Consider the following 56,087-nt stretch of genomic DNA (forward strand, 5'->3'; position numbering starts at 1 on the left):
GTCCACGAGCCCGATGCCCGCAAGCTGGTCGCCTTCCTCAAGGCGATGGAATTTTCCACGCTGACGCGCCGCGTCGCCGACTATTCGCAGATCGATCCGGCCAATGTCGATGCCGATGCGAGCAACAGCAGCAGCGCGAAGGCCGGTGGCGCCGCCGCGAAAGCAACATCGCCCGAGGCTTCCGGCGATCTCTTCGCCGCTCCTGCGGCCGCCGCAACGGGCGGCGACAAGGGCGACAAATCGGCGAGCGTCAAGGGCGCGCCGATCTCGCTGGCCGCGGCGCGCGAAGAGGCGCTGCGCAAGCTTCCGGTCGACCGCGGCAAGTACCAGGCGATCAAGACGCTCGCCGAACTCAATGCCTTCATCGCACGCATCCATGATTCTGGTCAGGTCGCGATCGAAATGCGTGCGAACTCCATCGATCCGATGCAGGCCGATCTCTGCGGCATCGCGCTGGCGCTGGCGCCGAACGAGGCCTGCTATGTGCCGCTCGCACACAAGCAGTCCGGCGGCGGTGCCGGTCTGTTCGATGCGGGTCTCGCGCCCGACCAGATCAAGCATGCCGACGCCATCGAAGCGCTTCGTCCGGTGCTGGAATCGTCAGGCATTCTCAAGATCGGCTTCGACGTCAAGTTCACCGCCGTGATGCTGGCACAGCACGGCATCACGCTGCGCAACTCAGACGATGCGCAGCTGATCTCCTATGTGCTCGATGCCGGCCGCGGCTCGCACGGGCTGGAATCGCTGTCCGAGCGCTGGTTCGGCCACGCCATGTTGAAGGAAAGCGAGCTGCTCGGCAGCGGCAAGGGCAAGATCACCTTCGACCAGGTGCCGATCGACAAGGCTGCGCCGCTGTCGGCGGAAGGCGCCGACATGACCTTGCGGGTGTGGCGCGTGCTGAAGCCGCGCCTCGTCGCCGAGCACATGACCGCGGTCTACGAGACGCTGGAGCGTCCGCTCGTCTCCGTGCTCGCGCGGATGGAGCGGCGCGGCATCTCGATCGACCGCCAGGTGCTGTCACGTCTGTCCGGCGACTTCGCCCAGACCGCGGCGCGCGTCGAAGCCGAGATCCAGGAGATCGCAGGCGAGCCGGTGAATGTCGGCAGCCCGAAGCAGATCGGCGACATCCTGTTCGGCAAGATGGGGCTAAGCGGCGGCACCAAGACCAAGACCGGCGCGTGGTCGACGACCGCGCAGGTGCTCGACGAGCTCGCCGAGCAGGGCCATGACTTCCCGAAGAAGATCCTGGAGTGGCGCCAGGTTTCAAAATTGAAATCGACCTACACCGACGCGCTGCCGACCTACGTCAACCCGCAGACCCATCGCGTGCACACGACCTACGCGCTGGCCGCGACCACGACGGGCCGGCTGTCGTCGAACGAGCCGAATCTGCAGAACATTCCGGTGCGCACCGAGGACGGCCGCAAGATCCGCCGCGCCTTCATCGCGACACCCGGACACAAGCTCGTCTCCGCCGACTATTCGCAGATCGAGCTGAGGTTGCTCGCCGAGATCGCCGATATTCCTGTGCTGAAGCAGGCGTTCCGCGACGGGCTCGACATTCACGCCATGACGGCCTCCGAAATGTTCGGCGTGCCGATCGAGGGCATGCCGAGCGAGGTCCGCCGCCGCGCCAAGGCGATCAATTTCGGCATCATCTACGGCATCTCGGCGTTCGGCCTCGCCAACCAGCTCGGCATCGCGCGCGAGGAAGCCTCCGCCTACATCAAGAAATATTTCGAGCGCTTCCCCGGCATCCGCGCCTACATGGACGAGACGCGCGACTTCTGCCGGAGCAACGGCTATGTCACCACGCTGTTCGGCCGGAAGATGTACTATCCCGACATCAAGGCTTCGAACGCCTCGGTGCGCGCGTTCAACGAGCGCGCCGCCATCAACGCGCGGCTCCAGGGCACCGCCGCGGACATCATCCGCCGCGCCATGACGCGGATGGAGGATGCCCTGGTGCAGAAGAAGCTGTCGGCGCAGATGCTGCTCCAGGTGCATGACGAGTTGATCTTCGAGGTGCCTGACGCGGAAGTCGAGGCGACGCTGCCGGTCGTGCAGCACGTGATGCAGGACGCCCCCTTCCCGGCGGTGCTGCTGTCGGTGCCGCTGCATGTCGATGCGCGCGCGGCGAACAATTGGGACGAGGCGCACTGATCTCTCCACCAGCACGGTGTCGTCCCGGCGAACGCCGGGACCCATAACCACAGGATCGAGTTAGGCGAAGGTTGCCCATGACGATCTCGCCTCAAACTTCGCCCTGGGGGTGTGGGTCGCCGCTTTCGCGGGGACGACGTTGGGGTGACATGCGGGAATCGAATTGTCCTCCGTGCAATTGCGCGATGGCCCCGCCGCGCCTCGCATATTAGAACCACTGCATCCTCCCGCACCGGTTCACCCATGCCCCACACCTCCGCCCTGCTCGGCTTCGCCCTCGTCTGCCTTGGTCTCGTGCTCACGCCGGGGCCGAACATGATCTATCTGATCTCGCGCTCGATCACGCAGGGGCCGGCCGCGGGCATCGTCTCGCTCGGCGGTGTGGCGCTCGGCTTCGTGTTCTACATGCTGTGCGCAGCGTTCGGCATCACCGCGCTGTTGCTCGCCATTCCCTTCGCCTATGACGCGCTGCGTTTCGCCGGCGCGGGCTATCTGCTGTGGCTGGCCTGGCAGGCGGTGAAGCCGGGCGGACGCTCGCCGTTCCAGGTGAAGCAGCTTGCGATCGACAGCCCGCGCAAATTGTTCGCGATGGGTTTCGTCACCAATCTGCTCAATCCGAAGATTGCGATGCTGTATCTGGCGCTGCTGCCGCAGTTCATCGATCCCACCGCCGGCAGCGTGCTGGCGCAGTCGGTGGTGCTGGGGGCGATCCAGATCGCGATCAGCGTCAGCGTGAATGCGATGATCGCACTCGCGGCCGGATCGATCGCGCTGTTCCTGACGAGCCGGCCGAGCTGGATGCTGGTGCAGCGCTGGCTGATGGGCACGGTGCTCGCCGGGCTTGCGGTGCGGATGGCGGTGGAAGCGAAGAAGGTGTGAAGCACACTGTCATGCCCCGGCTTGACCGGGGCATCCAGTACGCCGCAGCCTCTCGGCTCAATCACCGCTGCCTCTGGAATACTGGGTCGCCCGGTCAAAGCCGGGCGACGACACCGTCAGATCAATCCAGCTTCGCCTCCATGCCCCGCTTCACGGCCGGGCGCGCCATCAGGGCGTCGTACCAGCGCTTGACGTTGGGAAAATCGGCCAGCTCAACCTTGTGGCGAGGGTGGCGCCAGGCCCAGCCCAGGATGGCAAAATCGGCAACCGAGAGGTCGCCGGCGACGAAGTCGTGGGCCTCCAGCCGGCGGTCCAGCACCCCATAGAGCCGGCGGGTCTCCGCCATGTAGCGCTTGAGGCCATAGGCGCGGTCCTGCTCGTTCTCGAGTGCGATGAAATGATGCACCTGGCCGGGCATCGGGCCGAAGCCGCCCATCTGCCACATCAGCCATTCATAGACGGGGATACGCGCCGAAAGCGATTTCGGCAGGAATTTGCCGGTCTTTTCGCCGAGATAGAGCAGGATCGCGCCGGACTCGAAGATGCTGACCGGCTTGCCGTCCGGGCCCTCGGGGTCGACGATCGCAGGGATCTTGTTGTTGGGGCTGAGCTTCAGGAACCCCGGCGCCATCTGCTCGCCCTTGGTGATGTTCACCGGGACCACCTTGTAGGGCAGCCCCATTTCTTCCAGAGCGACCGAGATCTTGCGGCCGTTCGGCGTGTTCCAGGTGTGCAGCTCGATGGTCATTTACGCGTTTCCTTGCCCAGTTTCCTTGCCGAGATATCTGGCATCCACCTACCCCAGAAGGTTGCACCCCCACAACCGGCGGCCCGGGATGGCCGATCCCTCTTGACGGGAGACGCCCCCTCTGGAATGTCGCGGCCGTCGCGGATAGATTCCGCCACCTCCAAAAATGCTTCCGAGGGACCGCCGTGTCGAAATCTGCCTCTCGCGCCCGCCTGTTCGAAATCATCCGCCGGCGCTCCTTCGGCCGCGGCGAGGTGACGCTCGCGTCGGGCCGCAAGAGCGATTTCTATTTCAACCTGAAGCCGACCATGCTCGACCCGGAGGGCGCGACGCTGCTCGCCGAGCTGACCTATGAGGCGCTGAAGGACGACCAGCTCGATTTCATCGGCGGGCTCGAGATGGGCGCGGTGCCGCTGGCCGGCGCGCTCGCACAGATCTCCTGGATCAAGGGCCATCCGATCGCGGCGTTCTTCGTGCGCAAGAAGCCGAAGGAGCACGGCGCGAAGCTCGCGATCGAAGGCCTGCCCAAGGGCGAGACGCTCGAAGGCAAGCGCGTCGTGATCGTCGAGGATGTCACCACCACCGGCGGCTCGGCGATGAAGGCGGTGGAATCCGTGCGCGAGACCGGCGCCGAGGTCGTGCTGGTGCTGACCATGGTCGACCGCGAGGAAGGCGCCACCGACACGTTCGGCGCCGCGGGCCTGCCGTTCCGCTCGCTGTACAAGGCGTCGGAGTTCCTGAAGGCTTGAGACGGCGAAACATTCCTGGCCGTCATGCCCGGGCGTTGCCCGGAAGCAACCATCCGTCGGAAGTTGTGCCTGGCCTTAAAGAGGTCACCGCCTCGACTTGAAACCGCCGCCGCGCAACTGCTCATTTACCATCCCGCATTATGGTGAATCAGGCGCCGAGACCCCGAAAGGTCCTGGCCGATTCAGTAGCGTTCGGTGGAGTGAGCATTGCGTACAAAGTTGTCCCATGCGCGGCAGCAACGTCGCGCGACGCTTGTAGCCGCCATTCTGGCAGCACCGCTGCTTGCGGCGCCGGCCCCGGTTTCGGCCGAGGGCCTGTTCGACTTCTTCTTCGGCGGCATGCAGCAGCAGCGGCCGCAGCGTGAGGTGCCGCATCAGGCGAACTCCTACGCCGATCCCTTCACCGGCCAGCAAAATGCCGCAACCTCGCCATATGTACCGCCGACACGCGCGGCGGCGGCCGGCGGCTCGGGCCCGGCCTTCTGCGTGCGCAGCTGCGACGGCAAATATTTTCCACTGATGCGCGGCCTCACCTCACCCGCGCAGATGTGTCAGGCCTTCTGTCCCGCCAGCGCGACCAAGGTCTATTTCGGCTCTTCGATCGACGGCGCCGCTTCGCAGACCGGCGAGCGCTACGCCGACAGCGAGAACGCGTTCGCCTATCGCAAGGCGCTGCGCGCCGACTGCACCTGCAACGGCCGCGAGCCGGTCGGCCTTGCCCCGGTCGATCTCGCGCTGGATTCCTCGCTGAAGGCCGGCGACGTGATCGCGACCAGCGACGGCCTCGTCGCCTATACCGGCATCCGCGTCGGCAATGACCAGGCTGCGGACTTCACCCCTGTGGCCTCCTACCCCGGCCTCACCGCGCAGGTCCGTGCGCGCCTCGGCGAAATGAAGGTGGCGCCGGTGCGCGCAGAGACGGTGGCGGCCGATGCGCCGACATCGGCCGAGATCGTGCGCGAGGCGCTGCCCGACGTGACGGTGCCGAAGACACCGGCGCAGAAGCCCGCAAAGCGGGCGGGATTGGATTAGTGATCCTCATGGTGAGGAGCCGCGCTCTTGCGCGGCGTCTCGAACCATGAAGGCCCCCGCTGCTGCAACTAGGTTTTCATCCTTCGAGACGCGCGCAAGCGCGCTCCTCAGGATGAGGGTCGAGAGCGTCACCTCCCGATGATCACCCCGATCACATTCGGCGCGGCCAGATATTTCTCCTCGATCGCCGCACGCGCGGCGGCGCGATTGTCCTGAGTCAGCAGGCCGCGCTTCTCGGCCAGGATCATCCAGCAGAAGCCCCACCAGTCGGTGAGCATCCCGATCTCGCCTATGAGGTCGTAACCCTGCTCGGCTGCGAAGATGCGCGCATGCGCTTCGTCCAGCGTGTCGAGGAACAAATGATCCTCGGCCGAGAACAGATCGTCGCTGACGTCGTCGATGGTGTAGCCCCAGATCGACTGGCAAACCGCATTGAACTCGCGGTCGAACTGGTCGTCATCGACCGCATAGCGGCGCGCCGCCTGATGCAGCCGCGACAGCGAGCGCGCGAAATCGGCGATCCGGGTGAGGGCAAATTGGTCGAAGGCGATGGTGGACATGTAGTCCTCGCAAAGTCTGACAGACGCTAGATATGGTGTCGGCAACGCGCCGAATCACAATGATATATCAAAGACTTGCTAAAGTGTTCTTAATTTGTTCCGGTGCCGGGCGACAATGCTGTGGTGTTGATCCGCATGCGGAAGGAGGAATCAAAAGGGGCCGCCTTGCAGCGACCCCTTGCCGGTTACAATCTTGTTCGGGATGCGAAATGCCAGCCCCGGCGAGTGTCAAATTAGTGGCGGCAATCGACTAAATCGACTCCGGACAAGTACTGAACGTAACACTGTCCTAATTTCCGTTAACCACACGTCCTGATGGGGCCGGCAGTTGAGAATTGAGGCCCGATGGAACCGGTTGGCGCGCCTGCGCGGCACGAATCTCAATAACAGCGAGAGGCCGCGATGGCGTGGACGCGGCGGTCACCAAGCAGATGGGCGACAAAGCCGTTCTTCGGAAAAATCTTTGCGAACGCGGCGTCGCGAATGCTGAGGCCGCCGGCATAGGCGCCGAAGGCGGGCATCACAGCGCGCATCCCGTCACTGGCGAAGCAGCGGCGCTCCATCGAGCGGCCGCGCGCAGAGACGCGCGCCTTCGGATGCAGATGGCCGGCAATCTCGCCGGCTGCACCGGTCGGCTCATGACGGAAAGTGATCGGGCCGATCGCGACTTCGTCGGCGATGGTCCCGCCCAGATCGCGCGGCAGCATCGGATCGTGATTGCCCGAGATCCAGATCCAGTCGCGGCCGGTCTGGAGCACGGCAACGGCATCGCGGTCCTCAGGCGACAACCGCTCATGCGCGGTGCGGTCGTGAAAACTGTCGCCGAGCGCGATGATCACACGAGGGTTGTGGTGCGTGACGACGGCTGCGAGACGGCTGAGCGTTGCGAGCGTATCATAAGGCGGCAGCAGCACGCCGCGCGTCGCGAAGCTGGAACCTTTTTCAAGATGCAGGTCGGAAACGACGAGCAGGCGCTGCTCTTCCCAGAACAGAGCGCCGGAGAGATCGGCTGCGAAGGTCACATCGCTGATGGTGACTCTGGAAACGCGCATGTCCTCGACATCTCCTGAAACCAGCGCGCTTGCCGTCACGTCAAGACCTGCTCTTATCCCATCGCCTCTTTGACCAGCTCGTCGGCGGCTTCCGCCAGGAGCTCGTCTCCAGCTTCGCCATAGACTGACTCGCGGCCGATTTCCAGCATCACGGGCACGGCGAGCGGGGAGACATGGTCGAGTTCCCGATGCGTGATGCGGCCGTGGATGCGGCCGAGCATGTCGCCGAGGCGGCGCAGATCGAGCAGGCCGGTGGCGGCGTCGGCGCGAGCGGCACGCAACAGCACGTGGTCGGCCTGATGCTTGCGCAGGACGTCGTAGACGAGATCGGTCGAGAACAGCACCTGGCGCCGGCTCTTCTCCTCACTGGTGAAGCGGCGCTCGATCAGGCCGGAGATCAGCGCGCAGTTGCGGAAGGTGCGCTTCATCAACGCGGATTCGGCGAGCCAGGCTTCGAGATCGTCCCCGAGCATATCAGGGTTGAACAGTGCATCGAGATCGAGCTGGCCGTTGCGGATCATGAAGGAGGCATCGCCCAGCCCCCAGATCGCCACCGCGTATTCGTTGGCGACGAAGCCGAGCGGCCGGCCACGGGCACGCTCCAGCCGCCGCGTCAGCAGCATGCCGAGCGTCTGGTGCGCGAGCCGGCCTTCAAAGGGATAGCAGATGAGATAATGCTTGTTGCCGCGCGGAAAGGTTTCGACCAGCAGCTCGCGCACGCCGGGCACGCGCGAGACGTCCTTTTGCAGCGACAGCCAGTCGCGCACCTGCTCGGGCAGGCCATTCCATGCGCGGCGGTCGTCGAGCAGACGGCGCACGCGTTCGGCAAGATAGGTCGAGAGCGGAAACTTGCCGCCCATATAGGACGGCACCTTCGGGTCCTTGTCGTTGGCGCGGGAGACGTAGACCTGGTCCTCGGCCAGCGCCTCGTAACGCACCACCTCGCCGCCGAACACAAAGGTGTCGCCGGCGGTCAGGCCCTCGATGAAATATTCCTCGATCTCACCGAGCACGCGGCCACCGCGCGCGATCGCGCCGGTCGATCCGGTGCCGCTGGAACGGCCGCGCACCAGCCGCACCTTCAGCATCGGCTCCTCGACGATGGTGCCGACGTTGAGGCGGTAGCTCTGCCGCACCTTTGGATTGGCGACGCGCCAGCGCCCCTCCTTGTCCTGCTTGATGCGGGCGAAGCGCTCATAGGTTTTCAGCGCGTAGCCGCCGGAGGCGACGAAATCGACGACGTCGTCGAAATCCTGCCGCGAGAGGTTTGCGTAGGGCGCCGCCGACCGCACCTCATCGTAGAGATCATCGCTATAGAACGGCTCGCCGCAGGCGCAGCCGAGCACGTGCTGGGCCAGCACGTCGAGCGCGCCAGTGCGCAAGGGCGGCGTGTCCTGCGCATTCTCGGCGATGGCATCGATGGCGACGCGACACTCCAAGACCTCGAAACGGTTGGCCGGCACGAGCACCGCGCGCGAGGCTTCGTCGAGACGGTGATTGGCGCGGCCGATCCGCTGCATCAGGCGCGAGGAGCCCTTGGGTGCGCCGATATTGACGACGAGATCGACATCGCCCCAGTCGACGCCGAGGTCGAGCGAAGAGGTGCAGACGACGCCGCGCAGCCTGCCCGCTGACATCGCGTCCTCGACCTTGCGGCGCTGGGCGACGTCGAGCGAGCCGTGATGCAGCGCGATCGCGAGGTTGTCGTCGTTCATGCTCCAGAGATTCTGGAACAGCATCTCGGCCTGGCTGCGGGTGTTGACGAAGACGAGCGTGGTCCTGTTCGCTTTGATCAGCTCGTAGATTTCGGGAAGCGCGTGACGCGCGCTGTGGCCGGCCCAGGGCAAACGCTCGCGCGTGTCCAGCATCTCGACCAGCGGCGGCGCCGCGCCGCCGGCGATGACAATGTCGGCCGATTCGGCTTTGTCCTTGGGTTGCGGCACGAGAAAGCGCGCGAGCGATTCCGGTTCGGCCACGGTCGCGGACAGACCGATCGCGCGCAGCTGCGGCGCCAGCCGCCACAGCCGCGAAAGCCCCAGCGAGAGCAGATCGCCGCGCTTGGACGTCACCAGCGCGTGGAGCTCGTCGAGCACGATGCGTCTCAGCGAGGAGAACAGGAACGGCGCGTCGTCGGAGGAAAGCAGCAGCGCGAGCTGCTCAGGCGTCGTCAGCAGGATATCGGGCGGATAGCGCCGCTGCCGCTGGCGCCGCGACACCGGCGTGTCGCCGGTGCGGGTCTCGACCTTGATCGGCAGCCCCATCTCGGCAATGGGACGCTCGAGGTTGCGGGCGATATCCACCGCGAGCGCCTTGAGCGGTGAGATGTAGAGGGTGTGGAGGCCGCCGGCGCGGCGAACATCGCGGCCGGTGGAAAGGAAGCTTTTCTTCGCGGCGGTGTCCCGCTCGATCGCCTGGGTCGACAGCTCCACCAGCGTCGGCAGAAATCCCGCCAGCGTCTTGCCGGCGCCGGTGGGCGCGATCAGCAGCGCCGAGCGGCCCTCGCGCGCCTTCTCCAGCAGCGCCAATTGATGCGCACGCGGCTCCCAGCCGCGGCCCGCGAACCACGCCTGGAAGCGGTCGGGCAGTAGCGCTGGCGTCCGGGCCGGGGATTTGAGGATGCGGGGCGGCACGGCATCACAGGTAAGCCGTGGGGGTGGGTTCGTCGAGGGGTGGGGCTCTCGTAGGGTGGGCAAAGCGAAGCGTGCCCACCATCCGCACCCGGTTGCCCGGGGAGGTGGTGGGCACGGCGCAAGGGCGCCTTTGCCCACCCTACGGCATCTCGATCGAGGAAAGACCCTACTCCGACATCGGCTTGTCGGAGATGTCCCAGTCCTTGCCGGTGAAGGTGGAGATGAAGAGCGTCTTCATCGGCGTGTAGTCCTCGGGCGTGTAGCTGTAGGTGACGCCGTCGAGGAAATAGGGCGAGTGGAAGCCGGCGAGAGTCGAGGCCTGCTTCAGCACGTTGGCACGGGTGAGATCGTCGCCGCAGCGGCGCAGGATCTCGCCCATGGTCACGGCCTGGCCGTAGCCGGCGAAGGCGATGGTGTTGTCGGGGTCGATCGCCGGCGTGTACTTCTTGCGCAGCTCCTCGAACGCCATCACGTCCGGGTCCTTCTCCCATTTGGGCAGGCCGACTTCCTTGTTGTAGCGGATGGCGACGATGCCGGCCGCGTTCTCGAGGCCCGCAGCATTGAGGATCGAGCGGCCGGTCGAGCCGGCCGACAACAGCTGCAGCGGCTTCCAGCCGAGCTCGGCCACCTTGCGGATCGACTGCGACGACGCCTTGCCGGTGGAGATGTTGTAGAAGACGTCCGCGCCCGACTTCGAGAGATTGATGAGCTGGGAATCGACGGTCGGCTCGGTGAGATCGTAGGTCTGCTCCATGATCACCTGCGCCGTGCCGCCGGCATCGGCCAGCACCTTCTTGAACGGACCCAGGAAGTCGCGGCCGAAGTCGTCGTTCTGATAGAGGATTCCGATCTTCGCGTTCGGCTTCACGGCGACGACGTGCCGCGCCAGGATGCGCGCCTCGGTCGGATAGAGCGGCAGGCCCGCCATCGTCCACTTGAACTCTTTCGGATTGTTCCACTTCGACGCGCCGGTGTTGAGCAGCAGCTGCGGCACGCCCTTGGAGTTGAGATATTTGTGCACGGCGGTCTGCGGCGCGGTGCCGAGCGAGCCGTAGAGCGCCAGCACCTCTTCCTGCTCGACCAGGCGCCGCGTTGCCTCGACGCATTTCGGCGCGCTGTAGGCGTCGTCCATGGTGAGGAATTTGATCTTGCGCCCGTTGATGCCGCCCTTCTCGTTCAGCATCTGGAAATAGGCTTCGCCGATGCGGCCCAGTACGCCGTAGAGCGAGCCGGGGCCGGAATGCGGCACGGTCTGCCCGATCTTGATCTCGGTGTCGCTGGCGCCCGCATCATATTTCTTCTCCGCGGCCCAGACATACGGCGCGGGCAATGTGGATGCGGCGATGGTTGCAAGCGCGCCGGCGCTGAAATCGCGCCGTGATGGATTCTTTGTCATTATTTGTTTCTCCCTGATGCGCGCATTGTGCTGGCATCGCCGCACGGCTCGCAAGTGGGAAGTCATTGCTTTGCGACGCAATGACGCTCAAATCGCAGGATGTTAGCGCCTAGACTCAAGTTTTCTCGGCGACGACGACGAGGCCGCGCACCGGCTCGTTGTTCTCGTTGCGCGGCGAGGCCGGCTCCAGTGTGAGGAGCTTGAGACCGACCTTCGCCATCACGTCGCGCACATATTCCACCGAATGGGCATAGCGCAGGCCTTCGCCAAGCACGATGCCGCTGCCGTCATGCGTCTCCAGCGTGAAGGCGAGCACGCCGCCGGATACGAGCACGCGTCTGGCTTCGCCGAGCACCGGTGCGAGATCGGAGAGGTAGACGAACGCATCCGCGGCGACGACGAGGTTCGCGCATCCATCACCCTTGCCGCGCAGGCCTTCGATCATGTCGGCGACCTCGAGCTCGGCATAGAGGTTCGTCGCGCGCGCCTCCTTGATCATGCCGGGCGACAGATCGATGCCGATGAAATGATCGACCTGTCGGGCGAAGGCCGCCGCCGCAAGCCCGGTGCCGCAGCCGAGATCGATGGTGCGTTTGAAGAAGGCCGGCTTCTTTGCGGCGACGCGCGCGGCCAGCACCGCCTTGAAGATCAGGCTGGGGGCGCGATAGCCGAGATCGTTGATCAACGTGTGCTCGAAGCGCGGCGCGTATTGGTCGAACAACGCCTGCACATAGGCTTTTGGCATTTCCGACAACTGCGCATCGCCGAGTCGCATCAGATGCAGGTGGGCGCCGTGCTGGTCATCGGGATCGGAGCGGAGCGCTTCGCGGAACGCCGCGATCGCCTTGTCGCGCTCGCCGAGCTGCTGACGGATTTCGCCAAGCGTGAACCAGGCCGAGGTGAAGTTCGGCGCCAGCTCGATCGCCTGCTCGATGAGGTCGGCGGCGGCGGGCAGATCGCCCTTGAGCTGGAGGTCGCGCGCGAACTCGAAGCGGCGGTCGGCCATGAGATCGCCGGAGGTCAGGAACAGGCGCAGGGGCATTGGGAACCGAGGACTGTCGTTGCCGGGCTTGACCCGGCAATCCATCAAAAAGGGAACTGTTTAAGAGGATGGATGCGCGGGTCAAGCCCGCGCATGACCGGTGAATATCGGAGCACCGGTGCCTATATGACCTCTATGCGCCCCCAAGACATCCTGCTGCCAGCTGCTGCCGGCCTGTGCTGCAAGCCCGGCGGCTTCCATATCGACCCTGTCCGCCCGGTGGAGCGGGCCGTGATCACCCACGGCCATTCCGACCACGCCCGCGCCGGCCACGGCGCGGTGCTGGCGACGCAGGAAACGCTGGACATGATGCGGCTGCGCTATGGCGAGAACTTTGCGGGATCGACGCAAGTCATCCGCTATGGCGAGGAGATCCGGCTCGGCGACGTCAGCGTCAAATTTCATCCGGCCGGTCATGTGTTGGGCTCGGCGCAGATCGCGGTGACCTGCAAAGACACCTGCATCGTCGCCTCCGGCGACTACAAGGATGCGCCCGACCCGACCTGCACGCCGTTCGAGCTCGTGCCCTGCGACGTCTTCATCACTGAAGCCACCTTTGGACTGCCGGTGTTCCGGCATGGCGATGCCGCCGACGAGGTCAGGAAGCTGCTGGCCTCCGTGGCATTGTTCCCCGAGCGCGCGCATCTGGTCGGCGCCTATTCGCTTGGCAAGGCGCAGCGCGTGATCGCGCTGCTGCGCCAGGCCGGCTATGACGCGCCGATCTACCTGCACGGCGCGATGGAGAAGATCACGCACTATTATCAAAGCCGCGGGATCGGGCTCGGCGAGCTGCGGCCGGTACAGGGCATGAAAAAGGCGGCGCTCGCCGGCACCATCACGCTGGCGCCGCCGTCGGCGACGTCCGATCTCTGGACGAGGCGTTTTCCCGATCCCGTCACCGCCTTCGCCTCGGGGTGGATGCGCGTGCGCGCCCGCGCGCGGCAGCGTGGCATCGAGCTGCCACTGGTGATCTCCGACCACGCCGATTGGGACGGCCTCACCGCGACGATCGCCGCGACCGGCGCCGGCGAGATCTGGGTCACCCACGGCCAGGAAGACGCGCTGGTGCATTGGTGCAGGTCGCAAGGCCTACGCGCGCAGCCGCTCGATCTCGTCGGCTATGGCGACGAGGAGGAAAGCGAGACGGCCGTTGCAGACGAGGCCGAGGCATGAACCGCTTCGCCGAACTCCTGGACCGCCTCGCCTACGAGCCCGGCCGCAACAACAAGCTGCGACTGATCACGGGCTATTTCCGCGAGGTCGGCGACCCCGACCGCGGCTACGCACTGGCGGCGCTGACAGGTGCGCTGAGCTTCAAGCATGCCAAGCCCGCGCTGATCCGCGATCTCATCGCGGCGCGGACGGATGAGGTGCTGTTCGGGCTGAGTTACGATTATGTCGGTGACCTCTCGGAAACGGTGGCGCTGATGTGGCCGCGGCGGGTGCCTGGTAACAGCGAGTCTTTTCCGGGCCACCCCTCTCTCCCGCCCTCCCCCGCAAGGGGGGAGGGAGCGCAGCTGCGCGCGCGGCGGCAGACGGGCTCGACGACTGAGAATGATTTGGCGAGTGATGGACGCGCCAGCCTCCCCGTCCCCTCCCCCCTTGCGGGGGAGGGTCAGGGAGAGGGGTACCACGGGCGAGATGCCGGCGATGCGCTCCACCCCAGCAACCACAACAGCCCACCGCCGCCAACCCTCACCGAGGTCGTCACCACACTCCGCACGCTCGGCAAGACCGAGCTGCCAAAGCAGCTCGAACGCTGGCTCGACGAATTGGATGAGACCGGCCGCTGGGCGCTGCTGAAGCTCGTCACCGGTGCGCTCCGCATCGGTATCTCCGCGCGCCTCGCCAAGACCGCGGCCGCCGCGCTTGGCGACAAGGACCCGCACGAGGTCGAGCTGATCTGGCCGGGGCTCGCGCCGCCCTATCTCGATTTGTTCGCCTGGCTGGAAGGCCGCGGCGAGAAACCGGTCAATCGCGATCCGGCGCCGTTCCGCCCGGTGATGCTGGCCCATGCGATCGAGGACAACGATTTCCAAAACCTCGATCCCGCCGACTACATCGCCGAATGGAAGTGGGACGGCATCCGCGTCCAGGCGGTGGCCGGACGCGACGAGCGCGGCCACATCACGGCGCGGCTCTATTCGCGCACCGGCGAGGACATCACGGGGAGCTTTCCGGATCTCGTGCCGTCGCTGCGGCTGCCAGGCGCGATCGACGGCGAGCTTCTGATCCTGCGCGAGGGACGCGTACAGAGCTTCAACGTCCTGCAGCAGCGGCTCAACCGCAAGGTCGTCTCGCCGAAGCTGATCAAGGAGTTTCCGATTCACCTCCGCGCCTACGATCTGCTTGGCGACGACGAGAACGATCTGCGCGAGCTGCCGTTCGCGGAGCGGCGGGGGCGGCTGGAGACGTTCATCGGAAAGCTCGGCGATTCCCGCATCGACCTGTCGCCCACCGTCCCCTTCGCAAGCTGGGAGGCGCTGACCGCGGCGCGTGCCGATCCTTCGAGTGCCGGCGCGGGCGAAGATGCCGATGCCGTCGAAGGCGTCATGCTGAAGCGGCGCGATGCGCCTTATCTCCCCGGACGGCCGAAGGGCCAGTGGTGGAAGTGGAAGCGCGATCCGCACATCATCGACGCCGTGCTGATGTATGCGCAGCGCGGCCATGGCAAACGCTCGTCCTATTACTCCGACTACACCTTTGGCGTCTGGACCGAGGGGGAGAGCGGCGACGAGCTGGTGCCGGTCGGAAAAGCCTATTTCGGCTTCACCGACGAGGAGCTCTTGCAGATCGACCGTTTCGTCCGCCGCAACACCACCGAAAAATTCGGGCCCGTGCGGCATGTCGTGCACGAGGGCGACAAGGGGCTGGTGCTGGAGGTGGCGTTCGAGGGCCTGCAGCGCTCGCCGAGGCACAAATCCGGCGTCGCCATGCGCTTTCCCCGCATCAGCCGCCTGCGCTGGGACAAGCCGCCAAGGGAGGCCGACCGGCTGGAAACGCTGGAAAAGATGCTGAAAGCGGACGAATCCCTACCAACAATTAAGGTTGCGGCTTCCGCCGACAGCCATTGACGCTCCGTTGCGGGTTCCCCATGTGCCCCGCCGTGACCTATAATCGGGGCGAATCCCCGCGAGGAGTTTTTCGAGATGGCCCACGACGTCAGAGATTTGCCGGCCGGCCGCAGCGACGGGCTGAACCGCTTTCTCGGCGGCTCGCCGCTGGCGGTCGCGTTTCGCCTGGTCCTGCTCTCGATCCTGGTCGGCGTCGTGCTGGCGGCGATCGGTTTCGATCCCTGGAATATCATCTACAGCATTCGCCTGCTGTTCCAGCGGCTGTGGGATCTCGGCTTCGATGCCGTCAACTGGCTGTGGCGCTACTTCCTGCTCGGCGCCGTCATCGTGATCCCGATCTGGCTGCTCTCGCGCGTGTTCGGCGCGCCGCGCCGCTAGCTCCGGGTCATACTCAGGGAGCCCGCAGCCGATGCAAATACGCTTTGTCGGCTGCGGCGACGCCTTCGGCTCGGGCGGCAGGCTCAACACCTGCTTCCACGTCTCGGGGCGCGCGGCGAATTTCCTGATCGATTGCGGCGCGTCGGCGCTGCCGGCGTTGAAGCGGCTCGAGATCGACCGCGACGAGATCGACCTGATCCTGATCACGCATTTCCACGGCGACCATTTTGCCGGTCTGCCGTTTGTCCTGCTCGATGCGCAATTTTCCCGGCGGACCCGGCCGCTCACCATCGCGGGCCCACAAGGCCTCGAGACGCGGCTGACGCAGGTGATGGAAGCGCTGTTCGAGCACTCCTCCAGGACCAAGCAACGCTTCGAACTGTCCGTCATCGAGCTCGCGCCCGGGCAAAGCCGATCCTTCGGCGCGGTGACCGTGATGCCTTATGCGGTCGTGCACGGCGAATCCGGCGGGCCGTTTCTGGCCTACCGCGTCGAGGCCGAAGGCCGCGCGCTCGCCTACAGCGCCGACACCGAATGGACGGAGACGCTCATTCCACTGGCGCATGGCGCGGACCTTTTCATTGCGGAAGCCTATATGTACGAGAAGGTGGTCAAGAACCACCTCAGCCTGAAGACCTTGGAACAGCACCTCCCCGCCATCGGCGCAAAACGCCTCGTCCTCACCCATATGAGCGACGACATGCTGTCGCGACTGGAAGACGTGCCGCATCTCGCCGCCGAAGACGGCATGGTGCTCGTGTTCTGACATGCACGCACCCGTCCCCCTCAAGATCGGCTCCCGTCAGGTGTTCGCCATCGCCGGCCCCGCGATGGTCGCGAACCTCACCACGCCGCTGATCGGCGTGGTCTCGACCACCGCGATTGGACGGCTCGACGATGCCGCGCTGCTCGGCGGCGTCGCGATGGCCTCCGTGATCTTCGACTGCCTGTTCTGGCTGTTCGGCTTCCTGCGCATGAGCACGCTCGCCTTCACCGCACAGGCGCTGGGCGCCGGCGAGACGCACGAGCAGACCGTGATTTTGGTGCGGGGCTTCATCGTCGCGGGCCTGATCGGCGCGGCGCTGATTGCGCTGCAATTACCGCTGGCCACCGTGCTGTTCGACCTGATGGGCGGCAGCGAGGGCGTGACGCGCGCCGCGAAGACCTATTTCATGGTCCGGATCTGGTCGTCGCCGTTCGCGCTCGCCAACTACGTCATCCTCGGCTGGCTGATCGGAAAGGCCCGCGCCAATCCGGCGCTGCTGCTCCAAATCGTCATCAACCTCGTCAACATGGTGGCGACGATCCTGCTGGTGCTGGTCTACGACGCCGGCATCGCGGGTGCGGCGATTGCCGCGCTGCTGTCGGAGGCGGTCGGGTTCGCGCTCGGCGTGAGCGTCTGCCGCCATTATGCCGACGGCGGCTTCGCCGTGCCGTACGCAGCCCTGTTCGACCGGGCCAAGCTGATGCGGCTGCTGGCGGTGAACTCCGACATCCTAATCCGCACCGCGGCCCTGATCGCGGTGTTCCTGTTCTTCACCGCCAAGGGCGCGCGGGCCGGCGACGTCACGCTGGCGGCGAATTCCGTGCTCAACAATTTCCTTTTGGTCAGCGCCTTCTTCCTTGACGGCCTCGCCAACGCAGCCCAGCAGCTCTGCGGCCGCACGCTTGGCGCACGCGACGCCAGGGGCTTTTCGGACTCGACCCGGCTGGTGCTGCTATGGGGGCTCGGCTTCGCAATCGTCGTCGCCGTGCTGTTCGCGCTGTTCGGACCGGCCCTGATCGACTTCATGACGGCCAGCGAAGCCGTTCGGCGCAGCGCGCGCGAATTCCTGCCGTTCGTCGTGCTGGCGCCCATTCCCGGCGTGTTCGCCTTCGGCTTCGACGGCATCTATATCGGCGCCACCTGGGCGCGCGAGATGCGCAACCTGATGCTGTTATCGCTCGCGATTTTCTTCGCCGCCTGGTGGGCGCTGCAATCATTCGGCAACGCCGGACTGTGGGGCGCGCTGATCGCCTCCTACGTCTCGCGCGGCGGCCTGCAGGCTGCACGCTATCCGGCGCAGTTCAGGGCGACGTTCCCGAAATCGTAGAAGAGCCGTAGCGGCGGCTACATCCCCGGCCAGTCCTCCGCCGTGAGCGTCGCCGCATCGGCGCCGACGATCTCGGACAGCGAATCCCGGCCCGTGCGAAGCAGCGTCGAGGTGAGGTCGCGCTTGATCTCGTCGACGAGGCCGAGCCCCTTGTAGACCAGCGACGAATAGAGCTGGATCAGGCTCGCGCCGGCGCGGATCTTCGTCAGCGCGGCCCCGCCGGAGTCCACGCCGCCGACGCCGATCAAGGGGAACGCGCCCTCGACGCGCACATAGGTCTCCGCGACCATGCGCGTCGACAACCGGAACAGCGGCCGGCCGGACAGGCCACCCTGCTCCTTGGCGCGCATCTCCTCGCGCAGCGTGCTCGGCCGCGCGATCGTCGTGTTCGACACGATCATGCCGTCGACCCGGCGCGACCGCGCCACCTGCACGACGTCGTCGAGCTGGGCGAGGCTGAGGTCCGGCGCGATCTTGAGCAGCACCGGCGTGTCGCCGGCTTTCTGGCGTACCCGCTCGCGCGCGTCGATCACACGTGCGAGGAGATCGTCGAGCAGCGCGCCTTCCTGCAGATTGCGCAGGCCCGGCGTGTTCGGCGAGGAGACGTTGACCGTGAAATAGCTTGCGACCGGCGCGAAGGTCTCGATCAGCTTGACGTAATCGCCAACGCGATCCGGCGAATCCTTGTTGGCGCCGACATTGACGCCGACGATACCGCCGTGCTGCGCGCGCGCCGCGAGCCGGCGCAGTGCGACCTCGGCACCGTCATTGTTGAAGCCCATGCGGTTGATCACGGCTTCGTCGCGCTCGAGGCGAAACAGCCGCGGCCGCGGATTGCCGGCTTGCGGCTTCGGCGTGACCGAACCGATCTCGACGAAACCGAAGCCGAGTCGCAGCAGCGCATCCGGCACTTCCGCGCTCTTGTCGAAGCCCGCAGCCATGCCGATCGGATTGGGGAAGTTGAGCCCGAAGGCGCGCACCGCGAGCTTGGGATCGTCAGGCCGCGGCTTGACCGGCGGCAGGAAGCGCAGGCCCTGGATCGCGAGGCGATGGGCGTCCTCCGGATCGAGCCAGCGCAGCACCGGCAGCGAAAATGCATCGAAGGCGCGGATCACGGGATAAGCTCCGGAACGTCGTGGCCGCCATCGGAGCGCATGTTGAGATTCATCACCGACAGCACCGCGCCGAGATCGAGCTCGCCATAGAGATGCGGAAACAGCTCGTCATTGCGCGAGCGCTCCCAGCGCAATTCGCTGCCGAGCGCGTCGCCGTCGACCTCGACCAGGAACAGCGCGCGCTGCCCGAAATAATGCTTGCGCAAGGTCTCGGGAACCTGGGGCGCGGTCGAGAAATGGATGAAACCGTCGCGCGAATCGTCCGCGCTGCCCCGGTAGACCCCCTCCCGTTCCGCCTCGCGCCAGGCCGAGGCCGGACAGATTTTGTAGATCTTGACCACCGCTTACGCAGCCCTGTTTGCTCTTTGAGTCTTTTGGGTTTTTTCGTCTCGTGCGGGTTCCTGAAACCCGGCGCGACCGTAAAGGCGGCCCCTCCCGAACTCAAGAGTTAGCCGCCACCCCTTGCGCGAAAAACGGAAAACCGGTTGATTTGAGGACAGTTTTCCTGAGTTGCGACGGGCTGGACCTCCCATGGTCAGACAGGCCAAAGCGCAGAGGATACTGACTCACGACCAGATCTGGGTCGCGCTGGATCGGCTGGCGGCGCGCGCCGGCCTGTCGCCGTCCGGTCTCGCCAAGCGCGCCGGGCTCGATCCCACCACCTTCAACAAGTCCAAGCGCGTCACCCCCGACGGGCGCGAGCGCTGGCCATCCACCGAATCGATCGCGAAAGCGCTGGCGGCGGCCGGATCCTCGATGGACATCTTTGCGGAGCTGATCGGCGACGACGCCGGCAATGGCCGTTCGGTGCCGCTGCTCGGCCTTGCACTGGCCGGCGCGAGCGGCGCCTTCGACGAATCCGGCTTTCCATCCGGCAAGGGCTGGACCGAGCTTGCGCTGCCCACCGCCGAGGACAGTCGCACTTTTGCGCTGGAGATTTCCGGCGATGCGCTCGCCCCCGCCTATCGCGACGGCGACATCATCCTGATCTCACCCGGCGCGCCGATCCGCAAAGGCGATCGCGTGGTGGTGAAGACCAAGGCGGGAGGGCTGACGGTCGCGACGCTGAAGCGCCGCACGGCAAAGGCACTGGAATTGCAGCCGCTCGATGCGTCGCTGGCCGAGCACACGATGGCGCCGGGCGATGTCGGCTGGATCGCGCGAATCGTGTGGGCGAGCCAGTGATTGCGTCGTGACCGGACCATGACACCGGCCGCTCTGCGTCTCGCCCCGGCGATCTTGCGACTCACCGTCCCTCTCGCATAGGTTGCGGCCGATTTTTCGCAGGGGGATAAGATGAATCGCCGTCACGCATTGAAGGCCCTGGCGGGCCTCGCACTTTGTCCGCTGTGCAAGCCCGCCTTTGCCGCCGAAGGCACGCATTGGAGCTACGAGGGCGCCGGCGGCCCGGCCAAATGGGGCGATCTCGACGCCGCCAACAAGGCCTGCGCGGTCGGCCTGCAGCAATCGCCGATCGACATCGAGGCGACGATCAAGTCGCAACTGCCGGTTCTGAAGCTGAACTGGGGCAAGAGCGCCGACACCATCGTCAACAACGGGCACACGATCCAGCTCAACTTCGCCGAAGGCAGCACGCTCATGCTCGGCGACGTCAAGTACAAGCTGCTCCAGGTGCACTTCCACCGGCCGAGCGAGCACATGATCGGCGGCAAGAACTTTCCGATGGAAGCGCACTTCGTGCATCGCAACGATGCCGGCGGGCTCGCCGTGGTCGGCGTGCTGATGGCGGAAGGCAAGCCGAATGCGGCCTTCGGCAAGATCGTCAAGACCATGCCAGCGGCGGAAGGCCCCGCGGTGAAGGCCGATGCGGGCATCGATCCCCACACCATGCTGCCGCACAGGCTGAGCTACTTCCGCTATTCCGGCTCGCTGACCACGCCGCCCTGCTCGGAGGTGGTCGAATGGCTGCTGCTGACCGACCCGATCCAGGTGTCGGCCACCGACGTCGGCGCGTTCGCAAAGCTCTATCCGATGAACGCCCGCCCGGTGCAGAAAGACAACCGGCGCTTCGTGCTGCGCTCGATCTGAGCCGGGCGCGAAATCGTAGCCCGGATGAGCCAAGCGCAATCCGGGCTACAAGTGCTACGCGCTCCTGGCCAGCGCGCCGTCGATCATGTTGACCGCGTTCTGCACTCCGTACACCGCGACGAAGGAGCCGAAGCGCGGTCCCTTCTCCTGGCCGAGCAGCACCTGGTAGAGCATGTTGAACCAGTCGAGCGTGACGCCGGGACGGCCGTCCTTACCCTTCTTGACCTGGTCGAGGAACGGCTCGCGGCGGCCGATCTCGTAGACGACGTTCTGGATGTCTTCAGCCGACGCATCTTGCGGCAGCTGCGACAGCGCTTCGCGCAGATCCTGGAGCGCGGCGCGCTCGGTGTCGGTGGGCACGCGGAACTGCTTCGTCGGCGCGACGAAGTCGCGGTAGTAGTTGATGGCATAGCCGACCATGGCGTCGAGCTTCGGATGCGTCTGCGGGCTCACGCCCGGACGATAGCGGCCGATGAAGCCCCACAGCGTCTCGGCGTTCTCCGCATTGGACGACGACACCAGCGTCAGCAGGAGCTGGAACGTGACGGGCATGTCGCCTTGCGGCGGCTTGCCGTTGTGGATGTGCCAGACCGGATTGCCGAGTTGCTGCTTGCCGTCCTGCCTGGCAAAGCCGTCGATGAATTGCTGGTAGTCGTCGACGTTGCGCGGGATGACGTCGAAATACAGCCGCTTCGCCGCCTTCGGCTCGCGGTACATGAACAGCGACAGCGATTCCGGCGAGGCGTAGCGCAGCCATTCGTCGATGGTGAGGCCATTGCCCTTCGACTTCGAGATCTTCTGGCCCTTGTCGTCGAGGAAGAGTTCGTAGTTGAAACCTTCGGGCGGCGTTGCGCCGAGCGCCCTGGCGATAGCACCGGAGAGCTTCACTGAATCGATCAGATCCTTGCCGGCCATCTCGTAGTCGACGCCGAGCGCGACCCAGCGCATCGCCCAGTCGGCCTTCCATTGGCACTTGACGTTGCCGCCGGTGACGGGCGTTTCGACTTCCTGATTGGTGTCGGGATCGACATAGGTCACCGTGCCGGCCGCGACGTCGCGGCGGATCATCGGCACCTGAAGCACGACACCGGTGGTCTTGCTGATCGGCAGGAACGGCGAATAGGTCGCGCGGCGATCGGGCCCGAGCGTCGGCAGGATAATCGCCATGATCTTGTCGTAGGCGGCGAGCATCTTGAGCAGCGTCGCGTCGAAGCGGCCCGACGTATAATAGTCGGTCGAGCTCGCGAACTCGTAGTCGAAGCCGAAATGATCCAGAAACGCGCGCAAGCGCGCGTTATTATGCGCGCCGAACGACGGGTATTCATTGGAGAACGGATCCGGCACCCGCGTCAGTGGCTTGCCGAGATGCGCGGCCAGCATCTCCTTGTTGGGGACATTGTCGGGCACTTTCCGAAACCCGTCCATGTCGTCGGAGAACGCCAAGAGCCGCGTCTTGATCTTGTCCTCGGTGAGCACCCGAAAGGCATGCCGCACCATCGAGGTGCGCGCGACCTCGCCGAACGTGCCGATATGCGGCAGGCCGGACGGACCGTAGCCGGTCTCGAAAAGCACCTCGTCCTTCGGGCTTTTCTTCAGCCGCGCGACAATGGCCTTCGCCTGCTCGAACGGCCAGGCGTTGGATTGTTCGGCGAGCGCACGCAGGTCGCTCGGGTTCGCGGCAAGATCGATAACGGACATCTAAGAGGCCTCCGGGCCGCGGAAAATAGCGATTTCCCGGCAGAATGCAAAAATGGTCTTGGTCGTCATTCCGGGGCGATGCGCCAGCATCGAACCCGGAATCTCGAGATTCCGGGTTCGCGCTTCGCGCGCCCCGGAATGACGATCGTTGGCTAAAACGGGCTCACCGAGAAATACCGCAGCCATAGATCGGTGTAGCGGCCTTTTTCCCAGACGCGGAACAGGGCCCAGTTCAGGGCTTGGCGCAGCACGTCGTTGCCCTTGCGCACGGCGATGCCGATGCCCTCGCCGAAGAAGCGGCTCTCGACGAAGGGGCCGCCGGAGAAGGCGCAGCAATCGCCGGAATCCGTGCCGTTGATCCAGAACGCGAGCGAGATGGCGTCGCCGAAGATGAAATCGACCTCGCCCTTGCGAAGTGCGGCGCGGAGCGCATCGTCGTTGGGATAGCCGTGCAGCTCGGCGTCGGTGAACATGGCCTTGAGATAGGCTTCATGCGCGGAGCCGGCGATGACGCCGACCTTCTTGCCTTCGAGATATTCGGGCCGGATCTCCGGCATCACCGCATCCTTGCGCGAGGCGAAGCGCGCCGGCACGCGGTAATAGGGATCGGTGAAATCGACGCGGGCGCGGAGCTGCGGGCTCACCGCCATCGAGGCGATGATGGCATCGCCCCGGTTGGAGGAGAGCGCGTCGACCAGCGTCTCGAAGCGGCGCATCTGCACCGTGCAGGTGACCTTGATCTCCTCGCACAGGCTGCGTGCGAGATCGACGTTGAAGCCGGCCGGATTGCCGTCGGCGCCGGTGTAATTGAACGGCGGATAGTCGGTCTCGGTCAGGAAGCGGATCACGGTCAGGCGCGACAGGTCCGGCCGCTCCGGCCGCCGCCGCGGGTCCCAGAAGCCGGGCACGGCCTGCGGGGCCGCCTGCGGCGTGGCTTGTTGCGTTCCCTGGGGCGCCGCCGGCGGCTGCTTGGCGGGGGCCTGCGCTTCGGCGCCGGGCAGGCTCGCCAGCAGGCAGGCGCCGACGACCAGCCCGGTCAGGAGCCGACGGGCGGATTTGGACGATTTCGCCTGTTGCGATGGAGCCATCGGCCGGAAATGAATGAATTTCATTGCGATCGGAGGGCCTTATAGACCATCCCACCGGGAACGCGAGCGCCGATTGGCTCCAAGCCCGGCGATGACGAGCCTAGAGATACCGCTTCAGGTCCGCCGCAGCCTCTTCCAGGGTCCGCTTCAGGTTGAACGGCGAGACGAAGCGGCCGTCGCGGTCCATCAGGTAGATCAGCGCGGTGTGATCCATGGTGTAGTCGCCGTCCTTGGTCGGGACCTTCTTGGCATAGACCCGGTAGGAGGTGATCACCTTGGCGGTCTCGGCCGGATCGCCGCTGAGGCCTTCCAGATGCGGATCGAAGCTCGACAGATAGTCCTTCATCGTCGCGGGCGTGTCGCGCTCGGGGTCCACCGAAATGAAGACGGCATTGACCTTGTCGGCGTCCTTGCCCAGCGCGCGCAGCACTTCCGAGATCTCGAACAGCGAGGTCGGGCAGACGTCGGGGCAATGGGTGTAGCCGAAGAAGATCAGGGTCGGCTTGCCCTTCAGGTTCTTCTCGGTGACGGCCTTGCCATGCTGGTCGGTGAGCTGGAACGGGCCGCCGATCGCGGCCGGCTGCGCCACCTTGCTGACCCCGCCCATGGCCCAGAACACGATCAGGAGCCCGACAACGAGGCTTGCGGCGAAGGCGGTCGCGATCACCAGCGGACGGGCGGTGGAGCTCATGAGCGAAAAACTTCCTGTCGCAGGTCAGAAGCAGGCGGCAAAGCCGGTCCTGATCATTTCGAAGAACACCTGGCTGCCATAGTGGAACCAGAGCGCCAGCGCACCGAGGACGACGAGTCCGCCAATCCCAGCGCCAGCCAACAGCAGCACGGGCGGCGTCCGGCCGGCAGTGGGCGAATTGTCCGATACAGGATGTGCGGGGTGCAGCGGTTGAGCCATGACAATGACCGGGGCGAAAGCCCGGTTCCCTTGCCACTCAAATAGGCGCTGGCCCGGGCCCGGGCAAGCGCCGCGGGTGTTCCACGCAATATTTCCCGGGAATCAGATCACGCCGATGACGTCAGCGAAGCAGCTGACCCCGAGCGGACTCCAACTGTTCCGCTTGCGGGAGAACCCGGCGCAGGGGTCGGTTGGTCGAGGCCTGCGCGTCGAGGTAGCAGGGCTTGTACATCGCCTGGAGCTGCTTGCCCCTCAGGAACAGCATGTGCGGGGTGAGGCCGCCGCGCTGGCTGATCCAGCGCTTCACCTGCGAGGGATACATCGCATAGAGCATCTGGGTCGCTTCGGTATTGGTGATGGCGCGGCCGTTGGCCCCGAAATCCCAGGCGGCGTGGAAGCCGAGCGTCGCGTGCGAGGTCACACAGATGCGGTCGCGCGGAATGGCGCCGAGGACGATGGTGCAGGCCGAAGCACAGAGGCCGTCGATGATGACCGTATCGCCTGATTGGCGCAGGTCCTGGTATCTGTCGACGTAAGTCCCGATCCGGCCGCCGCGGTCATCCGCGATCCGAACCACCGCGTGAGAAGCCCCCATGCAAGCGATCAGCAGAACCGTCGCAAGCACCCCAGTCAGAAACCTCATTGTCCCCCGCCCCAGTCGATTTCGAATCTGCGTGTCAGGTTCGTGATGCGTGACTAGCGTCCGTCGTAACCGTGGTTTTGTCTAGGCGCGCCGGCTCGCTCAAAACAAATTCAAATCCAGTGTTGCGTCGGCGCTGCACCAGGTCCGCTTCGGTCCCAAACTGGAACAAGTTAACGGACTCTTACGCCTCACGCCCTTGATCTCAGTTACAACCGCTGGCTTCAATCCGGACAACTACAGGGGGGAACCGATGGAGGGGGAAACACATGGCTGAAAAGACGGATGTCATCGTCGTCGGTGCAGGACTATCCGGACTGGTTGCCGCAACCGAGATCGCGGACGCGGGCAAGCGCGTGATCGTGGTCGACCAGGAAGGCGAGCAGTCGCTCGGCGGCCAGGCGTTCTGGTCGTTCGGCGGATTGTTTCTGGTCGATTCGCCGGAGCAGCGCCGGCTCGGCATCAAGGACTCGTTCGACCTCGCCATGCAGGACTGGCTCGGCACCGCCGGCTTCGACCGCGACGAGGATTTCTGGCCGCGGCAATGGGCCGAGGCCTATGTGGCGTTTGCGGCCGGCGAGAAACGCGACTGGCTGCGCGCGATGGGGCATCGCATCTTCCCGGTGGTCGGCTGGGCCGAGCGCGGCGGCTACGACGCGATGGGCCACGGCAATTCGGTGCCGCGCTTCCACGTCACCTGGGGCACCGGCCCCGGCATCGTCGAGCCGTTCGAGCGCCGCGCGCGCGAGACCATGAAAAGCGGCCGGCTGACCTTCAAGTTCCGCCATCGCGTCGATGCGCTCTCCATCACCAACGGCACCGTGGATGGTGTCAGCGGCGCGATCCTCGCGCCTGACAATGTCGAGCGCGGCAAGAGCTCGTCACGCAATGTGGTCGGCGAGTTTGCGCTGAAGGCGCAGGCCGTGATCGTGGCGTCCGGCGGCATCGGCGGCAACCACGAGCTGGTGCGGCAGAACTGGCCGAAGCGGCTCGGCGAGCCGCCGAAATTCATGATCTCGGGCGTGCCCGAACATGTCGACGGCCGCATGATCGGTATCACCGAGAAATCAGGCGCACGGCTGATCAACCGCGACCGCATGTGGCACTATGTCGAAGGCATCCAGAACTGGAATCCGATCTGGCCGCGCCACGGCATCCGCATCCTGCCCGGCCCGTCCTCGATGTGGTTCGACGCAACAGGCACGCGGCTGCCGGCGCCGTTGTTTCCCGGCTCCGATACACTCGGACAGCTCCAATACATCATGTCCACGGGCTATGATTATTCCTGGTTCATCCTGACCCAGAGCATCATCAAGAAGGAATTTGCGCTGTCGGGATCGGAGCAGAACCCCGATCTCACAGGCAAGAGCTGGCGGATGACCTTGCGCCGCGCCACCAACAAGGGCGCGCCGGCGCCGGTGGAGGCGTTCAAAAGCCATGGTGTCGACTTCATCGTACGCGACAAGATCGAGGATCTCGTCGCGGCCATGAACAAGCTCGCCGGCAGCGACCTCCTCAAGCTCGAGCACATCAGGATGCAGATCGAGGCGCGCGACCGCGAGATCGCCAACCCCTACGTCAAGGACGCGCAGGTGATGAACATCCACAATGCGCGGCGCTATATCGGCGACAAGCTGATCCGCACCGCCTCGCCGCACCGGATCCTCGATCCCGCGCAGGGGCCGCTGATCGCGGTCAAGCTCAACATCCTCACCCGCAAGACGCTGGGCGGCTTCGAGACCGACCTCGACTCGCGCGTGTTCGGCGCGGAGGGCAGCGTCATTCCCGGCCTCTATGCGGTCGGCGAAGCCGCCGGCTTCGGCGGTGGCGGCGTGCACGGCTATCGCTCGCTGGAGGGCACCTTCCTCGGCGGCTGCCTGTTCTCGGGACGCAATGCCGGCCGTGCGGCGGCGAAGGCCGTGGGATAGCGCATGCGGCGGTGGATGCAGATCGGGGCGCTTCTCGCAGCATTGGTCGCAACCACCGTTGCATCCGCCGATACGATCGACGTCGACGGTGTAAAACGCTCCTACACGACGCAACTGCCGGCGAAGCGGCTGGTGCCGCTCGTGATCGTGCTGCATGGCAAGACCCAGCGCGGCGCCGACATGGTCGCGCGGACGGCGTGGCCGCAGGTCGCAAAGCGTGAGGGTTTTGCCGTGGTCTTTCCTGATGGCCTCAACCACGCCTGGGCCGATGCGCGAACCAAGGCGGGGCCTGCGCTGCGCGGCCCGCCGCCGGGCACCGACGACGTCGCCTTCATCGCAAAGCTCGTCGAGAAGCTGGTGGCGAACGGCACGGCCGACCCGAAGCGCGTCTATGTCGCCGGCATCTCCAATGGCGGCGCCATGGCGATGACGCTGGTTTGCGCGCGCGCCGATCTGTTCGCGGCGGGCGCGAGCGTGATCATGAATCTCACTGAGGAGGCCGCCGTCACGTGCCATCCGTCGCGGCCGCTGCCGATGCTGCTGATCAACGGCACGGCCGACCCGCTGGTGCCTTACGAGGGTGGACGCGGATCGAGCTATTTTGCCGCAGACGGGTTCTGGTCCACTGAGGAAACCCTGGCATTCTGGCGCAAGCTCAATGGCTGCGAGACCGATGACGCCGAGGTGACTGACCTGCCCGACAGGACGCCCGCAGACCAGTCCACGGTCACGCGGATCTCCTCGCGCTGTCCGAGAGGGCACGACGTCGTGCTCTATCGCGTCAAAGATGGCGGCCACCGCATGCCCGGATTTTCGCCGGATGCCCGCTTCCCGAAGGTCGCAACCAGCATGCTCGGGCCGCAGAATAACGACATCGACGGCGCCGAGACGATCTGGTCGTTTTTCAGTCAGTATCCGTGAACGGCACATGCATCGGCGGCAACGCATGCATTGCCGGGGTGGCACAGCGCAAGGCGCTGGGCTAGACAGGGCCGCCATTCCAGCAGGAGATCCCCCAATGAGCATTCAGCGTTTTGAAACCGGCCCGCGCATGAGCCAGGTCGTCGTGCACGGCAACACCGTCTATCTCGCCGGTGTCGTCGCCAACAAGGCCGCCGGCGAAAGCGTCACGAAGCAGACCCAGGACATCCTGGCGACCATCGACGGCCATCTCGCCAAGGCCGGCACCGACAAGTCGAAGCTGCTCTCGGCCACGATCTATATCACCGACATGAAGACCTTCGGCGAGATGAACGCGGTGTGGGACGCCTGGGTCTCGCCCGGCAACACCCCGGCCCGCGCCACCGTCGAAGCCAAGCTGGCGGCGGCCCAATACACCGTCGAGATCATGGTGACGGCGGCGAAGTAATTTTCGCGCTGAAATTATTGCGAGTATCTGAGGCGCGACGAGACCATCGTCGCGCCTCAGTCGTTTTCTGACCCATGACGTCCGAGGTAATCGATCGGCGCGCGTAAACCTTCGATAGTTGGAGCAGCCGAACACGGCGCCATCGAAGGAGAGCACCATGACCGACGCCATCACCATCGCCCGCCGCTACATCGATCTCTGGAACGAGCGCGCTGGCGGCCGCCGCCGCGAACTGCTCAGCGAAAACTGGACGGCGGATGCGAGCTATGTCGATCCCCTGATGAAGGGCGACGGCCGGGACGGAATCGACGCGCTGATCGCGGGCGTGCAGCAGCGCTTTCCCGACTTCAAATTCAAGCTGATCGGCGAGCCCAACGGCTACGGCGACCATGTTCGCTTCAGCTGGGGCCTAGGTCCTGACGGTGTCGACAGCCCGATCAAGGGCACCGATTTCGCCGTGCTGAAGGACGGCCGCATCAGGAGCATCACGGGATTTCTGGACCAGGTGCCCGCGTGAGGACTTGCGCATTGCTGCGCCCTCTCCCCTTGCGGGAGAGGGCATCTCCGCTCGCAGACACAGGCTCACTGGGGTGAGGGGTATCCCTCCGCGAGCGAATCTTGAGAGTTGAGTTCGCCGAAACATACCCCTCATCCGGCGCTCCGCGCCACCTTCTCCCACAAGGGGAGAAGGGGCAGCGAGTTCGCGGCTCACGCAATCGCCAGCCGATACGCAGCTTTCGCATTTACCCCGAACGCCTTGTCGCGCACATGCGCGCCAAGCCTCGCCAGGCACACCTCCAGCGCGCCCTTGACCTCGCCATAGCTCCCGGCAAGCAGACACACCGGCCAGTCCGAGCCGAAGATCAGGCGGTCCTCGCCAAAGCAATTCGCGGCATGATCGACGAACGGAAACAGCCGCTCCGCATCCCAGTCATTCCACACCGCTTCCGTGGCAAGCCCCGAAATCTTGCACCAGACATTGCCGCAAGTCCCGAGCGCCGCGATGCGGTCGGCCCATTCGGCGCTTCCGCCATCGGTGATCGGCGGCTTTGCTGCGTGGTCGAGCACGAAGCGCGCCTGCGGAAAGGCCTGCGCGGTTGCAATGGCGGCGGGCAATTCGCGGGTGCGGACGAGGAAATCGTAGGTGAGATCGCGGGCGAAAATTGCGGTAAGGCCACGCTGGACGTCCTCGCGCAGCAGCCAGTCGGGATCGGCCTCATCGTGCACCTGGTGACGGATGCCGACCAGCTTTTTGCCGCCGGGCGCGGCGCGCAGCCGGTCGAGCGTGTCGCCAAGCGCGCCGTCGGTCAGATCGACCCAGCCGACGACGCCAATCACCGAAGGCGTGGCATGCGCGATGCGCAGGAATTCCTCGGTCTCCTCGAGCGCGGAGCGGCACTGCACCACGATGCTCGCGTCGATGCCGTTTGCTTTCAACAGCGGCGCGAGATCGGCGGGTCCGAACGCGCGGCGGAGCGGCGTGAGCTCGGGCGCGTCCATCCAGGGATAGTCGGCGCGCGCCGGATCCCAGAAATGCTGATGGCCGTCGATGATCATGCCTCACACTCCGCCCGGCAGCGGCGCGCGGGCGTCGACGAGGTTTCGCGCGCGCAGCTCCTGCCAGAAGGCTTGCGGCACCGCCGTCTCCGACATCGCGATGTTGTCGGCGACCTCCGCGGCGTTGCGCGCGCCCATCACGGCGACCGTCACTGCCGGATGGGCCATGCAGAACTGGAGCGCAGCGGCTTTCAGCTCGGTGCCGTGCTTGCGGCAGAGCTCGTCGAGCTCGAGCGCACGCGCGATCAGCGCCGCGTCGGCGTCCTGATAGTTGAACTTCGCGCCAGGATGCGGATTGGCCAAAATGCCGCTGTTGTAGATACCGCCGAGCAGGATGCCGATGCTCTTCGCTGCGCAGACCGGAAACAGCGCATCCAGCGCGCCCTGGTCGAGCAGCGTGTACCGGCCGGCGAGCAGGAAGCAGTCGACCGGCAGGGCTTGCGCAAAACGGACCAGCATTTCCGACTGGTTCATGCCGGCGCCGATCGCCTTGACCGTACCGTCGCCACGCAGCCGCTGGAGCGCGCGGAAGGCGCCGGCCACGGCGTCATCATAGTGATCGTCGGGATCATGCACGAGCAGGACATCGATGCGGTCGAGCCCGAGGCGTGTCAGGCTCTCCTCCACCGAACGCATCACGCCGTCATAGGAGAAGTCGAACACCGGCCGCTCGCGCGACGTGCCCTTGTAGTGCTCGTCCTCGGCGGCGGCGCCATCAGGCGCGCGCAGCAGGCGTCCGACCTTGGTCGAGATGACGTAGGAATCGCGCGGCTGCTGCCGCAGGAAAGCGCCGATCCGTCGTTCGGCGAGGCCAAAGCCGTAGAGCGGCGCGGTGTCGTAGAAGCGGACCCCGAGCGCCCAGGCGCGCGCGATCGTCGCCTCCGCATCGGCATCGCTGACGGGGCTGAACAATCCGCCGAGCGGGGCGGAACCGAGACCGAGTGAGGTGACGTCGAGAGAGCCGAGCCGCGACCTGTTCATTCCCATTGCCTTCCAACAGTCTTCCAACCATCCAAATCATCTCTCCCGCTTGCGGAAATCGCAAGCGGGAGAGGCACGCAGGAGCGCGGGGCTGGCGGCGCTCCTACTTCAACATTTGTGCAACGTTGTCCTTGGTCACGAGATCGAGGCCGGTGTAGACGATCTCCGGCACCTTCTCGCCCTTCTTGATGGCGAGCAGCGTATCCATCGCCTTCTCGCCCATCTCGAACGGACGCTGGCCGACCAGCGCATTGGCATAGCCGTCGCGCAAGAGCTCGAGCTGCATCTTCAGCGTATCGGCAACGACCAGCGTGAACTTGCCGGCATCGATGTCCTTCTTGTTCCTGGAGGCGAAGGCCTTGAAACCTTCAGGGGCGAACATCGGCCAGCCGCCGATGGGAACGATGGCGGCGAGATCGGGCGTGGCGGTGCGCATATCCGTCATCTGCTGGACCGCCAGCGCCGGATCGTCGTTGCAGAAGGTCGGCGAGCCCGCGACCTCGGTCCATTTCGAGCCCTTCAGCGCCTCGCGGACGCCGTCGACGCGCTCGGCGAGGTTCTTGGCGCCCGGACCGCCCGAGACCATGGCGTATTTGCCGCCGTCGGGCCGCAGCTTCACCAGCTCCTTGCCGAGCGCGACGCCGAACTCCTTGTTGTTGGTGCCGATATAGGCGATCCGCTTCGACCCCGGCGCATCGGCATCGAAGGTGATGACGGGAATGCCCGCCGCGGTCGCCGCCTCGATCGACTTGGTCATGGCGGCAACGTCGGCGACCGAGATGGCGAGGCCGTCGACCTTCTGGGTGACGAAATCCTGGATGATCTGCGCCTGCGTCGCCGGCTCATGCTCGACCGGACCCTTGTAGATGCACTCGATATTGCCGAGCTCCTTGGCCCGCTTCAGGCAACCGTCGCGCGCGAAGTCGAAGAACGGATTGTTCATCGCCTTGGGCACGATCACGAATCGGTAGTTCGCGGCAAACGCCGGCGTCGCCATCATCGCGACGGCGATGCCGGCAAGAAGAAGTTTCCTCATTGTCTCCTCCACCCTTCTCTGGCGCCCGTCCGCTTAAGATCGTCCGGGAAGCGGACAGGCGGCATTTTCGTTGCCCTCCCGGAACGACGTCACGTCAGACCATCCGCGAGCGGATGCGATCGACCAGCACGGCCAGGATGATGATCACGCCCACCAGCGTCTGCTGCCAGTAGGAGCTGACCTGGGCGAGCACGAGACCGTTGCGGATCACTTCCAGCAGCACGCAGCCGACGATGGCCCCCAGCGGGCCGCCGATGCCGCCCGCGAGGTTGGCGCCGCCGATGACGGCCGCCGCGATCACGTTGAGCTCGTAGGACGTCGCCATGTTGGCGGGCGCCGAGCCGAGCCAGCCGGAGATGATGATGCCCTGGAGCCCTGCGGCGAGCGCGCAGATCACATAGACTTCGATCTTCACCCGCACCACCGGAATACCCGTCAGCTCCGCCGCCTTCTCGTTGCCGCCGAGGGCGAAGACGTGGCGACCGAACGAGCTGTGGTGCAGCACCACGGCCATCGCCAGCGCGAGGACCACGAGATAGATGAAGGGCACGGGCACGCCGAGCACATCGCCCGACGTGAGCGCATAAAAATAATCGGCGTCCGGCCCGCCCGGAAAACTGCCGCGCCCGTTTGAGACGACATAGCCGAGCCCGCGCACGATCGAGAGCATGCCGAGCGTCGTGACGAAGGGCGACAGGCCGAGAACGGCGATGCAGAAGCCGTTGACGAGCCCTGCGATGAGGGCGACGCCGAGTCCCGCGAGGATCGAGACCAGCAGGATCAGCCCCGGCACATTGGCCAGCACGGTCTTGCCGTCGGCCGCCATGTGCACGAACAGCGAGCCGGCAGGCGAGCCGGGCGCCGACAGCTCGGTCATCACCATCGAGGTGATCATGGCCGAGAAGCACATCATCGAGCCGACCGACAGATCGATGCCGCCGGTGATGATCACGAACGTGACGCCGAGCGTCGCGATGGCGATGAAGGAGAAGTTCTTCGCCACGTTCTGCATGTTGCCTTCGGTAAAGAAATAGGGGCTGGCGAAATGCATGATCACCAGCAGCACCGCCAGCGCGAGCAGCACATAGCCGGTCTGGGAGGCGAAGATGCCGCGCTGCCACCATCTGATCCGGCCGACATTGGTGAAGCTGATCGGAGATTCCATGGGCATGGCCATCACGCCGCCTCCTTCGCGCCGGTGATGAGAGCGGTGACTTCCTCGGGCGACGTCTGGTGGATCGGCTTGTCGGCCCGCTTCTCGCCGCGGCGCATGACGATGACGCGGTCGCACACCGCGAATACGTCGGGCATGCGGTGCGAGATCAGCATCACGGCGACGCCCTGCTCCTTCAGCCGGTGGATCAGGCCGAGCACCTGCTCGACCTGGCGGACCGAGATCGCCGCTGTCGGCTCGTCCATCATGACCAGCCGCGCGTTGGAGAGCCGCGTCCGCGCGATCGCGACCGCCTGACGCTGGCCGCCGGACATCTGCTTGACGAGATCGTCGGGGCGCGTCTCCGAGCGCAGCTCGCCGAACAGCTCCAGCGCACGCGCCGCCATCGCCTTGTGGTCGAGCAGCGCAAGCGGGCCGAACCTGCGCTTCAGCTCGCGGCCGAGGAAGACGTTGGCGGCGGCCGTCAGATTGTCGGCGAGCGCGAGGTCCTGGTAGACGACCTCGATGCCGACGGCGCGGGCATCCACCGGGCGATTGAAATGGACCGCGCTGCCGGCGAAGCGGATCTCGCCATGGCTGGGACGGAAATTGCCGGCGATGATCTTGACCAGCGTCGACTTGCCGGCGCCGTTGTCGCCCATCAGGCCGACGACCTCGCCGGGCTGGACCTGCAGGTCGACGCCGTGGAGCGCGCGGATTGCGCCGAACTCCTTGCCGATGCCGGTCAGCTCGAGGACCGGTGTCGCTTCAGCGTTTGTCATCAGCGGCCTTCCTCAGACGTAGCGGTTGACCAGGGATTCCAGATATTCCTGCCGCCCCGAGCGCGGCTGCGGGTCGAAGCCGGGGCTGAGCGCACGGTCGGCAAGTTCGGCGAGCGAGCGCTGGCCGCCGAGAATGGCCCGGCCTTCGGGCCCGGCCCATCCCTCGTAGCGCTTAGCGAGCTGTGCGGTGAGAACGCCGGCATCGAGCATGTCCGCAGCGGCGAGGAAGGCGCGCGCGCAGGCATCCATCGAGCCGACATGGGCATGGATCAGGTCGTCGGGATCGATCGACTGGCGGCGGATCTTGGCGTCGAAATTGAGCCCGCCGGAGGTGAAGCCGCCGCGGTTCAGGATCTCGTGGAACACCAGCGCCAGCTCCGGCACGTTCATCGCGAACTGGTCGGTGTCCCAGCCGAGCAAATCGTCGCCGCGATTGATGTCGAGCGAGCCGAACACACCGAGTGCCTCTGCGAGCGCGACCTCGTGATGGAAGGAGTGGCCGGCCAGGATGGCGTGGTTCTGCTCGATGTTGAGCTTGACGTCGTTGAGGAGATCGTAGCGTTCCAGGAAGCCGTAGCAGGTGGCCACGTCGAAATCATATTGATGCTTGGTCGGCTCCTTCGGCTTCGGCTCGATCAGGATCGGGCCCTTGAAGCCTATTCTGTGCTTGTGCTCGACGACGAGCGAGACGAAGCGGCCGAGTTGGTCGAGCTCGCGCTTGAGATCGGTGTTGAGCAGCGTCTCATAGCCTTCGCGCCCGCCCCAGAGCACGTAGTTCTGGCCGCCGAGCCGGTGCGTCACCTCCAGCGCGGCGCGAACCTGGCCGGCGGCATAGGCGAAGATCTCCGGGTCCGGATTGGTCGCCGCGCCCGCCATGTAACGGCGATGCGTGAACAGGTTCGCGGTGCCCCAGAGCAGGCGGACCTTGGCCGAGGCCATCTTCGCTTCGAACAGATCCGCAATCGCGTTGAGGTTGGCAATGGACTCCGCGAGCGAAGCTCCTTCCGGCGCCGCGTCGACATCGTGGAAGGTGAAGAAGGGCACGTCCAGCAGGCGGAACAGCTCGAAGGCGACATCGGCCTTGGCGCGCGCCTGCGCCATCGCATCGGCGCCTCGATGCCAGGGGCGCAGGAACGTCTCGCCGCCGAAGGGATCGCCGCCGGGCCAGCAGAAGGAATGCCAGTAGCAGACAGCAAAGCGCAAATGATCCTCAAGCCTGCGGCCATGGACGAGGCGGTCCTTGTCGTACCAGCGGAAGGCGAGCGTGTTGGCCGCATCCTTGCCGCCGAAGGCGACAGGGGCGCTTGCATCGAAGAATTTGGCTGATGCGTTCACTTAGGGCTCTCCTTCAACGCAGGATAAAGCTCGCGCCACCGCCCATAGGCCTCGTCATAGGCCGCAGTGACGGATGCACGGGGTACAAAGCTCGCGAGCCGGCGCGGGCGCTTGCAGACCTCCGCGGGATCTTCGCCGGTGGCGGCGAGCCGGCCGAGACGCGCGGCGCCGAGCGCCGCCCCGACCTCGCCTTCCTCGACGCGGTGGACGGGAATGCCGAGCACATCGGCGCAGATCTGCGCCCATAGCGGCGAGCGCGAGCCGCCGCCGACGAGATCGACCTCCGCAATTGGCCCGCTGGCCGCGCTCAGCGCCGCGAGGTTGTCGCGCGCGGCAAAGGCGACGCCCTCCAGCACGGCCTGTACGATCTGGCTGCGCCGGGTCGCACCGCGCAAGCCGACGAAGGCGCCGCTGGCGGCGGCATCGTTGTGCGGCGTGCGCTCGCCGTCGAGATAGGGCAGGAATTTGATGGAGCTCGGTCCGTCGACGCGCTCGCCGAGCGGCGCCAGGAGCGCGGCGGCCGGCGTCTCCATCACGCCGGCGAGCCAGGCCAGCGAAGCCGCGGCCGACAGCATCACGCCCATCTGATGCCAGAGGCCGGGCAGCGCATGGCAGAACGCATGCACGGCCGAAGCTGGCGCCGGTGCGAACCGATCGGTGACGCGGAACACCACGCCGGAGGTGCCGAGCGACAGGAAGGCATCGCCCGATGCGATCGCGCCGAGCCCGATGGCGCTCGCGGCATTATCGCCCGCGCCGCCGGCGATCACGACATCTTTCGCCATGCCCCAGCGCCGCGCGAATTCCGGCGCGAGCACTGCGCTGACCTCGCTGCCCTCGACGAGGCGGGGCATGTGGTGGAGATCGAGCCCGGTGGCATGCAGCAGCAGGGCCGACCAGCGGCGCAGACCGACATCGAGCCACAGCGTGCCCGCGGCATCGGACATATCCTCGACCATTTCGCCGGTGAGGCGATAACGCACATAGGCCTTCGGCAGCAGCACCTTTGCCACGCGCTCGAACAGTTGCGGCTCGTGCCGCGCGACCCAGAGCAGCTTTGGCGCGGTGAAGCCGGGCATTGCCAGATTGCCGGCGATCGTGTGCAGCGACGGGCAGCGCCGCTCGAGCGCGACGCATTCCGCGTGGGAGCGGCCGTCGTTCCACAGAATCGCGGGTCGCAGCGGCCGTCCGTCCTCGCCGAGAAGCGTTGCGCCATGCATCTGGCCGGACAGCCCGATGCCGCGCACCTGCGCGACCGCGCGCGGTTGATGGGCTGCGAGATCGTCGACGGCGCCAACCGCCGCATCGACCCAGGCGTCGGGATCCTGCTCGGACCACAGCGGCGCGGGATGCGACAGCGCGAGCTCGCGCGCGGCCGTCGCGACAATCGCGCCGGCTTCGCTCACGAGCACCGCCTTCACACCGGACGTGCCGATGTCGATTCCGAGATACACGCCGTCCTCCCTCCCTTTCGCCTGTCGCGATGTGCGAGCTTGGAGTCGCATTCACCGCAACGGCCGTTTCGAACTCCAGCTGCCGCTAGGGCAGATTGTCCCGCATCACGATGTCGATCCTGATCTTCTCCTGTTCGCGCAGGATCGGCTCGCCGCGCGCAAGCGCGAGCAGCACGCGCACGGCAGCGCGCGCTTCATGTCCGGGGTTCTGCGAGATCGCGGCATCCATCACGCCCTGCAACAGCAGCCGGCGCGTCAGTGCGGTGACGTCGTGTCCGACGAACACCATTTGCTTGCCGCGGCCGGCATCGCTCAACGCTTTGGCGACACCTTGCGTGCCGGCGCCGGCGTTATAAAGGCCGACAATGTCGGCATGCCTGCCGAGCAACCGCGCCAGAACCTGTTCCGAACGGCCGTCCTCGTCGCGCCCTTCCAGCACCGGCAGCACGCTGAGATCGGGGAATTCCGACGCCATCACCTGGTTGAAGCCAAAGATGCGTTCGGAATGGTCGCGCAGGCCCTGCGAGCCCGCGACGATCGCGACCTTGCCGGGTCGCTGGCCGACCAGCCGACCGACCAGGGCGCCGGCGGTACGCCCCGCCGCGATGTTGTCGATGCCGACATAATGGTGGCGCCGCGAGGACGGCACGTCCGAGACCAGCGTCACGACACTGGTCCCGGCATCGACGAGATCGTTGATCGCGGCGCGGACGCCGGGATGGTCCAGCGCCACCACGGCGACGCCGTCGTAATCGCCGGACAGCGCCTCCAGCGAGGCCGCGAGGGCGGACGGGTCGAACACATCCGTCGCGACCACCTCGACACCGAGGCGGCGGGCTGAGAGCCAGGCCGACATCTCGCCGAGATAGGCCTCGATCTGCTGCATGAAGGGGTTTGGCCCCGCCGGCATCACAAAGGCAAAGCGGCGGGCACGGCTGCGGGCGAGTTCGGCGGCGGCGACGTGCGGCTGGAAGGCATTACGCTCGATCGCCGCCTTGACGCGCCGGACCGTATCGGGCCGCACGCCCGGGCGGTTGTGCAGGACGCGGTCGACCGTCGCCAGGCTGACGCCCGCCTCGCGGGCGATGTCCTTCAGCGTCAAGGCAGTCGCGGTGAGAGTGTCGGCCATGGCTGAAGGCTATCAGAGGTGTTTTGAGGTACGCAACTCATTTTGATGGGTCGAAATGTTCGGAGCCGCAGTTGCACCGCGATCGGTGGCAGCCAGTGGCTCAGCCCCCGGTCAGGTCGAGCGTCAGGAACAGGCTGTTGGGATCCTCGACATAGCCCTCGAACGGGCCGCAGGCGACGAAACCGTGGGCGCGGTAGAGCGCATGCGCCGGTTTGAAATAATCCCAGGAGCCGGTCTCGAGGCTGAGCCGCGTCATGCCGCGCGCACGGGCTTCAGTGATGATGTGGCGCAGCATCCGGCCGCCGAAGCCGCGCCGGCGCGTGGTCTGGAGCGTGTGCATCGACTTCACCTCGCCGTGCTGCGGCGACAGCGTCTTCAGCGCGCCAGTGGCGACCAGCGCCTCGCCGTCCCAGCCGGTCCAGAACGCGATGTCGGACGCGCGCAGCCCGGAGAGATCGAGCGCATGGGCGCTGCCCGGCGCGGTCTGCGCCCGCGCAGCCGTAACGTGATGATCGAGCAGCGCGATGACGCGCGGATCAAAGGTGTCGCCGGTGCGGATCTGCATCGTTAGGTTCACTCCAGGATGTCATATCGCATCGGGACCATCAGACTTTCCCGTAAGAGGAGCCGCGGCGCGTGATGATGACGTAGCGTGCGTCCTGCCTGGTTTCGTTCTCGAAGATCACCGCGCGCATCACGTCGAAATCGAGACAGTCGCCCTCGCGCAGGCGCACCGCCTTGGCGTCGATATGGACGGCGATCGCGCCCTCCAGCATCAGAAGCTGCTGGGTGAAGGCGTTGCGGCCCCAGGGGCTGTACGGCACCCGCGCGCCGGCCGGCAAGTCGACGACGATGATCTCGATGCCGCTGGCCGCATCCGTTGGCGAGGCGTGCCGCCGGCGGTAACCGCTGTCGGGATCGCGCCAGTGCGGCTGGTCGGCCAGCCGCACCAGCCGTTCCGGCGGCTTTTCGGCCAGCGCGACCACATCGCTGAGCGACACATCGAGCGCGGCGCAGAGCTTTCCGAGCAGCGCAGCGGTCGCACTGCTCTGCGCCCGCTCCACCCGCCCGATCATGGCCCGGCTGACGCCGGACCGCGCCGCGAGTTCATTCAGCGTCATGCCGGCCTGAGTCCGAAGCGTCTTCAAGCGGCGACCGATGGCGCGGTCGAGTTTCTGCTGGTCCATGGCCTTCATCCAAGCGTTGCCCGGCAAGGACCGCCGCCGCCGGGCAACGGGAGCTTAGCCGAGGGAGCGGCGTGTGCCGGAAGCGACGGGCTAATATATTGGAATTTTGCCGGGCTGCCGCCGGGCTTCGCACTGCGGTGGGACCGCACCTAGCGCCTCCAAACAACTAAAGCGAGCATAGATCAACGTCAGTTGCGTTTGAGAGGCAGCAGGGTACAATTTATGTATTGCCAGCTGTATCGGGCCTTTTGACCTCGGGCCCGACGTTTATTGACGGGTATAGCCATGCCCAATTCCAATTCGGACGCAATCATCAGTGCCGGGCTCTGGGTCATCGCGATCGTCTGCCTTTTGCTTGGCATCCTCAATATGTTCGGCGCCATCAAGATCACCGCCGACGAGAGCACAAAATTTCTACTGGGGCTCGCGGTCGTAATCGGAGTCGTGCTGATTTTTCGGGACCGCTTGACAAAAGTCGTTCTCCCCGGGGGGATTACGGCGGAGCTCTCAGCGGTCAAAAAGAGTGTTCAAGATGTTGCCGTGGCAACGGAAGAACTGAAATCCAGACAAACGGAAATTGCGGCGCCGAAGATGGCAGTGCCGGCTCCGGCCGCAACAACGAAGCACGCGATTCCGGAAGCGCCGATTGAAGACCCGGCGGACAAGAACAAGGGCCGGTTTGGCAGAGAGGCAGCCAAGAATGGCTTACGTCTGTCGGCCACCGTCCAACCTTCCGACGTGAGGCCGGGATGGTTCAGGATTGATCTGGCGGTTACGGGCGTCGACAGAAAATTGGTCGATCCAGTCGCGTTTCATCTGCACGAAACGTTTGCCCCTTCGGTGCAGCCAATCAATCCGATCAACGATCAAGCTCGGCTTACGGTGCTGGCGTGGGGTGCATTTACGGTCGGGGCCGTTGCCGACGACGGCAAGACATTGCTGGAACTGGACCTCGCAGCAGACGCGACCTTCCCCAAGGCCTTTCGAGAAGCCTGACGAAGTTCGTCGGCGAGATTGCGTGGTTTGGCCTGCGGCCACCCACTGGGCTCAAACCGCAAACCATTTGGAGCGGGCGAAGGGAATCGAACCCTCGTATGCAGCTTGAGAAGCTGCCGTTCTACCATTGAACGACGCCCGCGGCTGCGCTGCTCACGCCCACTCCAGTCGCCCAGCGCCGGAGCGCGCCGCGAGTTCGTTCAACGTCATCCGCTAGACGAGAAAATCCGACGCCGCGCCATGGACCTGCGGGATCAGGGATCCCGGTGCGAGGTGAAGCGTCATCGCATGATGGTCCGCATCGGTCAGCGCCAGAATGTTGGTCTGAGTGTTGAAGGCCACGTTGACCTGGGTGTCGAAGCCATCCAGCACCAGCGTTGTACCCGACGAATAATTTGCGATGACACCCGATGTTTGTTTGGCATTGGGCCCGAAGACAAATGAATCCGTACCGGTCAGAACGACATTGCTGCTGAGATTACCCGTGACCGCCAACGTCCCGTTGTTAACGGAGACAGTTCCAGTTCCGCTCAAATTATCGACCTTGAGCACGCCGCTATCCAGGACGGTGCCGTTGTTGACGAAATTGCCTGAGACGTCGACCTGACTTCCTGCGCGTACATCGACGAGGCCGCCGCCATTTGTCAGGCCATTCCCGAAGTCGATCGTGCCGCCCTGATCGGCGGTGATCGTTGCAAATCCGTTGACGACGGCATCGTCGAAATTGAGTGCGGCGTGCGTGGCTTCGATCAGGCCGTTGTTGGTGACGGAATTACCGGTATTCACCTCAAGCGGTTGAGACCCGCTCGCTTCAAGCGTGCCGGCGAAGCCGATAATCAAAGTGAGGCTGTGGTCTCCGTTGCCGATCGTGCCGGCGCCGTCGATCGTGCCGCCTTCAAGGTCGAGCGTATGATGCGCACCGCCGTTCAGGATCAGGGAGCCCGGATCGAGCTTGATCTCGCCGTTGCCGATGACGGCGACGTCGCCGGTCAAGACGGTTTTGGTGGCATCGGAGAGCTCGATCTTGCCGTCGTTGTTCAGCAAGCCGCTGACATTCAGAACGCTTCCGGCATTGTCGTCGAACCCGGTGCCGGCCTTGAGTGTCACGTTGTTGAAGCTGTTGGTGCTGCCTGCAATGGATTCGATGAGTCCCCAGGATGTCGCGCTCAGCGAGATCCCGTCGAGATGCACATTGTCGAAAGTGATGGCACCGCCATTGGCGACGATCACGCCGAGGGAGCCGCCGAAGATGATATCGTTCGCGAAGGCGAGCGTCGCCTGGGTTTCGTTCAGCGAGCCGAGATCGCTGATCAGGCTGTTGCTGATGACACCGGTGCTGCCGGTCTCATGCAGGTTCCCGGTCACGCCGATACTGATCGTTGCCCCATCGATCGATGTGAAGCCGGTCGATCCGGTGACAATCAGAACACCGCCGGAGGCGGTGTCACTCACGTCAGTGACCCCGATCGCGACGTTCTTTGTGGCGATTTTCTCCCCGTCGCTGACCGCTACGGTGACGTCATAGACATTGTCGTGGCTTGCGTCTTTCGGCGCCTCGAAGTCGGGCGCGGACTTGAACGTCACATCGCCCGTCGCCGACACGTTGAACAGAGCCGCGTCGGTGCCGGACAGCGAATAGGTCAGCGTCGGGCTGTCCACGTCGGTCGCCGCGATGTGGTAGGCGACGCCGGTGCCGTTCTCCGCGAAGCTTGCCGTCGGGCCCGAGCCGATCACGGGCGCATCATCGATACCCGTCAGCGTCACGGTGATGGTCTGCGTCGCGGAACCGCCGTGGCCGTCGTTGAGGGTCAAGGTGAAGGTTTCGGTATGGGTCTGTCCGGCCGCGAGCGGCGCGATGTTGGCATGAGAGACATCATAGCTCCACGTCACCTTGCCATCGGCATCGTTGACGGTGGCCGTGAGTGTGCCGAGATTGCCGTTTTGCGGTGCCACCGAAACCGTGTGAGTGTCGGCCTTGTCGGCATCGGAAAAGAACACAGCGCCCGATGTCGAAACATGCGCAGCGCCATTGTCCGTCAGCTTCGCTTGGGTGACGGACGGCGCAGCAATATCTTTCACAAAGATGTCGGACGTGCCGTTGGTATCGCCCGGCACCAGATTACTGGCTGACGACTCGAATACCAGCTTGGTGCCATCAGCCGAGAAGGCGGGAAGCAGGCTGTAGCCATTTGCTGGCGCCCCGCTCGCGTTGGTCGAGACAACAGTGACGGCCCCGGTGATCAGGTCCTTGACATAAATCTCATAGCTATAGCCGCTGACACCCGGCACGAGATTGTTGGCCGCAGAATAAAATGCGATCTTGGTGCCATCAGGCGAGAACACGGGCTTCTGGGCCTCGCCGTTGTTCTGCGGATCTCCGCCGGCATTGGCCGATACCAGCGTGACCACGCCTGTGGTCAGATCTTTGATGACAATGTTGCCGACGTCGATATTGGAACTACCCGGCACAAGATTATCGGCAAAGGTATAGAACGCCACCTTGGTGCCATCAGGCGAGAACACCGGGTCGTAGCTGCCGCGATTCCCAGGCACGCCGCTGGCGCTGGCCGACACCGGTGTGGTGGTCCCGGTGACAAGATCCTTGATGTAGATGGCGTTGACGCCCACGCCGAACCCCGTGGCGACCCCGAACACGATTTTGGTGCCGTCGGGCGAGAACGAGGGGGCGTAGGTATAGCCATTCTGATCCCCACCATTGGTGCCGGCTCCCCCGTTGTACGGGCTGGGCCCCACAAGCGTTATCGCACCAGTGATCAGGTCCTTCACAAAGATGTCGCGCAGGTGATCGGTATCGCCCGGCACGAGATTGTCGGCATCGGAATAGAACGCAACCTTGGTGCCGTCAGGCGAGAATATCGGGTTGGTGCTCTGGAAGCCGTCCGCCTGTGCCCCGCTGGCACTGGTCGACACGAGCGTGATCGCACCGCTGGTCAGGTCCTTCACGAAGACGTCCCAAGCCTGGTTGGTATCGCCCGGCACCAGATTGTCGGCGCCCGATACGAACGCCAGCTTGGTCCCATCGCTCGAAAAAACCGGCTGGTAGCTCCAGCCATCCCCCTGAACCCCGCTGGCATTGGTCGACACGAGCGTGATCGCACCGGTCGTCAGGTCCTTCACGAAGATGTCGGGTGCGCCGTTGGTATCGCCGGGCACTAGATTGTCGGCATAGGATTCGAACACCACTTTCGTGCCGTCGGGCGACAACAAGGGCTGATGACTTTGGCCGTCCGCCTGGCTCCCGGTTGCGCCGGTCGACACGCGCGTGATTGAACCGTCGCTGCCGCTATCGGCGGTGAAAACTGGTGCTGAGTTCGTCATCAATGCCTCCGTTTGTCCGGCAACAGGCCGGACCCGAATGTTTTGTTCGGTGATCAGAAACAAAAACGCAGCGCCAATAAGTCGCTGCGGATCAGACTGGTGATCAAAGCAAGTTTAGTGCCCCTGAATGACGAACGCTTGATGTCGCGCGATGCATCATCGCTGCAAAGCTGCGCATGATGCTGCATCGATTCCGGCATGGCCCGAACAACAATGCGCATGCGCGAGCGATCAGCATCTTTTCCGACCAACACGCGCAGGTCATCGATCGAATCGTCGAAAGGCTTTCGATCCAATCGAAAGATGTCCGAGCCTTGCACAGCCATCAGCACCGAATGGCCGCCGGGGGCGGATGTGGTGAGATCGAGCGCCTCGTGATCATGAGCTTCAGCGCGCGCACGCAAGCTCCGATGCAGCAGCCGGGCAGGATCAGATAGGGCGTCGCTGTCGTTGGCTGCCTCGCGGCTCCATCGCCCAAAATCTGCAGCTTGAGCCAAGGCTGGGGCCATCGCCATTCAGCAGCTCGTCCACCCCGTCATGCTTCCGGATGCGCCAAGGCGAACGCGGCCGGGATCCGGAGAAGTGTCCGACAAATCGGACAACGGACTCATCGGTGCGAGATTGTTAGTTCACGATAATCGTTTGATTGCGCTCTCGAAATTCATTGCCTTGTCCCGGCAATCGGGCGCTTTTGATTGGAGCGGGCGAAGGGAATCGAACCCTCGTATGCAGCTTGGGAAGCTGCCGTTCTACCATTGAACTACGCCCGCGAATGCGCGTCTCGCGCCCGTCCTGATTAGCCGAGACGGCGCCGCCCGCCAAGCGCTTTGGCGCACCGAGCCGGACAGTTGTTAACGTCCCGGTAAGATTCCAGGTGCGCCGGATTGTGGCGGTGTTATGATCGCGTGTCTGGGGGGACGTGCACTGAGTGGGGCGTGTGCATGGTGGGGCGTGGCTATTCGATATTCGACACGGCCATAGGGCGCTGCGGCATCATCTGGAGCAGCACCGGCGTGGTCGCCGTGCAATTGCCGGAGGCGCGGGAGATCGACACCCGCCGCCGGATTTTCGCGCTCCACCCCGAAGCGCGCGAGCAGCGGCCATCCGAAAATGCCGAGCTGGCGATCGAGGGCATCGCAAGCTTGCTGCAAGGCGGCGATCCCGATTTTTCCGAGGTCAGCCTGGATGCCGGCGGCGTGCCCGGCTTCCACCGGCGCGTCTACGAAGCGGCCTGCGCCATTCCGCGCGGGGAGACGCGCACCTATCACGAGATCGCCAAGGCACTGGGCGCCTCCGGTGCGTCGCATTCGGTGGCGCAGGCGATCGCGAAAAATCCCTACATGCTGATCGTGCCCTGCCACCGGGTGCTGGAAGCCGGCAATTACGCCGACCGGCTCTCGCCCTATGGCGGGGTGATCTCCAAGCGGCGGCTGCTGGCGCTCGAAGGCGCCCATCCGGTCGCCAGCAAGACGCTGTTCGAGGTGCTGCTGCCCGTTGCCCCGCCACGGCCCGGCACCTAGATAGGTGCGATGGACGCAACCACTCTGCTGACGACACGCTCGATGACGGTCTCCGAGTTTCGCTGCGATGCGGGACCGGACGACACGCCGTTTGCCGAGTGCCGCACCGGCCATTCCATCGCCTATGTCCGCGCGGGGAGCTTTGGCTGCCAATGCCGCGCCGGCTTCTTCGAGCTGGTGGCGGGCTCGATGCTGATCGGCGCGCCAGGCGACGAATACACCTGCACGCATGAGCACGTCAGCGGCGATGTCTGCCTCTCGTTCTTCCTCAGTGAGGATCTGGTCGACACCCTCGGCGGTCGCCGCGAGGCCTGGCAGGTCGGCGCGACGCCGCCGCTGCCCGAGCTGATGGTGCTCGGCGAGCTTGCGCAGACGGCAGCAGATGGCAATAGCGATCTCGGTCTCGACGAGGTCGGCCAGATCCTTGCCGGCCGCTTCGTCGATGTCGTCTCGGGCAAGGCGCGCAAGCACACAACGCCCACCGTGCGCGACCGCCGCCGCGCGGTTGAAGCGGCGCTATGGATCGACGACAACTCGCATGCCGAGGTCGACCTCGAACAGGCGGCGCGGCAGGCAGGCCTCAGCCCCTTCCATTTCCTGCGGCTGTTCTCAAGCGTGCTCGGCGTCACCCCGCATCAGTATCTCGTGCGCTCGCGGCTGCGACACGCGGCGCGACTGCTCAGTGAGGACGACATCGCGGTCACCGACATCGCCTATGACGTCGGCTTCGGCGACCTCTCCAACTTCGTCCGCACCTTCCACCGCGCCGCCGGCGTCTCGCCGACCAAATTCCGCCAGGCCTCGCGCGGGGAGCGCAAGATTCTCCAAGAGCAGCTTGCCCTCAACTAAGTAGGTTCGTCTCCGGCGCGCGCCAGTTGCGGTGCGCTTTGCAATGGAGACGACCATGTATGACCACATCGGACTGCGCGTTGCCGACCTCGACGCCGCCACGCGCTTCTACACCGCCGTGCTGGCGCCGCTCGGCCATGTCCTGTGCTCCAGCGGCGACGGCTATGCCGGCTTCGGGCCGAAGGGCGAGCCGGCGCTGTGGCTGCATCTGAACAAGGGACGCAAGGCCGACGGCGCACACATCGCCTTCCGCGCCAAGGACCATGACGCGGTCAAGGCATTCCACAGCGAAGGCCTGAAGAGCGGCGGCCGCGACAACGGCGGCGCCGGGCCGCGGAAGGATTACAGCCCGACGTACTACGCGGCGTTCCTGATCGATCCAGATGGCAACAATGTCGAGGCGGTTTGTGTGTGAGCGCTTGCCGCGCACGAGATCTCGTAGGGTGGGCAAAGCGAAAGCGTGCCCACCAGTTGCTCGCGACAATGCCGATGAATGTGGGCACGGCGCTGCGCGCCTTTGCCCACCCTACCAAAACTGCATTTGAGGAAACTCCCATGGCTTCCATCCACAACGACATCCCCCTCCCCGTTCCCGCCCGCGACGTCTGGGACGCCGTGCGCGATTTCGGCGCGCTGCATCAGCGGCTGGTGCCGGGCTTCGTCACTGCTTGCACGCTCGACGGCGATGCGCGCATCGTCACCTTCGCCAACGGCTCGGTGGCGCGCGAGGAGCTCATCGACTGCAACGATGCACGGCAGCGCCTCGTCTATGCCATCAACAACGAGCGGCTGAGGCACTACAGCGCAGCGGTGCAGGTGATCGCCGACGGCGACGGCAAAAGCCGCCTGCTCTGGACCATCGACATGCTGCCGAACGAACTTGCGGCTTACGTCGAGGGGCAGACCAGGGAGGCCGTGATCGCCTTGCAGAAAGCGTTTCCGGCCGCCGCGGCCTAGCGCTGGCTCACGCGCCGACGGCTCTGTGATTTTTCTCACAGAGCCCTCCCCTCGCCGGCCGTAACCATGGCGGCGTGCGTCCGATTGGCTGCGCTCTCCCGGCGAAGCTACGCACGCGAGGAGCATGCCATGAGAGGTGCTGACAAGGTGATCTGCCAGGCAGCCGCCGTGCTGCTGCTATTTTCGATTTCGAGCGCGCCGGCCCAGGCGCAGTTCCTCGGCGGCGGAGGCGCCGGCGGCGAGGACATGATGACTCAGATGGCGCCGATGCTGGAGATGATGAAGGCGAAGATGGGCAAGCGCCGCTTCGCCACGCTGATGCAGACCATGGGTCCGATGATGAGCCGCATGATGGAGAACGGCGGCGGCGGACTCGGGGGCATGATGGGCGGCGGCCTCGGCGGCGGCGGCTTTGGTGCGCCGAACTACGGCGGCTACACGCCGATGGGCGCAGGCGGCACCATGCCGATGGGGCTCGGCGGCATGGGCGGCGGCGATATCATGGGCATGATGGGTGGCGCCGGCGCCGGCGACATGATGGCGATGATCCCGCAACTGATGCGGCTCGCCAATGTCGGTGGCGGTGGCGGTCATCGCCGCCACAGGCGTCGTTAACGCGGTTAGGCATGTCGCCGCTGCGCGGCAACTCTGGCAACGAGGCAACCACCCTTCGCGGGGCACGAAGGATGGTTGCGCCGTGTCGGCGGATGGGGTGCCGCCGGTATCAAATCCGGTCGTCGATGAGGACGCCGGACATCGACGGGTCGCTGGCCTTGGTCCCGTCGCTCGAGCGCGTCGCGTTGTAGGTTGGATCCGCGAGCGAGTTCTTCAGCGACTGAAGAAATTGTTCAAGCAGGTCCGTCGCCGAATTGCTGCTCGACGCGTTGTCCGTGGCGGTGGTCGAGGAAGATCCGCTTGCATCCGTCGTGTCGCTCGATGTCGTCGTGCTGGACGAGGTCGAATCCGTGAGCAGGCTTTTCAGCGAATCCAGGAATTGCTGAAGCATATCCACCACCGAATTGCCGCTTGACGAACTGTCCGTGCCGTTGGCGGGGGGAGGCCCGCCGGGCGGCGGTCCGCCTGCTCCTTCCGGTCCACCTGCCCCACCCGGCCCCTGCGAGAACGCCGCCTTGAAGATGCCTTGCAACTCGGTGGCCTGATCGTCGGTCAGCTTGCCGGCCGAAACTTCCTGCTGGATGAGATCGTCGATCTTCGACTTGAAACCGTCAGCCGATGATCCGTTGCGGCTGGATAGATCGCTCGCACTGCCTGACTGCAGGGCGGAGTCGATATCGCTGAGCGCAGCCGAAAGTGCCGATTGATCCGACGAACTGATCGCGCCGGAACTGACTTCCGCCTGCAGTTCATCTTGCAGTCGCTGCAATGGTGAGGCGCGGTGGTGGTGGGAGGAGAGCGCCGAAATCGAGGTCATGGTGGCTTTCCGTGCTTCTGATGGACTCGCGGTGACGTTGTCCCCGGGAGCTGGCGCGGAGCATTCGGCAACGAGCAGGCCAGGTTGCCCGATATTGCCACTGAGCAATGAGAAACATTTGGAAACATAAATCTGCGGGCCGACGCACCCTGCGCCCTTGAGAGGTGCGTCCTAGTCCGACGCGCCCGAGAGAGCAGGCCCGATCGCGGGTTTTGTTTCGCGCGGTCCCCAGCGTGTCAGCACCACGCTGGAGCACGAGAGCAGGCCGAGCACGACCATCGAGCTTGCGGCCAGCCAGAAGAAGTTTTGCGCGGTGGCATCATGCGTCGACAACCACCAGCCGACCGCCGCGATGTAGATCAGCCGCGCGGTCTGCGCCAGCACCGGCCCGATGACCTTGGCCGCGCCCTGCGACGAGAAATACATCGTCGAGGCGAGGCCGATGAAGGCGTAGAACGGCGCCACCGTCGACAGATATTGATGGCTGGTCGCGCGCACGGTGGCGCTGTCGGTGAAGATATTGACCCACAGGTCCGGGAAGATCGCGACCAGGCACGCTGGCGCACCGACGGCGACGAAGGCGGTCGCGCCCGCGATCCAGGCGATACGCCGCGCGCGCGTGATGCGGCCGGCGCCGACCGCCATGCCGATCATCGGCACCGAGGCGATGCCGAACGAGAACGCGATCGAGGTCAGCAGGAATTCCAGCCGCGCGCCGATGCCGTAGCCGGCGAGGATCGCGGTGCCGAACTTCGCCAGCATATGGGTGAAGATCGAGATCGTCAGCACCGATTGCAGCGGCGAGAAGCAGGCGATGGCGCCGACTTTCAGGATGTCGAAGAACATCGCCCATTGGACGCGAAGTCCGCGGAGCTTCGGCACGACGCGCGCGCGGCCCGAGAACAGGTACCAGCCCATCACGCAGATGTTCATCGAATAGGCGATCAGCGCGCCGGCGGCGACGCCGCGCATGCCCAGCTGCGGCACCGGGCCGAGCCCGAGACCGAGCGTGCCGCCGAGCACGACCTGCCAGACCGCGGAGTTGAGGATCAGCAGCGACGGCAGCTTCATGTTACCGGTGCCGCGCAACACGCCGGCCATGGTGTTGAGCAGCCAGGGCAGCACGGCCCCGCCAAAAAACACCTGCGTGTAGGCGACCGCATGCGTCAGCACATCGCCGCGCCCGCCGAGCAGCTCGAGCACGCGCGCCCCGAAGATCAGCATGCCCAGCATGAAGACGAGGCCGAAAGTGATGCCGATCAGCAGCGCATGCGCGGCGAGTGTTCCGGCGCGCTCGCGGTCACCGGCGCCGAGCGCGCGGGCAATGGCGGAGGCCACCGCGCCGCCCATGGCACCGCCCGACATCGTCATGGTCAGGATCACTGTCGGAAATACCAGCGCCATTGCAGCGAGCGCCTCGACGCCGAGCCGGCCGATATAGGAGGTCTCCGCGATCACCACACAGGTGCCGGCGGACAGCGCGACCACGTTCGGCCAGGCGAGGCCGAGCAGCGTGCGCAAAATTGGCCCGTCCATCAGCGCGCTTCGCACCGGACGCGGCGGTGACGGCAGCGGACGCTCTTGTTCATCGACCGGGATTTCGGCGATGTCGGACATGTCCCCTCCCGGGCACGACCGCCATTCGCGGCGCGGCAATGAGTAGGTGTGCCAATCATTTCTTCGCGCGCAGGGCGCGGCCGGGACTTGTTAGCACGGCAATTGCCGATTCCTCCTGCGCCGGATGCAGGCGTGCCCTGCGGCAGCGCATTTCAGCCCGTGGAATTGCGGTTGTCAGTCTCCATGCGGCCATCCTTCGAGACGCCCGCCTCTGGCGGGCTCCTCAGGAGGACCTCTTCGCGGTGAGATGTCAGACCCTCATGGTGAGGAGCCCGAGAAGCGGGCGTCTCGAACCACGAGGCCACCACACGCGCGGCATCATCCAATCGCCCACACCAGCGGCGGACGGCTGCCTGCCGTCGGGCGCAGACGCACGCTGATATGCCGCCCGCATCCCGCCGCCAGTCCCTCAAACAATCCCTCCAGCACCTTGGCGCAGGCGCGGTGATGGTCGGCGACGTCGTCCATCAACTTCCAGCTCTGTTGGCGGATCTCGAATGTGCCTTCGGATCGCGTCGTCTCCGCAGCGTCATCCTGCGCGGCAAACAGCGCGTTCAGGAACGCGGCGAATTCACCCGCGCCGCCGCGGCCCAGCGACAGTGCTGCGGCGGTCTCGTCGAAATACTGCATGCCGATCAGCTTGCCGGTGAGGTGCAGGAGATAACCGGCATCTTCTGGGCCGAACAGTTGCACCATCACGGGCGCAGCTGTGCGGACATATTCCATCGCGTAGTTGCGATAGGCCTTCTCGAGCCGCGGTTTTGGCCAGCTTGCAACGGGAAGCGCCGGCGCGGTCTTCGCGTCGAACGGCGGTGCTTCCAGATGCCGCGCGAACACCAGGCGCTGGTCGAGCTCGAGCGGATGGTCGTACTGGTGGTAATAGCCTTCAAGTCCGTCCTGTCCGTCGACACTCTGCTTGGTGCAGACGAAGCCGAGGCGCAAATCACCGAGCGCGACGCCGTTGTTGGCGTGCCAGCCGCGCAGCATCGCGCGGCTCACCTCGCCCGGCACGCCGCAGATCGCGGTGCCCTTCCAGATCCAGCGCGGCGGCGGATAGCGGATCCAGGCCTTGGTGTCGCTCTCATACATGTATTCGACGTGCACGCCGCCGATCCAGTTGGAGAGGTAGTGATATTGCGCAGCGGCCACCGCCGGCGGCAAATGACTGAGACCGAGCTTTTCGAGCCCCGGCAGGAAGCGCTCCTGCTGCTGGCGGCGAAACACGCGGAAGACGAATTCGGCAGCATCGGCCGAGCCGCGCCGCGTGACGACGGTCAGGATGAGGCCGGTGAAATAGGCATGATAGAGGTCGGCGACCGCACGCCAGCGTTTCCATTGGGCTTCCTGCGCAGCGTCCGCTATGGCGGTCATGTTCGCTCCCGATCGTTGTTTTGATCGAGTGTGTCACCGCACCCGGTGCGAGGCAACCTGACGCTCAAGCAGAGCGCCCTGCACGCCAGCCCGTCAATTCCGCATCACGAAGTTTGTGCAGCTTTGGCTGCGCGCTCGCGCTCGACGCGTTCGGTCACGTCGCGCGCCATCGCGACCGATCCAATCACGGCGCCGCCGGCATCGCGCACCAGCGCAAAGGTCATCTCGATGTAGAGCTTGCGTCCGCTCTTGTGCAGCGCGCGTGTCAGCGTCGGCTTGCCCGCAAGCTTCATCGCCCCGGTGGCAAGCGCAGCTTCAAAGCCCTTCCAGTGCGCGGCACGCAGATGCTCGGGAATGATCAGATCGAGGTTTTGGCCGAGCGCTTCGTCGGCGGAGAAGCCGAACAGCGTCGTCGATGCGCGGTTCCATCGCATGATGGTGCCGGAGCGGTCCGAATAGATCAGCGCGTCCGCGACGTCGTCGAGGATATTTGCGTCGAGCTCGGATTGATCGGCCATGTCACCACCTCGTAGCCCGGATTTCAATTCGCATCCTGACACACACTCGGTGTCATCGCCCGACTTGATCGGGCGATCCAGTGTTCCGAGATGGCAGTAACTTAAATCGAGAGGCTGCGGCGTACTGGATGCCCCGGTGAAGCCGGGGCATGACAGTAGAGTGTGAAGCTACACCCGAAAATGCTTCGATAGTTTGAGGCCCTGCGCCTGGTAATTCGAGCCGATGCGCTGGCCGTACATCGCGTCGGGGCGTGCCAGCATCTTCTCGTAGACGAGGCGGCCGACGATCTGGCCGTGCTCGAGGATAAACGGCACCTCGCGCGAGCGCACTTCAAGCACGGCGCGCGCGCCCTGCCCGCCCGCACCGGCGTAGCCGAAGCCAGGATCGAAGAAGCCGGCATAGTGCACGCGGAATTCGCCGACCAGGGGATCGAACGGCACCATCTCCGCGGCGTAATCGGGCGGCACCTGCACGGCTTCCTTGGAGGCGAGGATGTAGAACTCGCCGGGGTCGAGGATCAGGCTACCGTCGGGACGCGCCGAGATCGGCTCCCAGAAATCTTCCACCGCATAGCCGGAGCGGCGATCGACGTCGACGACGCCGGTGTGGCGCTTGGCGCGGTAACCGACGAAGCCGTTGGCCTTCTCGCCGGAGAGGTCGACGGAGACGGCGACGCCGCCGGTGAGATCGGCATCGTCGAGATCGACGAGACGCTCGGTCGCGTGCAGCGCCTCGAGCTCGTCGACGTTGAGGATGGCATCTCCGGTGCGGAAACGTACCTGGCTCAGGCGCGAGCCCTCGCTGACCAGCACCGGAAACGTCTTCGGGCTGATCTCGGCGTAGAGCGGGCCGTGATAGCCGGCGCCGATCATGTCGAAGCGGCGGGTGCCGTCGGCGATGACGCGGGTGAAGACGTCGAGCCGACCGGTGGAGCTTTTCGGGTTCGCCGCCGCGACGATCTCCGGCGGCAGCGCCAGGCTCTCGAGCAGCGGCACGATGTAGACGCAGTTGGTCTCCAGCACTGCACCGTCGGTGAGGCTGAACTCGTGCAGCTTCAATTCGTCGATGCGCTCGGCAACGGTCGCACCCGGCCCGGGCAGGAAGCTGGCACGGACGCGGTAGGCGATGTCGCCGAGGCGAAGATCGAGGCTCGCCGGCTGGATCTGGCTTTCGACGAAGTCGTAGGCCGGCAGAATGAGCCCCGCCTCCGCCATCGCCGCGATCATGCGGTCGGGCAGGATACCATTGGCGTCGGCGGCGACCGTGAACGTCAACCGGGGGTCCTCATCAGGGGTCAAACGCATCCCGACATGCGGGAAATACTAGCGTTTTACGGCTAGCCGATGGACGTCTTGACGGAAAGGGCATTGCGGAATATGAGCATGACTTATCCCGTGGTGATTTGAGCCGGCCGGCTTGCAGCCACGTTAAATAAGTCGCTAAACAGGCCGGGGACCTCTGTGATCCCGGCCCGTGGTTTTATCCAGGCCGGTTTTTTTGTGACCGTTTTCGACGAGACGGTCATGTCGGAGGTACCTATGTCGAAGTCGACCGCCAACTACCGTCCCGAAACCCGCCTGGTCCATTCCGGCACCCTGCGCTCACAATATGGCGAGACGTCGGAGGCGCTGTTCCTGACCCAGGGCTACGTCTACAACAGCGCCGAGGAGTGCGAGGCGCGGTTCAAGGGCGAGGACCCCGGCTTCATCTATTCGCGCTACTCGAACCCGACCATCGCGATGTTCGAGCGCCGCATGATCGAGCTCGAAGGCGCCGAAGCCGCCCGCTCGGCGGCAACCGGCATGGCCGCGGTGACGACCGCGATCCTGGCGCCGCTCAAGGCCGGCGATCACGTGGTCGCCTCCCGCGCCCTGTTCGGCTCGTGCCTCTACGTCATTCAGGACCTGCTGCCGCGCTACGGCATCGAGACCACGCTGGTCGATGGCCTCGACCTCGACCAGTGGCAGCGCGCCTTGAGGCCGAACACCAAGACGTTTTTCCTGGAGAGCCCGACCAACCCGACGCTCGACGTGCTCGACATCCCCGGCATCGCCGAGATCGCGCACAAGGGCGGCGCACGGCTCGTCGTCGACAACGTGTTCGCGACGCCGATCTGGCAGAGCCCGCTCGCGCTCGGCGCCGACGTGGTGGTCTATTCCGCGACCAAGCACATCGACGGCCAGGGCCGGTGTCTGGGCGGCATCATCCTGTCCTCGGAAGCCTTCATCGCCGAGCACATCCACAATTTCATGCGCCAGACCGGCCCGTCGATCTCGCCGTTCAACGCCTGGGTCCTGCTCAAGGGCCTGGAGACGCTCGGCGTGCGCGTGCGCGCGCAGACCGACAGCGCAGCGCGGATCGCCGACGTGCTGGCGAGCCATCCGAAGATTTCCCGGCTGGTCTATCCCGGCCGCGCCGATCATCCGCAGGCGGCGCTGGTGAAGAAGCAGATGCGCGGCGGCTCGACGCTGGTCGGCTTCGAGGTGAAGGGCGGCAAGGCCGCGGCGTTCCGCGTGCTCAACGAGCTCAAGCTTGCCAAGATCTCGAACAATCTCGGCGACGCCAAGAGCCTCGTCACGCATCCGGCGACCACGACGCACCAGCGCCTCAAGCCGGAAGATCGCGCCGCGCTCGGCATCAGCGAGGGCTTTATCCGCTTCTCGGCAGGGCTCGAGCATCCGGATGATCTGATCGAGGATCTGACGGCCGCGCTGGAGAAGGCGTAACGGGCAAATGGCGAATAGGGAGTAGCCAATGGATCAGATTCCATTCGCTATTCGCCACTCACTATTCGCTCCATCTCACATCGGCCGGTACGTCCGCACGTCCGCGGGGACATTCACGCCGAGCTTGATCTGGCCGACGGAGCGGATGATGTCGTCGCCGAGGAGCTGGGCGAAGCAGGCGTAGCCCCAATCGTTCATGTGCAGGCCGTCGGCGATGACGAAGCTCTCCATCGGGATCGCCTGCGTCTCGTGCCAGTCGCGCATCACCTCGAAGCGAGGAAAGATGCCGACGTGACGGAGCTCGGCGACCTTGCCGAGCAGCTTCACCATCTTGCCGGCGCTCTCGGGACGCTGATTGACCGCCGGAGAGTATTGCGGATCGACCAGCACGATATCGGCGCCGCCGGCAGCCTGGATGCGGGAGATGCCGTCCTCGACCAGTTTTGCAGTGTCGCCGGGATCGAGATTGCGCAGCACCGCATTGGTGCCGACCTGCCAGATCACGAGATCCGGATGCACGTCGATCACCTCCTTCTGGAGGCGCTTCATCATCTCGGGCGCGTCCTCGCCGCCGACACCGGCATTGATGACGGTGATGTCGGCGGTCGGATATTGCCGGCGAAGCTGCGCGGCGAGACGGTTCGGATAGTTGAAATCGGGCGAGGTCGCGCCATAGCCTGCCGTCGACGATGAGCCGAACGCGACGATGACGACGGGCTTTCCGGCAACGAGCTTGCCCGCGACATGCGGCAGCGAGCCCATCGTCTTCGAGCCGCCCTTCGGCGCAAGGCAGGGCACGCGGCTGAAAATGTCGCCGGCGGATTTCGCGACCTGCTTCACCTTGTCGATGGCGCGCGCGGTCACGCCGCGCTGTTCGGGAGAGGTCACGGCGACGGTGGTCTGGGAGGGCGGAGCGGAAGCCGGCCTAGCGGCCTGCTGCGGCGCGGGCGTTGCCTGCGTGGCCTGCGCCTGCGCTGGTGCCAGCGACACCGGCGTCAGCAACAGCAGAACCGCTGCGGGCGCAGCCAGCCATGCCGTCAGGCAAAAAGGGCGGAGAGAACTCATTAACGCTAGACCTCAATTTTGCTGCTGCGCCGGCTCCAGATGGGCTGCGTCGATCACGAATTGTGCCAACGCCCGGCCAAGGCAATCGTGGACCTGTTTCGCCAGCTCTGGCCCGCGGGCCGGGCTGAACAGGTCGAACTGACCCTGATCATTCCACTGCCGCATGATCGCGAAACGGTCGAACAGCGGGATGTCATGCTCCTGCGCCACCACCCGCATATTGTCGAGATAGGGCGGCACCGAGATCATGGTTTCGGTACGCGGGCTGTACTGCAAATTCATCAACACGACGTCGGCCCCTGCTTTTTGCAAAGCGGAAACCCCTTCGGTCACCGCGCCGCGAAAATCGTCGGGATCGATCGCTCGGATAGCATCCACCGTCCCGGTTTGCCAGATGACCAAAGTAGGCCTTTTTGCTTCCAACAGCTTAACGAAGGTGGCGGCCGCCTCCTCGGCCGTCTTCTTGCTCTGTATTTCTACGGAGACGTG

General features: G+C 65.2%; 54 protein-coding genes, 2 tRNA genes and 1 riboswitch (2 of these 57 cut by a window edge). Of the genes, 22 read left to right on the forward strand and 34 right to left on the reverse strand.

What is annotated here, in order from left to right:
- Window positions 1-2,163, forward strand: the 3' portion of a protein-coding gene (polA, locus tag NLM15_RS41830; RefSeq protein ID WP_254123824.1) for a DNA polymerase I. It extends 906 nt beyond the left edge of the window; only the last 2,163 of its 3,069 coding nucleotides appear in the window; its start codon lies beyond the left edge, outside the window; its stop codon occupies window positions 2,161-2,163.
- 243 nt (window positions 2,164-2,406) lie between these two features.
- Complete coding sequence (locus NLM15_RS41835) at window positions 2,407-3,042, forward strand: LysE family translocator (RefSeq protein WP_254123825.1); 636 nt, start codon at window positions 2,407-2,409, stop codon at window positions 3,040-3,042.
- A gap of 121 nt (window positions 3,043-3,163) precedes the next feature.
- Here the strand turns inward: NLM15_RS41835 and NLM15_RS41840 are convergent, their stop codons facing one another.
- Window positions 3,164-3,790 carry a glutathione S-transferase family protein gene (locus NLM15_RS41840; protein ID WP_254123826.1) on the reverse strand — a complete coding sequence of 209 codons (627 nt, stop codon included), beginning with the start codon at window positions 3,788-3,790 and terminating at the stop codon, window positions 3,164-3,166.
- Window positions 3,791-3,975: 185 nt separating this feature from the next.
- On the opposite strand from NLM15_RS41840, the gene pyrE reads away from it, so the two are divergent.
- Together pyrE and NLM15_RS41850 are read left to right on the forward strand one after the other, a co-directional pair.
- The gene (gene pyrE / locus NLM15_RS41845; protein ID WP_254123827.1) at window positions 3,976-4,539 is read left to right on the forward strand and encodes an orotate phosphoribosyltransferase; all 564 of its coding nucleotides are present in this window, start codon (window positions 3,976-3,978) and stop codon (window positions 4,537-4,539) included.
- Window positions 4,540-4,746: 207 nt separating this feature from the next.
- A complete protein-coding gene (locus NLM15_RS41850; protein WP_254123828.1) occupies window positions 4,747-5,571 on the forward strand; it encodes a DUF2865 domain-containing protein in 825 nt (274 codons plus the stop codon).
- A 128-nt stretch (window positions 5,572-5,699) separates the two neighbouring features.
- Here NLM15_RS41850 and NLM15_RS41855 read toward each other — a convergent pair whose 3' ends face one another.
- From NLM15_RS41855 to NLM15_RS41875, 5 genes are all read right to left on the reverse strand, one after another.
- Window positions 5,700-6,131: a hypothetical protein gene (locus NLM15_RS41855; protein WP_254123829.1), complete on the reverse strand. Its 432-nt coding sequence runs from the start codon at window positions 6,129-6,131 to the stop codon at window positions 5,700-5,702.
- A gap of 380 nt (window positions 6,132-6,511) precedes the next feature.
- Complete coding sequence (pdeM, locus tag NLM15_RS41860) at window positions 6,512-7,183, reverse strand: ligase-associated DNA damage response endonuclease PdeM (RefSeq protein WP_254123830.1); 672 nt, start codon at window positions 7,181-7,183, stop codon at window positions 6,512-6,514.
- A gap of 53 nt (window positions 7,184-7,236) precedes the next feature.
- On the reverse strand, window positions 7,237-9,813 hold the full coding sequence (locus NLM15_RS41865; RefSeq protein WP_254123831.1) for a ligase-associated DNA damage response DEXH box helicase: 2,577 nt from the start codon (window positions 9,811-9,813) through the stop codon (window positions 7,237-7,239).
- Window positions 9,814-9,979: 166 nt separating this feature from the next.
- The gene (locus NLM15_RS41870) at window positions 9,980-11,209 is read right to left on the reverse strand and encodes an ABC transporter substrate-binding protein (RefSeq protein ID WP_254123832.1); all 1,230 of its coding nucleotides are present in this window, start codon (window positions 11,207-11,209) and stop codon (window positions 9,980-9,982) included.
- A gap of 115 nt (window positions 11,210-11,324) precedes the next feature.
- The gene (locus NLM15_RS41875; RefSeq protein ID WP_254123833.1) at window positions 11,325-12,251 is read right to left on the reverse strand and encodes a class I SAM-dependent methyltransferase; all 927 of its coding nucleotides are present in this window, start codon (window positions 12,249-12,251) and stop codon (window positions 11,325-11,327) included.
- 135 nt (window positions 12,252-12,386) lie between these two features.
- Here NLM15_RS41875 and NLM15_RS41880 point away from each other — a divergent pair, with 135 nt between their 5' ends.
- From NLM15_RS41880 to NLM15_RS41900, 5 genes are all read left to right on the forward strand, one after another.
- The gene (locus tag NLM15_RS41880; protein WP_254124712.1) at window positions 12,387-13,424 is read left to right on the forward strand and encodes a ligase-associated DNA damage response exonuclease; all 1,038 of its coding nucleotides are present in this window, start codon (window positions 12,387-12,389) and stop codon (window positions 13,422-13,424) included.
- Window positions 13,421-15,325 (forward strand): ATP-dependent DNA ligase, encoded by a 1,905-nt coding sequence (locus NLM15_RS41885; RefSeq protein ID WP_254123834.1) that lies wholly within the window; start codon window positions 13,421-13,423, stop codon window positions 15,323-15,325. Before NLM15_RS41880 ends, NLM15_RS41885 begins: the two co-directional genes overlap by 4 nt.
- A 75-nt stretch (window positions 15,326-15,400) precedes the next feature.
- Window positions 15,401-15,703 carry a DUF6460 domain-containing protein gene (locus tag NLM15_RS41890; protein WP_254123835.1) on the forward strand — a complete coding sequence of 101 codons (303 nt, stop codon included), beginning with the start codon at window positions 15,401-15,403 and terminating at the stop codon, window positions 15,701-15,703.
- A gap of 31 nt (window positions 15,704-15,734) precedes the next feature.
- Complete coding sequence (locus tag NLM15_RS41895) at window positions 15,735-16,469, forward strand: MBL fold metallo-hydrolase (protein WP_254123836.1); 735 nt, start codon at window positions 15,735-15,737, stop codon at window positions 16,467-16,469.
- Between the two features lies 1 nt (window position 16,470).
- A complete protein-coding gene (locus tag NLM15_RS41900) occupies window positions 16,471-17,796 on the forward strand; it encodes an MATE family efflux transporter (RefSeq protein ID WP_254123837.1) in 1,326 nt (441 codons plus the stop codon).
- Window positions 17,797-17,813: 17 nt separating this feature from the next.
- Here NLM15_RS41900 and NLM15_RS41905 read toward each other — a convergent pair whose 3' ends face one another.
- Together NLM15_RS41905 and NLM15_RS41910 are read right to left on the reverse strand one after the other, a co-directional pair.
- Window positions 17,814-18,911: a quinone-dependent dihydroorotate dehydrogenase gene (locus NLM15_RS41905; RefSeq protein WP_254123838.1), complete on the reverse strand. Its 1,098-nt coding sequence runs from the start codon at window positions 18,909-18,911 to the stop codon at window positions 17,814-17,816.
- Entirely contained in the window at window positions 18,908-19,252 is a 345-nt protein-coding gene (locus tag NLM15_RS41910) for a DUF952 domain-containing protein (protein WP_254123839.1), read from the reverse strand. Before NLM15_RS41910 ends, NLM15_RS41905 begins: the two co-directional genes overlap by 4 nt.
- A 190-nt stretch (window positions 19,253-19,442) precedes the next feature.
- On the opposite strand from NLM15_RS41910, the gene NLM15_RS41915 reads away from it, so the two are divergent.
- On the forward strand, window positions 19,443-20,096 hold the full coding sequence (locus NLM15_RS41915) for a helix-turn-helix transcriptional regulator (protein WP_254123840.1): 654 nt from the start codon (window positions 19,443-19,445) through the stop codon (window positions 20,094-20,096).
- A gap of 111 nt (window positions 20,097-20,207) precedes the next feature.
- A complete protein-coding gene (locus NLM15_RS41920) occupies window positions 20,208-20,960 on the forward strand; it encodes a carbonic anhydrase (RefSeq protein WP_254123841.1) in 753 nt (250 codons plus the stop codon).
- Window positions 20,961-21,014: 54 nt separating this feature from the next.
- On the opposite strand, the gene NLM15_RS41925 is transcribed toward NLM15_RS41920, so the two are convergent.
- From NLM15_RS41925 to NLM15_RS41945, 5 genes are all read right to left on the reverse strand, one after another.
- On the reverse strand, window positions 21,015-22,658 hold the full coding sequence (locus tag NLM15_RS41925) for a lysine--tRNA ligase (protein WP_254123842.1): 1,644 nt from the start codon (window positions 22,656-22,658) through the stop codon (window positions 21,015-21,017).
- 152 nt (window positions 22,659-22,810) lie between these two features.
- Window positions 22,811-23,746, reverse strand: coding sequence for a transporter substrate-binding domain-containing protein (locus NLM15_RS41930; protein WP_254124714.1), 936 nt, complete (start codon window positions 23,744-23,746; stop codon window positions 22,811-22,813).
- A gap of 100 nt (window positions 23,747-23,846) precedes the next feature.
- A complete protein-coding gene (locus NLM15_RS41935) occupies window positions 23,847-24,437 on the reverse strand; it encodes an SCO family protein (RefSeq protein WP_254123843.1) in 591 nt (196 codons plus the stop codon).
- A 24-nt stretch (window positions 24,438-24,461) separates the two neighbouring features.
- Window positions 24,462-24,656, reverse strand: a complete 195-nt coding sequence (locus NLM15_RS41940; RefSeq protein WP_254123844.1) for a hypothetical protein — start codon at window positions 24,654-24,656, stop codon at window positions 24,462-24,464.
- Window positions 24,657-24,777: 121 nt separating this feature from the next.
- Window positions 24,778-25,299, reverse strand: coding sequence for a hypothetical protein (locus tag NLM15_RS41945; protein WP_254123845.1), 522 nt, complete (start codon window positions 25,297-25,299; stop codon window positions 24,778-24,780).
- Window positions 25,300-25,565: 266 nt separating this feature from the next.
- Between NLM15_RS41945 and NLM15_RS41950 the strand changes: the two genes are divergently transcribed.
- The 4 genes from NLM15_RS41950 (at window position 25,566) to NLM15_RS41965 (ending at window position 29,110) form a co-directional block, all read left to right on the forward strand.
- Window positions 25,566-27,224 carry an FAD-binding dehydrogenase gene (locus tag NLM15_RS41950; protein WP_254123846.1) on the forward strand — a complete coding sequence of 553 codons (1,659 nt, stop codon included), beginning with the start codon at window positions 25,566-25,568 and terminating at the stop codon, window positions 27,222-27,224.
- Window positions 27,225-27,227: 3 nt separating this feature from the next.
- On the forward strand, window positions 27,228-28,145 hold the full coding sequence (locus NLM15_RS41955; RefSeq protein ID WP_254123847.1) for a PHB depolymerase family esterase: 918 nt from the start codon (window positions 27,228-27,230) through the stop codon (window positions 28,143-28,145).
- 97 nt (window positions 28,146-28,242) lie between these two features.
- A complete protein-coding gene (locus NLM15_RS41960) occupies window positions 28,243-28,593 on the forward strand; it encodes a RidA family protein (RefSeq protein WP_253572958.1) in 351 nt (116 codons plus the stop codon).
- 157 nt (window positions 28,594-28,750) lie between these two features.
- The gene (locus tag NLM15_RS41965; RefSeq protein ID WP_254123848.1) at window positions 28,751-29,110 is read left to right on the forward strand and encodes a nuclear transport factor 2 family protein; all 360 of its coding nucleotides are present in this window, start codon (window positions 28,751-28,753) and stop codon (window positions 29,108-29,110) included.
- 191 nt (window positions 29,111-29,301) lie between these two features.
- Here the strand turns inward: NLM15_RS41965 and NLM15_RS41970 are convergent, their stop codons facing one another.
- The 10 genes from NLM15_RS41970 to NLM15_RS42015 form a co-directional block, all read right to left on the reverse strand.
- Window positions 29,302-30,150 (reverse strand): amidohydrolase, encoded by an 849-nt coding sequence (locus NLM15_RS41970; protein WP_254123849.1) that lies wholly within the window; start codon window positions 30,148-30,150, stop codon window positions 29,302-29,304.
- A 3-nt stretch (window positions 30,151-30,153) separates the two neighbouring features.
- The gene (locus tag NLM15_RS41975; protein ID WP_254123850.1) at window positions 30,154-31,131 is read right to left on the reverse strand and encodes an aldo/keto reductase; all 978 of its coding nucleotides are present in this window, start codon (window positions 31,129-31,131) and stop codon (window positions 30,154-30,156) included.
- A 103-nt stretch (window positions 31,132-31,234) separates the two neighbouring features.
- Window positions 31,235-32,167 carry a sugar-binding protein gene (locus tag NLM15_RS41980; protein WP_254123851.1) on the reverse strand — a complete coding sequence of 311 codons (933 nt, stop codon included), beginning with the start codon at window positions 32,165-32,167 and terminating at the stop codon, window positions 31,235-31,237.
- A 94-nt stretch (window positions 32,168-32,261) separates the two neighbouring features.
- Complete coding sequence (locus NLM15_RS41985) at window positions 32,262-33,344, reverse strand: ABC transporter permease (protein WP_254123852.1); 1,083 nt, start codon at window positions 33,342-33,344, stop codon at window positions 32,262-32,264.
- Entirely contained in the window at window positions 33,344-34,102 is a 759-nt protein-coding gene (locus tag NLM15_RS41990; protein WP_254123853.1) for an ATP-binding cassette domain-containing protein, read from the reverse strand. The genes NLM15_RS41985 and NLM15_RS41990 overlap by 1 nt, the downstream gene beginning before the upstream one ends.
- 12 nt (window positions 34,103-34,114) lie before the next feature.
- Window positions 34,115-35,437: a xylose isomerase gene (xylA, locus tag NLM15_RS41995; RefSeq protein ID WP_254123854.1), complete on the reverse strand. Its 1,323-nt coding sequence runs from the start codon at window positions 35,435-35,437 to the stop codon at window positions 34,115-34,117.
- The gene (xylB, locus tag NLM15_RS42000) at window positions 35,434-36,891 is read right to left on the reverse strand and encodes a xylulokinase (protein WP_254123855.1); all 1,458 of its coding nucleotides are present in this window, start codon (window positions 36,889-36,891) and stop codon (window positions 35,434-35,436) included. Before xylB ends, xylA begins: the two co-directional genes overlap by 4 nt.
- Window positions 36,892-36,976: 85 nt before the next feature.
- Window positions 36,977-38,020, reverse strand: coding sequence for a LacI family DNA-binding transcriptional regulator (locus tag NLM15_RS42005; RefSeq protein WP_254123856.1), 1,044 nt, complete (start codon window positions 38,018-38,020; stop codon window positions 36,977-36,979).
- A gap of 100 nt (window positions 38,021-38,120) precedes the next feature.
- Window positions 38,121-38,585: a GNAT family N-acetyltransferase gene (locus NLM15_RS42010; RefSeq protein WP_254123857.1), complete on the reverse strand. Its 465-nt coding sequence runs from the start codon at window positions 38,583-38,585 to the stop codon at window positions 38,121-38,123.
- A gap of 40 nt (window positions 38,586-38,625) precedes the next feature.
- The gene (locus NLM15_RS42015) at window positions 38,626-39,207 is read right to left on the reverse strand and encodes a helix-turn-helix domain-containing protein (RefSeq protein WP_254123858.1); all 582 of its coding nucleotides are present in this window, start codon (window positions 39,205-39,207) and stop codon (window positions 38,626-38,628) included.
- A 285-nt stretch (window positions 39,208-39,492) separates the two neighbouring features.
- Here NLM15_RS42015 and NLM15_RS42020 point away from each other — a divergent pair, with 285 nt between their 5' ends.
- On the forward strand, window positions 39,493-40,203 hold the full coding sequence (locus tag NLM15_RS42020; RefSeq protein ID WP_254123859.1) for a pYEATS domain-containing protein: 711 nt from the start codon (window positions 39,493-39,495) through the stop codon (window positions 40,201-40,203).
- 68 nt (window positions 40,204-40,271) lie between these two features.
- On the opposite strand, the gene NLM15_RS42025 is transcribed toward NLM15_RS42020, so the two are convergent.
- From NLM15_RS42025 to NLM15_RS42040, 4 genes are all read right to left on the reverse strand, one after another.
- Window positions 40,272-40,345: transfer RNA gene (locus NLM15_RS42025), tRNA-Glu, on the reverse strand.
- 71 nt (window positions 40,346-40,416) lie between these two features.
- Window positions 40,417-43,542, reverse strand: coding sequence for a VCBS domain-containing protein (locus tag NLM15_RS42030; protein WP_254123860.1), 3,126 nt, complete (start codon window positions 43,540-43,542; stop codon window positions 40,417-40,419).
- A gap of 53 nt (window positions 43,543-43,595) precedes the next feature.
- Window positions 43,596-44,057: a hypothetical protein gene (locus tag NLM15_RS42035; protein WP_254123861.1), complete on the reverse strand. Its 462-nt coding sequence runs from the start codon at window positions 44,055-44,057 to the stop codon at window positions 43,596-43,598.
- A 181-nt stretch (window positions 44,058-44,238) separates the two neighbouring features.
- Window positions 44,239-44,312, reverse strand: a tRNA-Gly gene (locus NLM15_RS42040).
- Between the two features lie 171 nt (window positions 44,313-44,483).
- On the opposite strand from NLM15_RS42040, the gene NLM15_RS42045 reads away from it, so the two are divergent.
- The 5 genes from NLM15_RS42045 to NLM15_RS42065 all read left to right on the forward strand — a co-directional run bounded on the left by NLM15_RS42045 (window position 44,484) and on the right by NLM15_RS42065 (window position 47,483).
- The gene (locus tag NLM15_RS42045) at window positions 44,484-45,062 is read left to right on the forward strand and encodes a methylated-DNA--[protein]-cysteine S-methyltransferase (RefSeq protein WP_254123862.1); all 579 of its coding nucleotides are present in this window, start codon (window positions 44,484-44,486) and stop codon (window positions 45,060-45,062) included.
- 9 nt (window positions 45,063-45,071) lie between these two features.
- Complete coding sequence (locus tag NLM15_RS42050) at window positions 45,072-45,911, forward strand: helix-turn-helix transcriptional regulator (RefSeq protein ID WP_254123863.1); 840 nt, start codon at window positions 45,072-45,074, stop codon at window positions 45,909-45,911.
- A gap of 55 nt (window positions 45,912-45,966) precedes the next feature.
- Window positions 45,967-46,326, forward strand: a complete 360-nt coding sequence (locus NLM15_RS42055) for a VOC family protein (RefSeq protein WP_254123864.1) — start codon at window positions 45,967-45,969, stop codon at window positions 46,324-46,326.
- 140 nt (window positions 46,327-46,466) lie between these two features.
- On the forward strand, window positions 46,467-46,868 hold the full coding sequence (locus NLM15_RS42060) for an SRPBCC family protein (RefSeq protein ID WP_254123865.1): 402 nt from the start codon (window positions 46,467-46,469) through the stop codon (window positions 46,866-46,868).
- Window positions 46,869-46,997: 129 nt separating this feature from the next.
- Window positions 46,998-47,483, forward strand: coding sequence for a hypothetical protein (locus tag NLM15_RS42065; protein ID WP_254123866.1), 486 nt, complete (start codon window positions 46,998-47,000; stop codon window positions 47,481-47,483).
- Between the two features lie 109 nt (window positions 47,484-47,592).
- Here NLM15_RS42065 and NLM15_RS42070 read toward each other — a convergent pair whose 3' ends face one another.
- The 5 genes from NLM15_RS42070 to NLM15_RS42090 all read right to left on the reverse strand — a co-directional run bounded on the left by NLM15_RS42070 (window position 47,593) and on the right by NLM15_RS42090 (window position 53,111).
- Window positions 47,593-48,300, reverse strand: coding sequence for a hypothetical protein (locus tag NLM15_RS42070; RefSeq protein ID WP_254123867.1), 708 nt, complete (start codon window positions 48,298-48,300; stop codon window positions 47,593-47,595).
- Between the two features lie 171 nt (window positions 48,301-48,471).
- The gene (locus NLM15_RS42075) at window positions 48,472-49,917 is read right to left on the reverse strand and encodes an MATE family efflux transporter (RefSeq protein WP_254123868.1); all 1,446 of its coding nucleotides are present in this window, start codon (window positions 49,915-49,917) and stop codon (window positions 48,472-48,474) included.
- Between the two features lie 318 nt (window positions 49,918-50,235).
- On the reverse strand, window positions 50,236-51,288 hold the full coding sequence (locus tag NLM15_RS42080) for a hypothetical protein (RefSeq protein WP_254123869.1): 1,053 nt from the start codon (window positions 51,286-51,288) through the stop codon (window positions 50,236-50,238).
- A gap of 104 nt (window positions 51,289-51,392) precedes the next feature.
- The gene (locus NLM15_RS42085) at window positions 51,393-51,806 is read right to left on the reverse strand and encodes a PAS domain S-box protein (protein ID WP_254123870.1); all 414 of its coding nucleotides are present in this window, start codon (window positions 51,804-51,806) and stop codon (window positions 51,393-51,395) included.
- 168 nt (window positions 51,807-51,974) lie between these two features.
- Complete coding sequence (locus NLM15_RS42090; RefSeq protein WP_375166920.1) at window positions 51,975-53,111, reverse strand: 2'-deoxycytidine 5'-triphosphate deaminase; 1,137 nt, start codon at window positions 53,109-53,111, stop codon at window positions 51,975-51,977.
- An 80-nt stretch (window positions 53,112-53,191) separates the two neighbouring features.
- Window positions 53,192-53,271, forward strand: a riboswitch (SAM riboswitch).
- 74 nt (window positions 53,272-53,345) lie between these two features.
- Here NLM15_RS42090 and NLM15_RS42095 point away from each other — a divergent pair.
- Window positions 53,346-54,533, forward strand: coding sequence for an O-succinylhomoserine sulfhydrylase (locus tag NLM15_RS42095; RefSeq protein ID WP_254123871.1), 1,188 nt, complete (start codon window positions 53,346-53,348; stop codon window positions 54,531-54,533).
- Between the two features lie 75 nt (window positions 54,534-54,608).
- On the opposite strand, the gene NLM15_RS42100 is transcribed toward NLM15_RS42095, so the two are convergent.
- Together NLM15_RS42100 and NLM15_RS42105 are read right to left on the reverse strand one after the other, a co-directional pair.
- Entirely contained in the window at window positions 54,609-55,598 is a 990-nt protein-coding gene (locus NLM15_RS42100) for an SGNH/GDSL hydrolase family protein (RefSeq protein WP_254123872.1), read from the reverse strand.
- A gap of 12 nt (window positions 55,599-55,610) precedes the next feature.
- Window positions 55,611-56,087, reverse strand: the 3' portion of a protein-coding gene (locus NLM15_RS42105; RefSeq protein WP_254123873.1) for an SGNH/GDSL hydrolase family protein. 303 nt of this gene lie beyond the right edge of the window; 477 of the gene's 780 nt are visible here — the last part of the coding sequence; its start codon lies off the right edge, out of view; the stop codon is at window positions 55,611-55,613.

This window comes from Bradyrhizobium sp. CCGB20 (assembly GCF_024199855.1).
In the GTDB taxonomy this organism is placed as follows: Bacteria; Pseudomonadota; Alphaproteobacteria; order Rhizobiales; family Xanthobacteraceae; genus Bradyrhizobium.

Coding starts and splice junctions, on each gene's coding strand:
- NLM15_RS41835 (WP_254123825.1), top strand. CDS start 2,407: ATGCCCCACACCTCCGCCCTGCTCGGCTTCGCCCTCGTCTGCCTTGGT.
- NLM15_RS41840 (WP_254123826.1), bottom strand. CDS start 3,790: ATGACCATCGAGCTGCACACCTGGAACACGCCGAACGGCCGCAAGATC.
- NLM15_RS41855 (WP_254123829.1), bottom strand. CDS start 6,131: ATGTCCACCATCGCCTTCGACCAATTTGCCCTCACCCGGATCGCCGAT.
- pdeM (WP_254123830.1), bottom strand. CDS start 7,183: ATGCGCGTTTCCAGAGTCACCATCAGCGATGTGACCTTCGCAGCCGAT.
- NLM15_RS41870 (WP_254123832.1), bottom strand. CDS start 11,209: ATGACAAAGAATCCATCACGGCGCGATTTCAGCGCCGGCGCGCTTGCA.
- NLM15_RS41875 (WP_254123833.1), bottom strand. CDS start 12,251: ATGCCCCTGCGCCTGTTCCTGACCTCCGGCGATCTCATGGCCGACCGC.
- NLM15_RS41880 (WP_254124712.1), top strand. CDS start 12,387: ATGCGCCCCCAAGACATCCTGCTGCCAGCTGCTGCCGGCCTGTGCTGC.
- NLM15_RS41885 (WP_254123834.1), top strand. CDS start 13,421: ATGAACCGCTTCGCCGAACTCCTGGACCGCCTCGCCTACGAGCCCGGC.
- NLM15_RS41890 (WP_254123835.1), top strand. CDS start 15,401: ATGGCCCACGACGTCAGAGATTTGCCGGCCGGCCGCAGCGACGGGCTG.
- NLM15_RS41895 (WP_254123836.1), top strand. CDS start 15,735: ATGCAAATACGCTTTGTCGGCTGCGGCGACGCCTTCGGCTCGGGCGGC.
- NLM15_RS41900 (WP_254123837.1), top strand. CDS start 16,471: ATGCACGCACCCGTCCCCCTCAAGATCGGCTCCCGTCAGGTGTTCGCC.
- NLM15_RS41915 (WP_254123840.1), top strand. CDS start 19,443: ATGGTCAGACAGGCCAAAGCGCAGAGGATACTGACTCACGACCAGATC.
- NLM15_RS41920 (WP_254123841.1), top strand. CDS start 20,208: ATGAATCGCCGTCACGCATTGAAGGCCCTGGCGGGCCTCGCACTTTGT.
- NLM15_RS41925 (WP_254123842.1), bottom strand. CDS start 22,658: ATGTCCGTTATCGATCTTGCCGCGAACCCGAGCGACCTGCGTGCGCTC.
- NLM15_RS41930 (WP_254124714.1), bottom strand. CDS start 23,746: ATGGCTCCATCGCAACAGGCGAAATCGTCCAAATCCGCCCGTCGGCTC.
- NLM15_RS41935 (WP_254123843.1), bottom strand. CDS start 24,437: ATGAGCTCCACCGCCCGTCCGCTGGTGATCGCGACCGCCTTCGCCGCA.
- NLM15_RS41940 (WP_254123844.1), bottom strand. CDS start 24,656: ATGGCTCAACCGCTGCACCCCGCACATCCTGTATCGGACAATTCGCCC.
- NLM15_RS41945 (WP_254123845.1), bottom strand. CDS start 25,299: ATGAGGTTTCTGACTGGGGTGCTTGCGACGGTTCTGCTGATCGCTTGC.
- NLM15_RS41950 (WP_254123846.1), top strand. CDS start 25,566: ATGGCTGAAAAGACGGATGTCATCGTCGTCGGTGCAGGACTATCCGGA.
- NLM15_RS41955 (WP_254123847.1), top strand. CDS start 27,228: ATGCGGCGGTGGATGCAGATCGGGGCGCTTCTCGCAGCATTGGTCGCA.
- NLM15_RS41960 (WP_253572958.1), top strand. CDS start 28,243: ATGAGCATTCAGCGTTTTGAAACCGGCCCGCGCATGAGCCAGGTCGTC.
- NLM15_RS41965 (WP_254123848.1), top strand. CDS start 28,751: ATGACCGACGCCATCACCATCGCCCGCCGCTACATCGATCTCTGGAAC.
- NLM15_RS41970 (WP_254123849.1), bottom strand. CDS start 30,150: ATGATCATCGACGGCCATCAGCATTTCTGGGATCCGGCGCGCGCCGAC.
- NLM15_RS41975 (WP_254123850.1), bottom strand. CDS start 31,131: ATGAACAGGTCGCGGCTCGGCTCTCTCGACGTCACCTCACTCGGTCTC.
- NLM15_RS41980 (WP_254123851.1), bottom strand. CDS start 32,167: ATGAGGAAACTTCTTCTTGCCGGCATCGCCGTCGCGATGATGGCGACG.
- NLM15_RS41985 (WP_254123852.1), bottom strand. CDS start 33,344: ATGGCCATGCCCATGGAATCTCCGATCAGCTTCACCAATGTCGGCCGG.
- NLM15_RS41990 (WP_254123853.1), bottom strand. CDS start 34,102: ATGACAAACGCTGAAGCGACACCGGTCCTCGAGCTGACCGGCATCGGC.
- NLM15_RS42005 (WP_254123856.1), bottom strand. CDS start 38,020: ATGGCCGACACTCTCACCGCGACTGCCTTGACGCTGAAGGACATCGCC.
- NLM15_RS42010 (WP_254123857.1), bottom strand. CDS start 38,585: ATGCAGATCCGCACCGGCGACACCTTTGATCCGCGCGTCATCGCGCTG.
- NLM15_RS42015 (WP_254123858.1), bottom strand. CDS start 39,207: ATGGACCAGCAGAAACTCGACCGCGCCATCGGTCGCCGCTTGAAGACG.
- NLM15_RS42020 (WP_254123859.1), top strand. CDS start 39,493: ATGCCCAATTCCAATTCGGACGCAATCATCAGTGCCGGGCTCTGGGTC.
- NLM15_RS42030 (WP_254123860.1), bottom strand. CDS start 43,542: ATGACGAACTCAGCACCAGTTTTCACCGCCGATAGCGGCAGCGACGGT.
- NLM15_RS42035 (WP_254123861.1), bottom strand. CDS start 44,057: ATGGCGATGGCCCCAGCCTTGGCTCAAGCTGCAGATTTTGGGCGATGG.
- NLM15_RS42045 (WP_254123862.1), top strand. CDS start 44,484: ATGGTGGGGCGTGGCTATTCGATATTCGACACGGCCATAGGGCGCTGC.
- NLM15_RS42050 (WP_254123863.1), top strand. CDS start 45,072: ATGGACGCAACCACTCTGCTGACGACACGCTCGATGACGGTCTCCGAG.
- NLM15_RS42055 (WP_254123864.1), top strand. CDS start 45,967: ATGTATGACCACATCGGACTGCGCGTTGCCGACCTCGACGCCGCCACG.
- NLM15_RS42060 (WP_254123865.1), top strand. CDS start 46,467: ATGGCTTCCATCCACAACGACATCCCCCTCCCCGTTCCCGCCCGCGAC.
- NLM15_RS42065 (WP_254123866.1), top strand. CDS start 46,998: ATGAGAGGTGCTGACAAGGTGATCTGCCAGGCAGCCGCCGTGCTGCTG.
- NLM15_RS42070 (WP_254123867.1), bottom strand. CDS start 48,300: ATGACCTCGATTTCGGCGCTCTCCTCCCACCACCACCGCGCCTCACCA.
- NLM15_RS42075 (WP_254123868.1), bottom strand. CDS start 49,917: ATGTCCGACATCGCCGAAATCCCGGTCGATGAACAAGAGCGTCCGCTG.
- NLM15_RS42080 (WP_254123869.1), bottom strand. CDS start 51,288: ATGACCGCCATAGCGGACGCTGCGCAGGAAGCCCAATGGAAACGCTGG.
- NLM15_RS42085 (WP_254123870.1), bottom strand. CDS start 51,806: ATGGCCGATCAATCCGAGCTCGACGCAAATATCCTCGACGACGTCGCG.
- NLM15_RS42090 (WP_375166920.1), bottom strand. CDS start 53,111: ATGCGTTTGACCCCTGATGAGGACCCCCGGTTGACGTTCACGGTCGCC.
- NLM15_RS42095 (WP_254123871.1), top strand. CDS start 53,346: ATGTCGAAGTCGACCGCCAACTACCGTCCCGAAACCCGCCTGGTCCAT.
- NLM15_RS42100 (WP_254123872.1), bottom strand. CDS start 55,598: ATGAGTTCTCTCCGCCCTTTTTGCCTGACGGCATGGCTGGCTGCGCCC.